This window comes from Pseudomonas sp. HMSC067G02 (assembly GCF_001813485.1).
Lineage (GTDB): Bacteria > Pseudomonadota > Gammaproteobacteria > Pseudomonadales > Pseudomonadaceae > Pseudomonas > Pseudomonas aeruginosa.
On record NZ_KV812717.1, the window covers coordinates 130,074 to 184,224 of the forward strand.

General features: G+C 65.1%; 57 protein-coding genes and 1 pseudogene (1 of these 58 running past the window's edge). 46 read left to right on the top strand and 12 right to left on the bottom strand.

All coding sequences use genetic code 11. From position 1 onward, the window contains the following. The 10 genes and pseudogenes from HMPREF2914_RS25085 to sthA form a co-directional block, all read left to right on the top strand. Positions 1-283, top strand: a pseudogene (locus tag HMPREF2914_RS25085) (aromatic amino acid transporter AroP); the annotation flags it as partial. Positions 284-541: 258 nt separating this feature from the next. Further along, entirely contained in the window at positions 542-1,879 is a 1,338-nt protein-coding gene (locus HMPREF2914_RS25090; protein ID WP_003109479.1) for a Na(+)-translocating NADH-quinone reductase subunit A, read from the top strand. A 3-nt stretch (positions 1,880-1,882) separates the two neighbouring features. After that, positions 1,883-3,094 (top strand): NADH:ubiquinone reductase (Na(+)-transporting) subunit B, encoded by a 1,212-nt coding sequence (locus HMPREF2914_RS25095; RefSeq protein ID WP_003109478.1) that lies wholly within the window; start codon positions 1,883-1,885, stop codon positions 3,092-3,094. Next, entirely contained in the window at positions 3,087-3,872 is a 786-nt protein-coding gene (locus HMPREF2914_RS25100) for a Na(+)-translocating NADH-quinone reductase subunit C (protein ID WP_003105182.1), read from the top strand. The genes HMPREF2914_RS25095 and HMPREF2914_RS25100 overlap by 8 nt, the downstream gene beginning before the upstream one ends. Beyond that, positions 3,869-4,543, top strand: coding sequence for an NADH:ubiquinone reductase (Na(+)-transporting) subunit D (gene nqrD / locus HMPREF2914_RS25105; RefSeq protein WP_003119802.1), 675 nt, complete (start codon positions 3,869-3,871; stop codon positions 4,541-4,543). The genes HMPREF2914_RS25100 and nqrD overlap by 4 nt, the downstream gene beginning before the upstream one ends. Continuing rightward, complete coding sequence (gene nqrE, locus HMPREF2914_RS25110; RefSeq protein ID WP_003091182.1) at positions 4,543-5,151, top strand: NADH:ubiquinone reductase (Na(+)-transporting) subunit E; 609 nt, start codon at positions 4,543-4,545, stop codon at positions 5,149-5,151. The genes nqrD and nqrE overlap by 1 nt, the downstream gene beginning before the upstream one ends. A gap of 10 nt (positions 5,152-5,161) precedes the next feature. Beyond that, a complete protein-coding gene (gene nqrF / locus HMPREF2914_RS25115) occupies positions 5,162-6,385 on the top strand; it encodes an NADH:ubiquinone reductase (Na(+)-transporting) subunit F (protein ID WP_003091181.1) in 1,224 nt (407 codons plus the stop codon). Further along, positions 6,378-7,406, top strand: a complete 1,029-nt coding sequence (locus tag HMPREF2914_RS25120; protein ID WP_003105187.1) for an FAD:protein FMN transferase — start codon at positions 6,378-6,380, stop codon at positions 7,404-7,406. Before nqrF ends, HMPREF2914_RS25120 begins: the two co-directional genes overlap by 8 nt. Beyond that, complete coding sequence (nqrM, locus tag HMPREF2914_RS25125; protein ID WP_003091178.1) at positions 7,403-7,630, top strand: (Na+)-NQR maturation NqrM; 228 nt, start codon at positions 7,403-7,405, stop codon at positions 7,628-7,630. Before HMPREF2914_RS25120 ends, nqrM begins: the two co-directional genes overlap by 4 nt. Positions 7,631-7,808: 178 nt before the next feature. Further along, positions 7,809-9,203 carry a Si-specific NAD(P)(+) transhydrogenase gene (gene sthA, locus HMPREF2914_RS25130; protein WP_003091177.1) on the top strand — a complete coding sequence of 465 codons (1,395 nt, stop codon included), beginning with the start codon at positions 7,809-7,811 and terminating at the stop codon, positions 9,201-9,203. A 42-nt stretch (positions 9,204-9,245) separates the two neighbouring features. Here sthA and HMPREF2914_RS25135 read toward each other — a convergent pair whose 3' ends face one another. The 3 genes from HMPREF2914_RS25135 to HMPREF2914_RS25145 are packed head-to-tail and all read right to left on the bottom strand — an operon-like array spanning position 9,246 to position 10,882. After that, positions 9,246-9,968 (bottom strand): glycerophosphodiester phosphodiesterase, encoded by a 723-nt coding sequence (locus tag HMPREF2914_RS25135; RefSeq protein WP_003091176.1) that lies wholly within the window; start codon positions 9,966-9,968, stop codon positions 9,246-9,248. Continuing rightward, positions 9,965-10,273, bottom strand: a complete 309-nt coding sequence (locus HMPREF2914_RS25140) for a hypothetical protein (RefSeq protein ID WP_003091175.1) — start codon at positions 10,271-10,273, stop codon at positions 9,965-9,967. The genes HMPREF2914_RS25135 and HMPREF2914_RS25140 overlap by 4 nt, the downstream gene beginning before the upstream one ends. A gap of 9 nt (positions 10,274-10,282) precedes the next feature. Then, positions 10,283-10,882, bottom strand: a complete 600-nt coding sequence (locus HMPREF2914_RS25145; protein ID WP_003105196.1) for a PilZ domain-containing protein — start codon at positions 10,880-10,882, stop codon at positions 10,283-10,285. Positions 10,883-10,984: 102 nt separating this feature from the next. Here HMPREF2914_RS25145 and HMPREF2914_RS25150 point away from each other — a divergent pair, with 102 nt between their 5' ends. From HMPREF2914_RS25150 to HMPREF2914_RS25160, 3 genes are all read left to right on the top strand, one after another. Next, positions 10,985-12,235 carry a lipoprotein-releasing ABC transporter permease subunit gene (locus tag HMPREF2914_RS25150; RefSeq protein WP_015502671.1) on the top strand — a complete coding sequence of 417 codons (1,251 nt, stop codon included), beginning with the start codon at positions 10,985-10,987 and terminating at the stop codon, positions 12,233-12,235. Continuing rightward, positions 12,228-12,911, top strand: a complete 684-nt coding sequence (gene lolD, locus HMPREF2914_RS25155) for a lipoprotein-releasing ABC transporter ATP-binding protein LolD (protein WP_003091168.1) — start codon at positions 12,228-12,230, stop codon at positions 12,909-12,911. The genes HMPREF2914_RS25150 and lolD overlap by 8 nt, the downstream gene beginning before the upstream one ends. A 69-nt stretch (positions 12,912-12,980) precedes the next feature. Beyond that, a complete protein-coding gene (locus tag HMPREF2914_RS25160) occupies positions 12,981-14,225 on the top strand; it encodes a lipoprotein-releasing ABC transporter permease subunit (RefSeq protein ID WP_003105198.1) in 1,245 nt (414 codons plus the stop codon). Positions 14,226-14,309: 84 nt separating this feature from the next. Here the strand turns inward: HMPREF2914_RS25160 and HMPREF2914_RS25165 are convergent, their stop codons facing one another. Then, positions 14,310-14,843, bottom strand: a complete 534-nt coding sequence (locus HMPREF2914_RS25165) for a DUF2062 domain-containing protein (RefSeq protein ID WP_003091165.1) — start codon at positions 14,841-14,843, stop codon at positions 14,310-14,312. A gap of 130 nt (positions 14,844-14,973) precedes the next feature. Between HMPREF2914_RS25165 and HMPREF2914_RS25170 the strand changes: the two genes are divergently transcribed. The 8 genes from HMPREF2914_RS25170 to murB all read left to right on the top strand — a co-directional run bounded on the left by HMPREF2914_RS25170 (position 14,974) and on the right by murB (position 21,809). Continuing rightward, entirely contained in the window at positions 14,974-17,199 is a 2,226-nt protein-coding gene (locus HMPREF2914_RS25170) for a DNA internalization-related competence protein ComEC/Rec2 (RefSeq protein WP_023091591.1), read from the top strand. Positions 17,200-17,271: 72 nt separating this feature from the next. After that, positions 17,272-17,907 (top strand): MotA/TolQ/ExbB proton channel family protein, encoded by a 636-nt coding sequence (locus HMPREF2914_RS25175; RefSeq protein WP_003091163.1) that lies wholly within the window; start codon positions 17,272-17,274, stop codon positions 17,905-17,907. After that, positions 17,904-18,344, top strand: coding sequence for an ExbD/TolR family protein (locus tag HMPREF2914_RS25180; RefSeq protein WP_003091161.1), 441 nt, complete (start codon positions 17,904-17,906; stop codon positions 18,342-18,344). The genes HMPREF2914_RS25175 and HMPREF2914_RS25180 overlap by 4 nt, the downstream gene beginning before the upstream one ends. Further along, positions 18,344-19,342, top strand: a complete 999-nt coding sequence (gene lpxK, locus HMPREF2914_RS25185) for a tetraacyldisaccharide 4'-kinase (protein ID WP_003091159.1) — start codon at positions 18,344-18,346, stop codon at positions 19,340-19,342. Before HMPREF2914_RS25180 ends, lpxK begins: the two co-directional genes overlap by 1 nt. A 37-nt stretch (positions 19,343-19,379) precedes the next feature. Then, positions 19,380-19,565, top strand: coding sequence for a Trm112 family protein (locus HMPREF2914_RS25190; protein ID WP_003091157.1), 186 nt, complete (start codon positions 19,380-19,382; stop codon positions 19,563-19,565). Next, complete coding sequence (kdsB, locus tag HMPREF2914_RS25195; RefSeq protein ID WP_003091155.1) at positions 19,565-20,329, top strand: 3-deoxy-manno-octulosonate cytidylyltransferase; 765 nt, start codon at positions 19,565-19,567, stop codon at positions 20,327-20,329. The genes HMPREF2914_RS25190 and kdsB overlap by 1 nt, the downstream gene beginning before the upstream one ends. Next, positions 20,329-20,793 (top strand): low molecular weight protein-tyrosine-phosphatase, encoded by a 465-nt coding sequence (locus HMPREF2914_RS25200; RefSeq protein ID WP_003091154.1) that lies wholly within the window; start codon positions 20,329-20,331, stop codon positions 20,791-20,793. Before kdsB ends, HMPREF2914_RS25200 begins: the two co-directional genes overlap by 1 nt. Then, positions 20,790-21,809, top strand: a complete 1,020-nt coding sequence (gene murB / locus HMPREF2914_RS25205; protein ID WP_003124431.1) for a UDP-N-acetylmuramate dehydrogenase — start codon at positions 20,790-20,792, stop codon at positions 21,807-21,809. The genes HMPREF2914_RS25200 and murB overlap by 4 nt, the downstream gene beginning before the upstream one ends. Positions 21,810-21,967: 158 nt before the next feature. Here the strand turns inward: murB and rne are convergent, their stop codons facing one another. Then, entirely contained in the window at positions 21,968-25,123 is a 3,156-nt protein-coding gene (rne, locus tag HMPREF2914_RS25210) for a ribonuclease E (RefSeq protein ID WP_031687588.1), read from the bottom strand. A 576-nt stretch (positions 25,124-25,699) separates the two neighbouring features. On the opposite strand from rne, the gene rluC reads away from it, so the two are divergent. The 3 genes from rluC to sppA are packed head-to-tail and all read left to right on the top strand — an operon-like array spanning position 25,700 to position 28,314. Next, positions 25,700-26,656: a 23S rRNA pseudouridine(955/2504/2580) synthase RluC gene (rluC, locus tag HMPREF2914_RS25215; RefSeq protein WP_003104143.1), complete on the top strand. Its 957-nt coding sequence runs from the start codon at positions 25,700-25,702 to the stop codon at positions 26,654-26,656. Beyond that, positions 26,649-27,341, top strand: coding sequence for an HAD-IA family hydrolase (locus tag HMPREF2914_RS25220; protein ID WP_003130699.1), 693 nt, complete (start codon positions 26,649-26,651; stop codon positions 27,339-27,341). Before rluC ends, HMPREF2914_RS25220 begins: the two co-directional genes overlap by 8 nt. Next, on the top strand, positions 27,334-28,314 hold the full coding sequence (sppA, locus tag HMPREF2914_RS25225) for a signal peptide peptidase SppA (protein WP_003091146.1): 981 nt from the start codon (positions 27,334-27,336) through the stop codon (positions 28,312-28,314). Before HMPREF2914_RS25220 ends, sppA begins: the two co-directional genes overlap by 8 nt. Before the next feature lie 82 nt (positions 28,315-28,396). On the opposite strand, the gene HMPREF2914_RS25230 is transcribed toward sppA, so the two are convergent. After that, positions 28,397-28,975 (bottom strand): Maf family protein, encoded by a 579-nt coding sequence (locus HMPREF2914_RS25230; RefSeq protein ID WP_003130701.1) that lies wholly within the window; start codon positions 28,973-28,975, stop codon positions 28,397-28,399. Between the two features lie 109 nt (positions 28,976-29,084). Here HMPREF2914_RS25230 and HMPREF2914_RS25235 point away from each other — a divergent pair, with 109 nt between their 5' ends. From HMPREF2914_RS25235 to HMPREF2914_RS25295, 13 genes are all read left to right on the top strand, one after another. Then, a complete protein-coding gene (locus HMPREF2914_RS25235) occupies positions 29,085-29,621 on the top strand; it encodes a YceD family protein (protein WP_003091144.1) in 537 nt (178 codons plus the stop codon). Between the two features lie 13 nt (positions 29,622-29,634). Beyond that, entirely contained in the window at positions 29,635-29,817 is a 183-nt protein-coding gene (rpmF, locus tag HMPREF2914_RS25240; protein WP_003091143.1) for a 50S ribosomal protein L32, read from the top strand. Between the two features lie 3 nt (positions 29,818-29,820). Then, complete coding sequence (plsX, locus tag HMPREF2914_RS25245) at positions 29,821-30,831, top strand: phosphate acyltransferase PlsX (protein ID WP_071537900.1); 1,011 nt, start codon at positions 29,821-29,823, stop codon at positions 30,829-30,831. A gap of 105 nt (positions 30,832-30,936) precedes the next feature. Then, complete coding sequence (fabD, locus tag HMPREF2914_RS25250) at positions 30,937-31,875, top strand: ACP S-malonyltransferase (RefSeq protein WP_003104134.1); 939 nt, start codon at positions 30,937-30,939, stop codon at positions 31,873-31,875. A 22-nt stretch (positions 31,876-31,897) separates the two neighbouring features. Continuing rightward, positions 31,898-32,641, top strand: coding sequence for a 3-oxoacyl-ACP reductase FabG (gene fabG, locus HMPREF2914_RS25255; RefSeq protein WP_003091137.1), 744 nt, complete (start codon positions 31,898-31,900; stop codon positions 32,639-32,641). A gap of 195 nt (positions 32,642-32,836) precedes the next feature. Next, positions 32,837-33,073, top strand: coding sequence for an acyl carrier protein (acpP, locus tag HMPREF2914_RS25260; RefSeq protein WP_003091135.1), 237 nt, complete (start codon positions 32,837-32,839; stop codon positions 33,071-33,073). A gap of 128 nt (positions 33,074-33,201) precedes the next feature. Beyond that, entirely contained in the window at positions 33,202-34,446 is a 1,245-nt protein-coding gene (fabF, locus tag HMPREF2914_RS25265; protein WP_003104132.1) for a beta-ketoacyl-ACP synthase II, read from the top strand. Further along, entirely contained in the window at positions 34,446-35,261 is an 816-nt protein-coding gene (pabC, locus tag HMPREF2914_RS25270; RefSeq protein WP_003110198.1) for an aminodeoxychorismate lyase, read from the top strand. The genes fabF and pabC overlap by 1 nt, the downstream gene beginning before the upstream one ends. Positions 35,262-35,266: 5 nt before the next feature. Then, the gene (gene mltG, locus HMPREF2914_RS25275) at positions 35,267-36,316 is read left to right on the top strand and encodes an endolytic transglycosylase MltG (protein ID WP_003130717.1); all 1,050 of its coding nucleotides are present in this window, start codon (positions 35,267-35,269) and stop codon (positions 36,314-36,316) included. 28 nt (positions 36,317-36,344) lie between these two features. Continuing rightward, positions 36,345-36,977 (top strand): dTMP kinase, encoded by a 633-nt coding sequence (gene tmk, locus HMPREF2914_RS25280; protein ID WP_003122486.1) that lies wholly within the window; start codon positions 36,345-36,347, stop codon positions 36,975-36,977. Continuing rightward, positions 36,970-37,956 (top strand): DNA polymerase III subunit delta', encoded by a 987-nt coding sequence (locus HMPREF2914_RS25285; protein WP_003110200.1) that lies wholly within the window; start codon positions 36,970-36,972, stop codon positions 37,954-37,956. Before tmk ends, HMPREF2914_RS25285 begins: the two co-directional genes overlap by 8 nt. A gap of 33 nt (positions 37,957-37,989) precedes the next feature. Continuing rightward, the gene (locus HMPREF2914_RS25290) at positions 37,990-38,346 is read left to right on the top strand and encodes a PilZ domain-containing protein (RefSeq protein WP_003091119.1); all 357 of its coding nucleotides are present in this window, start codon (positions 37,990-37,992) and stop codon (positions 38,344-38,346) included. A 14-nt stretch (positions 38,347-38,360) separates the two neighbouring features. Next, a complete protein-coding gene (locus HMPREF2914_RS25295) occupies positions 38,361-39,137 on the top strand; it encodes a TatD family hydrolase (protein WP_003091117.1) in 777 nt (258 codons plus the stop codon). Between the two features lie 225 nt (positions 39,138-39,362). Here HMPREF2914_RS25295 and HMPREF2914_RS25300 read toward each other — a convergent pair whose 3' ends face one another. Continuing rightward, the gene (locus HMPREF2914_RS25300) at positions 39,363-40,496 is read right to left on the bottom strand and encodes an aminotransferase class V-fold PLP-dependent enzyme (RefSeq protein ID WP_003110201.1); all 1,134 of its coding nucleotides are present in this window, start codon (positions 40,494-40,496) and stop codon (positions 39,363-39,365) included. Positions 40,497-40,581: 85 nt separating this feature from the next. Here HMPREF2914_RS25300 and HMPREF2914_RS25305 point away from each other — a divergent pair, with 85 nt between their 5' ends. The 4 genes from HMPREF2914_RS25305 to HMPREF2914_RS25320 all read left to right on the top strand — a co-directional run bounded on the left by HMPREF2914_RS25305 (position 40,582) and on the right by HMPREF2914_RS25320 (position 43,542). Beyond that, a complete protein-coding gene (locus HMPREF2914_RS25305; protein WP_023091594.1) occupies positions 40,582-41,220 on the top strand; it encodes a TetR/AcrR family transcriptional regulator in 639 nt (212 codons plus the stop codon). 166 nt (positions 41,221-41,386) lie between these two features. Further along, positions 41,387-42,283 carry a radical SAM protein gene (locus HMPREF2914_RS25310; RefSeq protein ID WP_003091113.1) on the top strand — a complete coding sequence of 299 codons (897 nt, stop codon included), beginning with the start codon at positions 41,387-41,389 and terminating at the stop codon, positions 42,281-42,283. Between the two features lie 64 nt (positions 42,284-42,347). Then, positions 42,348-42,980: a DUF4823 domain-containing protein gene (locus HMPREF2914_RS25315; protein WP_003091112.1), complete on the top strand. Its 633-nt coding sequence runs from the start codon at positions 42,348-42,350 to the stop codon at positions 42,978-42,980. Next, positions 42,973-43,542, top strand: coding sequence for a DUF1285 domain-containing protein (locus HMPREF2914_RS25320; RefSeq protein ID WP_003138614.1), 570 nt, complete (start codon positions 42,973-42,975; stop codon positions 43,540-43,542). The genes HMPREF2914_RS25315 and HMPREF2914_RS25320 overlap by 8 nt, the downstream gene beginning before the upstream one ends. 48 nt (positions 43,543-43,590) lie before the next feature. Here the strand turns inward: HMPREF2914_RS25320 and HMPREF2914_RS25325 are convergent, their stop codons facing one another. After that, on the bottom strand, positions 43,591-45,246 hold the full coding sequence (locus tag HMPREF2914_RS25325; protein ID WP_003091109.1) for an electron transfer flavoprotein-ubiquinone oxidoreductase: 1,656 nt from the start codon (positions 45,244-45,246) through the stop codon (positions 43,591-43,593). 320 nt (positions 45,247-45,566) lie between these two features. On the opposite strand from HMPREF2914_RS25325, the gene HMPREF2914_RS25330 reads away from it, so the two are divergent. The 5 genes from HMPREF2914_RS25330 (at position 45,567) to radC (ending at position 50,583) form a co-directional block, all read left to right on the top strand. Beyond that, positions 45,567-46,316 (top strand): electron transfer flavoprotein subunit beta/FixA family protein, encoded by a 750-nt coding sequence (locus HMPREF2914_RS25330; RefSeq protein WP_003091107.1) that lies wholly within the window; start codon positions 45,567-45,569, stop codon positions 46,314-46,316. Then, positions 46,316-47,245, top strand: coding sequence for an electron transfer flavoprotein subunit alpha/FixB family protein (locus HMPREF2914_RS25335; RefSeq protein ID WP_003091099.1), 930 nt, complete (start codon positions 46,316-46,318; stop codon positions 47,243-47,245). The genes HMPREF2914_RS25330 and HMPREF2914_RS25335 overlap by 1 nt, the downstream gene beginning before the upstream one ends. A gap of 224 nt (positions 47,246-47,469) precedes the next feature. Then, positions 47,470-48,672, top strand: coding sequence for a tyrosine-type recombinase/integrase (locus HMPREF2914_RS25340; RefSeq protein ID WP_008643195.1), 1,203 nt, complete (start codon positions 47,470-47,472; stop codon positions 48,670-48,672). Beyond that, positions 48,669-49,733, top strand: coding sequence for a PDDEXK nuclease domain-containing protein (locus HMPREF2914_RS25345; RefSeq protein WP_041506148.1), 1,065 nt, complete (start codon positions 48,669-48,671; stop codon positions 49,731-49,733). Before HMPREF2914_RS25340 ends, HMPREF2914_RS25345 begins: the two co-directional genes overlap by 4 nt. 340 nt (positions 49,734-50,073) lie before the next feature. Beyond that, the gene (gene radC, locus HMPREF2914_RS25350) at positions 50,074-50,583 is read left to right on the top strand and encodes a RadC family protein (protein WP_008643200.1); all 510 of its coding nucleotides are present in this window, start codon (positions 50,074-50,076) and stop codon (positions 50,581-50,583) included. A gap of 41 nt (positions 50,584-50,624) precedes the next feature. Here radC and arsH read toward each other — a convergent pair whose 3' ends face one another. The 4 genes in view from arsH to arsA are tightly spaced (at most 29 nt apart) and all read right to left on the bottom strand, a layout consistent with a single transcriptional unit that may run on beyond the window. Continuing rightward, positions 50,625-51,347: an arsenical resistance protein ArsH gene (gene arsH, locus HMPREF2914_RS25355; protein WP_008643201.1), complete on the bottom strand. Its 723-nt coding sequence runs from the start codon at positions 51,345-51,347 to the stop codon at positions 50,625-50,627. Next, a complete protein-coding gene (gene arsC, locus HMPREF2914_RS25360; protein WP_020203139.1) occupies positions 51,340-51,762 on the bottom strand; it encodes an arsenate reductase (glutaredoxin) in 423 nt (140 codons plus the stop codon). Before arsC ends, arsH begins: the two co-directional genes overlap by 8 nt. Before the next feature lie 14 nt (positions 51,763-51,776). Beyond that, positions 51,777-52,856: an ACR3 family arsenite efflux transporter gene (gene arsB, locus HMPREF2914_RS25365; RefSeq protein ID WP_021204056.1), complete on the bottom strand. Its 1,080-nt coding sequence runs from the start codon at positions 52,854-52,856 to the stop codon at positions 51,777-51,779. 29 nt (positions 52,857-52,885) lie between these two features. Continuing rightward, a protein-coding gene (gene arsA / locus HMPREF2914_RS25370; RefSeq protein ID WP_008643205.1) for an arsenical pump-driving ATPase crosses the window boundary here: on the bottom strand, positions 52,886-54,151 show its 3' portion. 501 nt of this gene lie beyond the right edge of the window; 1,266 of the gene's 1,767 nt are visible here — the last part of the coding sequence; its start codon lies beyond the right edge, outside the window — the gene reads right to left on this strand; its stop codon occupies positions 52,886-52,888.

Here is a 54,151-nt window from a genome sequence, read left to right on the forward strand (position 1 = left end):
GGCGGCGCTGGTGATCAACTGGGCGATGATCAGCCTGTCGCACTTGAAGTTCCGCGCGGCGATGAAGCGGCAGGGCGTGGACACCTTCTTCAAGGCACTCTGGTCGCCGTTCAGCAACTACCTGTGCCTGGCCTTCGTGGTGTTCATTCTTGGCATCATGCTGATGATCCCCGGGATCAACATCTCGGTGTACGCCATCCCATTCTGGCTGCTGCTGATGTGGTTGTGCTACCGGGTCAAGCTGTCGCTGGCGGAAAGGCGCGGGCTCGGCCAGCAGGCCTGAGCCTGCGGGTGGCGCGGGACGGGAGCTTCGGCTCCCGTTTTTCATTTCGCACGGGCAAGTTTTTCTGTCGTTTTCTGTTACGCGTTTCAAGGCCCGGTGTGCGGCTTGGGTGGCTCCCGGGGAGGTGGCTCTTTATAATCCCGGAGTTACCTTGCGGGGCCATTCATCAATCGTGCCAATTCAGTACGTTGTGCGCGATGATGGTCATTTTCTGACTTGGGCCTCGTCTTTTCTGTCCACGACCACTAGGCACTAGACATGATCAAGATAAAACGTGGCCTGGACCTGCCCATCAGCGGCGCCCCCGAACAGCGCATCGAGGCAGCACGCCCGGTACGCAGCGTGGCGTTGATCGGTTTCGACTACCACGGCATGAAGCCGACCATGGCGGTGCAGGTAGGCGACCGGGTGAAGCTGGGGCAGGCGCTGTTCACCGACAAGAAGAATCCCTCCGTCAGCTATACCGCACCCGGCGCCGGTGTGGTCAGTGCCATCCATCGTGGCGAGAAGCGCGTCCTGCAATCGGTGGTCATCGATCTCGACGGCGACGAGCAACTGGAGTTCGCCCGTTATCCCGCGGACCAACTCGCCACGCTGAGCGCCGAGCAGGTCCGCGACAACCTGTTGCAGTCGGGCCTGTGGACCGCGCTGCGGACCCGGCCGTTCAGCAAGGTGCCCGATCCCGAGTCCAGCCCCAGTTCGATTTTCGTCACTGCCATCGATACCCAGCCGCTGGCCGCCGATCCGCAGGTGGTTATCGCGGAGCAGGGCGAGGCCTTCCAGGCCGGGCTGACGGTGCTCGGGCGCCTGGCCCGGGTGTTCCTGTGCAAGGCGGAAGGCGTTTCGCTACCCGGCGAGGCGCTCTCCGGCGTGACCGCGCAAGCCTTCGCCGGTCCGCATCCGGCGGGCCTGCCCGGCACCCATATCCACTTCCTCGACCCGGTGGGTGCCGGCAAGAGCGTCTGGAACCTGAACTACCAGGACGTGATCGCCATCGGCAAGCTGTTCACGACCGGGCAATTGTGGACCGAGCGGGTGATCGCCCTGGCCGGTCCGGTGGTGGAAAAGCCGCGTCTGGTGCGCACCCGCTTGGGCGCCAACCTCGACGAACTGGCCGCCGGCCAGCTGCAGCCGGGCAACAACCGGCTGATCTCCGGCTCCGTGCTGGGCGGTCGCACCGCCCATGGCGCCTACGCCTACCTGGGGCGCTACCACCTGCAGTTGTCCTGTCTCAAGGAGGGCGACCAGCGCGAGTTCCTCCACTACCTGCGCGCCGGGGTGGAAAAGCATTCGCTGCTCAACGTGTTCGTCTCCAGGCTGCTCGGCGGCAAGCGTTTCGCCTTCACCACTAGCACCAACGGCAGCCCGCGGGCGATGGTGCCGGTAGGCAATTACGAGGCGGTGATGCCGCTGGATATCCTGCCGACCCAACTGCTGCGCTACCTGATCGTCGGCGACACGGAAATGGCCCAGAAGCTCGGCGCCCTGGAACTCGACGAAGAGGACCTGGCGCTGTGCAGCTACGTCTGCGCCGGCAAGTACGAATACGGCCCGATTCTGCGGGACAACCTGGCACGCATCGAGCAGGAGGGCTGAGCCATGGGTTTGCGTAACCTGCTCGACAAGGTCGAGCATCATTTCGAGAAGGGCGGGCGCTACGAGAAGTGGTACCCGCTGTACGAAGCCGTGGACACCTTCCTCTATCGTCCCGGCAGCGTCACCCGCACCACTGCACACGTGCGCGACGGCATCGACCTGAAGCGCATGATGATCATCGTCTGGCTGTGCACCTTCCCGGCGATGTTCTTCGGCATGTACAACGTCGGCCACCAGGCCAACCTGATCTTCGCCCAGAGCCCCGACCTGTTGAGCGCCCAGGATGGCTGGCGCTTCGCCCTGATCGGCGCGCTGGCCGGGTTCGACCCGAACAGCCTGTGGGATTGCCTGGTCCAGGGCGCCGCGTACTTCCTGCCGGTGTACCTGACCACCTTCATCGTCGGCGGTTTCTGGGAGGTGCTGTTCGCCAGCATCCGCCGCCACGAGGTCAACGAAGGCTTCTTCGTCACCTCGGTGCTGTTCGCCCTGACCCTGCCGCCGTCCGTCCCGCTGTGGCAGGTAGCCCTGGGGATCAGCTTCGGCGTGGTGCTGGGCAAGGAAGTGTTCGGCGGCACCGGGAAGAACTTCCTCAATCCGGCACTGGTCGGCCGGGCCTTCCTGTTCTTCGCCTACCCGGCGCAGATGTCCGGCGACGCGGTATGGACCTCGGTGGACGGCTTCGCCGGCGCCACCTCGCTGAGCCTGGCCGCCGCCGGCGGGGTGGACAACATCCTCGGCCACGGCCTGACCTGGATGGATGCCTTCCTCGGCCACATGCAGGGTTCGATGGGCGAGACCAGCACCCTGGCGATCTTCATCGGCGGCGCCGTGCTGCTGCTGACCCGCATCGCCTCCTGGCGCATCGTCGCCGGGGTGATGCTGGGGATGGTCGCCATGAGCTACCTGTTCAACGCCATCGGCTCGGCCAGCAACCCGATGTTCGCCATGCCCTGGTATTGGCACCTGGTCACCGGCGGCTTCGCCTTCGGCATGATCTTCATGGCCACCGACCCGGTCTCGGCGTCCATGACCGATACCGGCAAGTGGCTGTTCGGCGCCCTGATCGGAGTGATGGTCATGCTGATCCGGGTGGTCAACCCGGCGTTCCCGGAAGGCATGATGCTGGCGATCCTGTTCGCCAACCTGTTCGCACCGCTGATCGACCATTTCGTCGTTCAGGCCAACATCAAGCGGAGGCTGGCGCGCAATGGCTAATCAAGAATCCACCACCCGCACACTGCTGGTAGCCCTGGTGGTGTGCCTGGTCAGCTCGGTGTTCGTCGCCGGCGCGGCGGTGGCGCTGAAGCCGACCCAGGCGGAAAACCGCCTGCTTGACAAGCAGCGCAGCATCCTCGCCATCGCCGGTCTCGGCGAGCCGGGCATGTCCGGCAAAGAGGTCAAGGCGCTGTTCGACAGTCGCATCACCGCCAAGGTGGTCGACCTGCAGAGCGGCACCTTCAGCGATGCCCAGGACCCGCTCGGCTACGACCCGCTGAAAGCGGCCAAGGACCCGGCGCTGTCGGATGCGCTGCCCGCCGCCGAGGACATCGCCTCGATCAAGCGCCGCGAGCGCTACACCACGGTCTACCTGGTGGAGACCGACGGCAAGCTCGACACCCTGATCCTGCCGGTGCGCGGCTACGGTCTGTGGTCGACCCTGTACGGCTTCCTGGCGCTCAAGGGCGACCTCAATACGGTCGCCGGCTTCGGCTTCTACCAGCATGGCGAGACCCCCGGTCTCGGCGGTGAGGTCGACAATCCGAAATGGAAGGCGCTGTGGGTCGGCAAGACCCTCTACGACGCCCAGGGCGATCTTGCCGTACAGATCATCAAGGGCTCGGTGGACCCGCAGTCGGCGAAGGCGACCCACCAGGTCGACGGCCTGGCCGGCGCCACCCTGACCAGCAAGGGTGTCGACAACCTGCTGCATTTCTGGCTCGGCAAGGACGGTTTCGACGCCTTCCTCGCCAATCTGCGCAAAGGGGAGGCGTGATGGCTGCTCAACCCACGATCCGCGAAGTCCTGTTCAACCCGGTCTTCCAGAACAATCCGATCGGCCTGCAGATCCTCGGGATCTGCTCGGCGCTGGCGGTAACCTCGAACCTGAAGACCGCTACCGTCATGGCCATCGCCCTGACCCTGGTGACCGGCTTCTCCAACCTGTTCATCTCGATGATCCGCCGGCAGATTCCCAGCTCGATCCGGATGATCGTGCAGATGGTGATCATCGCCTCGCTGGTGATCGTCGTCGACCAGGTGCTCAAGGCCTATGCCTATAGCCTGAGCAAGCAGCTCTCGGTGTTCGTCGGGCTGATCATCACCAACTGCATCGTGATGGGCCGCGCCGAAGCCTTCGCCATGGCCAACCCGCCGCTCGTGTCGTTCTTCGACGGCATCGGCAACGGTCTCGGCTACAGCGCCATGCTGCTGGTGCTTGGCTTCGTCCGCGAGCTGTTCGGCGCCGGCAAGCTCTACGGCATCAGCGTGTTGCCGACGGTCAACGATGGCGGCTGGTACCAGCCGAACGGCCTGCTCCTGCTGCCGCCTTCGGCGTTCTTCCTGATCGGCCTGATCATCTGGGCCCTGCGGACCTGGAAGAAAGACCAGGTCGAGGCCCCGACCTACAAGATGGCCCCGCAGGTATCCAGCAAGGAGGCTTACTGATGGAGCACTACATCAGCCTGTTCGTGAAGGCCGTGTTCGTCGAGAACATGGCGCTGGCGTTCTTCCTCGGCATGTGTACCTTCATCGCCATCTCGAAGAAGGTGGAGACCGCCATCGGCCTGGGTATCGCGGTGATCGTGGTGCAGACCATCACCGTGCCGGCCAACAACCTGATCTACACCTATCTGCTCAAGGACGGCGCGCTGGCCTGGGCCGGGCTGCCCGAGGTGGACCTGAGCTTCCTCGGCCTGCTCAGCTACATCGGGGTGATCGCCGCCATCGTGCAGATCCTCGAGATGCTCCTCGACAAGTACGTACCCAGTCTCTACAACGCGCTGGGCGTGTTCCTGCCCCTGATCACGGTGAACTGCGCGATCATGGCCGGCTCGCTGTTCATGGTCGAGCGCGACTACAACCTTGCCGAGAGCACGGTGTACGGCGTCGGCTCGGGCTTTTCCTGGGCGCTGGCGATCGCCGCGCTGGCGGGTATCCGCGAGAAGCTCAAGTACAGCGACGTCCCCGAGGGCCTGCAGGGCCTGGGGATCACCTTCATCACCATCGGCCTGATGTCGTTGGGCTTCATGTCGTTCTCCGGCGTGCAGTTGTAAGGAGAGGCCCGTGATCGGATTCGAGATTTTCCTGGCCATCGGCATGTTCACCGCCATCGTCCTGGGCCTGGTGGCGATCATCCTGGTCGCCCGCGCCAAGCTGGTGTCGAGTGGCGACGTGACCATCCAGATCAACGGCGAGCACAGCCTGACCGTGCCGGCCGGCGGCAAGCTGCTGCAAACCCTGGCGACGAACAACGTGTTCCTGTCTTCCGCCTGCGGCGGCGGCGGCACCTGCGCGCAGTGCAAGTGCGTGGTGGTCGAGGGCGGCGGCGAGATGCTGCCCACCGAGGAGTCGCACTTCACGCGGCGCCAGGCGAAGGAGGGCTGGCGCCTGTCGTGCCAGACCCCGGTCAAGCAGGACATGCAGATCCGCGTGCCTGAAGAGGTCTTCGGGGTGAAGAAGTGGGAATGCACGGTGGAGTCCAACCCCAACGTCGCCACCTTCATCAAGGAGCTCACCCTGCGCCTGCCGGACGGCGAGAGCGTGGATTTCCGCGCCGGCGGCTACGTGCAGCTGGAATGCCCGCCGCACGTGGTCGAGTACAAGGACTTCGATATCCAGCCGGAATATCGCGGCGACTGGGACAAGTTCAACATGTGGCGCTACGTGTCGAAGGTCGACGAGACGGTGATCCGCGCCTACTCGATGGCCAACTACCCGGAAGAGCAGGGCGTGGTCAAGTTCAACATCCGCATCGCCTCGCCGCCGCCGGGCAGCGACCTGCCGCCGGGGCAGATGTCGTCCTGGGTGTTCAACCTCAAGCCGGGCGACAAGGTCACCGTGTACGGGCCGTTCGGCGAGTTCTTCGCCAAGGACACCGAAGCCGAGATGGTCTTCATCGGCGGCGGCGCCGGCATGGCGCCGATGCGTTCGCACATCTTCGACCAGTTGCGCCGGCTCAAGTCGAACCGCAAGATCAGCTTCTGGTACGGCGCGCGCTCGCTGCGCGAGGCCTTCTATACCGAGGAGTACGACCAGCTGCAGGCGGAGAACCCCAATTTCCAGTGGCACCTGGCGCTGTCCGACCCGCAGCCGGAGGACAACTGGACCGGCCTGACCGGCTTCATCCACAACGTGCTGTTCGAGAACTACCTGAAGGACCACCCGGCGCCCGAAGACTGCGAGTTCTACATGTGCGGCCCGCCGATGATGAATGCCGCGGTGATCAAGATGCTCACCGACCTGGGCGTGGAGCGCGAGAATATCCTGCTGGACGATTTCGGTGGCTGAGCGTTTCCGTCCGCTTGCCATGGCCGGACTGGCAGCGCTGGCGCTGGTCCTGGCCGGTTGCGGCGACACCCTGGAAAGCTTCGGCGGCCCGACCATGGGCAGCACCTATTCGATCAAGTACGTGCGCGGCGCCTCGGCGCCCGACGTCCAGACGGCGAAAGCCGCGGTGGAGGCGATCCTCGCCGAGGTCGACCGGCAGATGTCCACCTACCGCGACGATTCCCTGGTCTCGCGTTTCAATGCGCTGCCGGCGCAGTCCTGCATGGAGCTGCCGCCACCGATGCTGGAGTTGCTGCGCTACGGCGGCGAGTTGTCGGAACAGAGCCAGGGCGCCTTCGACATGACCGTCGAGCCGCTGATGAACCTCTGGGGCTTCGGTCCGCAGGCGCGGGTGGAGAAGGTTCCCAGCGCCGAGCAGATCGCCGCGGTGCGCCGTGACGTCGGCCATCGACACCTGCGCATCGACGGCCAGCGCCTGTGCAAGGACGCCGCCGTACAGCTGGACTTCGACAGCATCGCCGCTGGCTATACGGTGGACGCGGTAGGCGAACGCCTGAAGGAGCTTGGCGTGCGCAGCTACCTGGCGGAAATCACCGGCGAGTTGAAAGCCGAAGGGCGCAAGCCGGACGGCACGCCCTGGCGCATCGCTATCGAAGCGCCGCGCGAGGGCCAGCGGGTCGCCCAGCAGGTACTGGCGCTGGACGGCTACGGCGTCTCGACCTCGGGCGATTACCGCAACTATTTCGAAGAGAACGGCCAGCGCTATTCGCACACCTTCGACCCGCGCACCGGCGCGCCGATCGACCATCACCTGGCTTCGGTCACGGTGATCGATCCGTCGACGCGCAACGCCGACGGCCTGTCGACCCTGCTGATGGTGCTCGGTCCGGAAGAGGGCTACCGTTTCGCCGAGAAGCACCGACTGGCGGCGCTGTTCGTCAGTCGCCAGGGCAACGGTTTCGACAGCCGCACCACGCCACGCTACGAGCAACTGTTCGGCAACCAAGGAGAACGTCCATGACCTGGCTACTGGTCTTCGTCATCATGCTGCTGGTGGTCTTCGGCATGTCCATCGGGGTCATCATGGGCCGCAAGCCGATCGCCGGTTCCTGCGGCGGCATCGCCAACCTGGGGATCGAGAAGGAATGCTCGATCTGCGGCGGCGACCGGCAGAAATGCGAGGAAGCCAACCGCGACGAATCTGTAGTGCCCGGAAAACTCGCCTACGACGCGACCAAACGCTAATGTGCGACATTTCGCACGGGGCGTAACATATGCCCGCCTCGAGGTCGGACCGAGCCTTGCCCGGCGAATGCCGTCGTTCGCACCGACCCGATGATCGAATCGATCCGCCGCGCACATGTTGTGCAGCGGCTTTGCCGGAGGCGCCAGTGGGCGCCTCGGCCTGTTCTGAGGAGTACGCATGGCTGTCTACAACTACGACGTGGTGATTTTGGGCACGGGTCCGGCGGGCGAAGGGGCGGCGATGAACGCCTCCAAGTACGGACGCAAGCTGGCGGTAGTCGACAGCCGTCGCGTGGTCGGAGGCAACTGCACGCACCTCGGCACCATTCCTTCCAAGGCCCTGCGCCACTCGGTGAAGCAGATCATCGAGTTCAACACCAACCCGATGTTCCGCCAGATCGGCGAGCCGCGCTGGTTCTCCTTCCCCGACGTGCTGAAGAGCGCCGACCGGGTGATCTCCAAGCAGGTCGCCTCGCGTACCGGCTACTACGCGCGCAATCGCATCGACATGTTCACCGGCACCGCCAGCTTCGTCGACGAACGCACCGTCGAAGTGGTGACGCCGAGCGGCGCGGTGGAGCGCCTGGTCGCCGACCAGTTCGTGATCGCCACCGGCTCGCGCCCGTATCGTCCTTCGGACATCAATTTCAACCACCCGCGGGTCTACGACAGCGACACCATCCTGTCCCTGAGCCACACCCCGCGCCGGCTGATCATCTACGGAGCCGGGGTGATCGGCTGCGAATACGCGTCGATCTTCAGCGGCCTGGGCGTGCTGGTGGACCTGATCGATACGCGCGACCAGTTGCTCAGCTTCCTCGATGACGAGATTTCCGATGCGCTGAGCTACCACCTGCGCAACAACAACGTGCTGATCCGCCACAACGAGGAGTACGAGCGCGTCGAGGGGCTGGACAACGGTGTCATCCTGCACCTGAAGTCGGGCAAGAAGATCAAGGCGGACGCGCTGCTCTGGTGCAACGGCCGGACCGGCAACACCGACAAGCTCGGCCTGGAGAACGTCGGCATCAAGGTCAACAGCCGTGGCCAGATCGAGGTGGACGAGAACTACCGCACTTCGGTGAGCAACATCTTCGCCGCCGGCGACGTGATCGGCTGGCCGAGCCTGGCCAGCGCTGCCTACGACCAGGGCCGCTCGGCCGCCGGCAACATCGTCGAGAGCGACAGCTGGCGCTTCGTCAACGATGTGCCGACCGGCATCTACACCATTCCGGAGATCAGCTCGATCGGCAAGAACGAAAGCGAACTGACCGCGGCGAAGATTCCCTACGAAGTGGGCAAGGCGTTCTTCAAGGGCATGGCCCGGGCGCAGATTTCCAACGAGCCGGTGGGCATGCTGAAGATCCTGTTCCATCGCGAGACCCTGGAGATCCTCGGCGTGCACTGCTTCGGCGACCAGGCTTCGGAAATCGTCCACATCGGCCAGGCGATCATGAACCAGCCGGGCGAGCTGAATACCCTGAAGTACTTCGTCAACACCACCTTCAACTACCCGACCATGGCGGAAGCCTATCGGGTAGCGGCGTTCGACGGCCTCAACCGGCTTTTTTGAAGGACTCCGGCCGGCGGCCTGAGCCGGCCGGAGGGGATGTGCTCAGCGATTCCCGAGGGTGGCGCTGGCCAAACCGGGAAAGTCTGTGATCAGGCTGTCCACGCCGAAGTCGGCGAGCCGGCGCATCAGCGCCGGTTCGTTGACCGTCCACACCGAGACGTGAAGCCCCTGGCGCTGGGCCTTGAGCAGGCGCTCCGGGGTGCATAGGGTCCAGTTCAGGGCGAGCAGGGCACAGCCATAGTGCTGGGCGACCTTCAGCGGGTCGAGCCAGGCGTATTCGGCGACCAGCCCGCGCGACAGCTCCGGGGTCAGTTCGTTGAGGGCCTTGAGCACGGTCCGCGAACCGCTGGTGACGGTGACCTTGTCGCGGTTGCCGAAGCGCTCGGTCAGCTCCCTGATCCGCGTTACCGTCCGCGCCGCGCGTTCGCGCGAGGCGCTCTTCACTTCCAGTTGCCAGTGCTCGAACGGGCACTTCTCGAACAACTCCTCCAGCCGCGGGATCGGCGTCGGCCGTACCCAGCCGGGGCCGCCTTCGCGCGCGTCGTAGGTGACCAGGGTGGCCGCGTCGTGTTCGGCGACCTTGCCGCGGCGGCCGGTGGTGCGCTTCAGGGTCGGGTCGTGGATCACCATCAGTTCGCCGTCGCGGGACAGGTGCAGGTCCAGTTCGCAACGGTTGACGCCATGCTCCAGGCAGCGCTGGAAGCTGGCCAGGGTGTTTTCCGGCGCTTCGCCCTTGGCGCCGCGATGTCCATAGATGAGAGTCACTGTGGCTCCTTGTTCGAGGGTTGCGCGGGATTCCGCGGCCGATGATGGCGAACGCTGTCGATCACCCGGCCGCTTTCGAAATATACCGAGAAGTCGCGGTAATCCCAGCGCACGATGGGCGGCTGGCCGACCGCGGGATGTTCCTCGTCGGCCAGGCCGAAGCGTTGCAGCACGGCTTCGCGGCTTTCGCCGCGCGCGGGCAGGGCGACCCGGGTATCGCCCTGGGCGCCCAGCGGAATGCTCAGGGTGTCGGCGAACAGCGGCGGGGCGAGGAGGAGGGAGCACAGCAGTAGCGAACGGAGCATCGGTACATCTCAGGTCGAAGAAGGTTGGCCCGGCTCGCCGAGCGGGCCTTGTCCGGCCCGTGCCAGGCGGCGCTGCTGGGCCTGCTTCTGGAGGATATGCCGGGCCAGCAACTGGCGCTGTGCGTCGCTCAACGCTTCGAACTCGGTGCCGATCTCGAATTCGTCGTCGTGTGGCTGGGCGTGGATTACCCGGGCCCGCAGTTCGAGGCCGAACCCCTGCGGCAACAGGACCATGCGCAGGACGAGCAATTGGCCGACCGGCAATGCGCGGTCGTGGCGGAAGCTGACGCCCCCCTCGGACAGGCTGACCTTGCGCGGTTCGCCGATCTCCTTGAGCAGGCTCTGCACCATGACCTGGCCAAGCAGGTCGATGCGCTTGTTCATCACCTTCAGGTAGTTGGCCAGCGTGCGGTCGCGTTCGCTGATGTGGCGCAGCAGGTGCTGCGACTCGTAATCCATCAGGTGGAGGTCGCTGAGCAGGCTGAACAGGGTGGCCCCCGGCTCGCTCTCCAGGCCGTCTTCGACGGCCCCGGCAGGGCGAAATTCCAGTGCGAGGGTATCTTCGATACGGTAGTATTCGCGGCGGTCATCCGCGTCACGAGTGGACATGGCGAACCCACGGCGGCAGTGATGGTCAGAGTGTAAGGCCGCCGGCGATGCCTCGCCACTTCGCCATCCCGACGCATCCATTTTCTGCCAGCTAAGGGCGACATGTTCAGACCCCTGTCCGTTTTCATCGGCACGCGCTATACGCGGGCCAAACGTCGCAGCCATTTCGTCTCCTTCATTTCGCTGACCTCGATGATCGGCCTGGCACTGGGCGTGCTGGTGATGATCGTGGTGCTCTCGGTGATGAACGGCTTCGATCGCGAAATGCGTACCCGCATCCTCGGCATGGTGCCGCAGGCCACCGTCGAGTCGTACCAGCCCATCGATGACTGGCGCGCCCTGGCCGAGAAGGTCAAGGCCCACGAGCATGTCAGCGCGGTAGCGCCGTTCACCCAGATGCAGGGCATGCTCAGCGCCAATGGCGCGGTGCAGACGGTGATGGTCGATGCGGTCGATCCGCTGGAAGAGGCCAAGGTCTCGATCATTCCCGATTTCTTCAAGCAGGGCTCGCTGGCGGAACTCAAGGCCGGCGGCTTCGGCATCGTCATCGGCCAACTGGCGGCGCAGAAGCTTGGCGTCGGCATCGGCGACAAGGTCACCCTGATCCTCCCCGAGGTGGCGGTCACCCCGGCCGGGGTGTTCCCGCGGATGAAGCGTTTCACCGTGGTCGGCACCTTCCGCGTCGGCGCCGGCGAACTGGATGGCGGCCTGTCGCTGATCCACCTGGAAGACGCCGCGCGCCTGCAGCGCTGGAAGACCAACCAGGTACAGGGGCTGCGCCTGAAGCTCGACGACCTGTTCCAGGCGCCGCGGGTGGCCTGGGAGATCGCCCGGACCCTGACCGACAATGACTTCTACGCCCGCGACTGGACGCGCAGCCACGGCAACCTGTACCAGGCCATCCGCATGGAAAAGACCATGATCGGCCTGTTGCTGCTGCTGATCGTCGCGGTCGCCGCGTTCAACATCATTTCCACCCTGGTGATGGTGGTCACCGACAAGAAGTCGGACATCGCCATCCTTCGTACCCTCGGCGCCACGCCGGGGCAGATCATGGCTACCTTCATGGTCCAGGGTACGGTGATCGGGGTGATCGGCACGCTGGTCGGCGGGGTCCTCGGGGTGGTCGCGGCACTCAACGTCAGCGCCTGGATTTCCGCCCTGGAAAAGCTGCTGGGCCACCAGTTCCTCGCGTCCGACGTGTACTTCATCGATTACCTGCCGTCGCAACTGATGCTCGACGATGTCGTGCTGGTCTGCGGCGCGGCCCTGGTCCTCAGCTTCTTCGCCACTTTGTATCCAGCCTGGCGTGCGGCTCGCACCCAGCCTGCGGAGGCTTTGCGTTATGAATGACAAGTCGGTGCTGAGTTGCCGCAACCTGAGCAAGAGCTACGACGAGGGGCCGCAATCGGTGCAGGTGCTGTCCGGTGTCGAGTTGAACCTGCTGCCTGGGGAGCGGGTGGCTATCGTCGGCAGCTCCGGTTCGGGCAAGAGCACCTTGCTGAACATGCTCGGCGGCCTGGACACGCCCTCCGCCGGCAGCGTCTGGCTCGCCGGCGAGGAACTCTCGGCGCTGAACGAGACGGCCCGCGGGCTGCTGCGCAACCGCGCGTTGGGCTTCGTCTACCAGTTCCACCACCTGTTGCCGGAGTTCACCGCTCTGGAGAACGTCTGCATGCCGCTGTTGATCGGCCGCACGCCGATCGCCGAAGCCCGCCAGCGGGCGGCCGAGCTGCTGGAGCGGGTCGGGCTGGGGCATCGCCTGTCGCACAAGCCGGCCGAGCTGTCCGGCGGCGAGCGCCAGCGGGTGGCGATCGCCCGCGCGCTGGTCAACCGTCCGCAGCTGGTACTGCTCGACGAGCCCACCGGCAACCTCGACCAGCATACCGCCCAGGGTATCCAGGAGCTGATGCTGGAACTGAGCCGTTCGTTGCAGACCTCGTTCCTGGTGGTAACCCACGATCTCCAGCTGGCCGGGCACATGGATCGCATCCTGCGCCTGGAAGAAGGCCGACTGATCGCCGCGTAGCGGGGCGACGGCGTGCCCGCCGTCCGCTCCCGTCCGGCGAATCCCCCATCGACTCGGTGCATCCGCGACATGTTCAGACCGTTACCGTTCTTCATAGGCCTGCGCTACACCCGCGCCAAACGCCGCAACCACTACATCTCGTTCATCTCGCTGACCTCGATGATCGGCCTGGCGCTGGGCGTGCTGGCGATGATCATCGTGCTCTCGGTGATGAACGGCTTCCAGAAGGAAATGCGCACGCGGATCCTCGGCATGGTGCCGCATGCCACTATCAGCGCGACGCAGCCGCTGGACGACTGGCAGACCGTCGCCAACGCGGCGCTGCGGCACCGCGAGGTGGTCGGCGCGGCGCCGTTCGCCGAACTGCAGGGCATGCTGTCGTACAAGGGCAACATGCTGCCGGTGCTGGTCAACGGCATCGACCCGCAGGAGGAGCGCAAGGTTTCCATCATCGGCGAGCACATCGTCCAGGGCAGCCTGGACGATCTCAAGCCTGGCGAGTTCGGCATCGTCCTCGGCGAGATCACCGCGCGGCGCTTCCATGTCAATGTCGGCGACAAGCTGACCCTGATCGTCCCGGAAGCCACCAGTGCGCCGGGCGGCATCACTCCGCGCATGCAGCGCTTCACCATCGTCGCCCTGTTCAAGGTCGGCGCCGAACTGGACAACTCGCTGGCGCTGATCGACATCGCCGATGCTGGCCAGTTGCTGCGCCTGCAACCGGGCCAGGTGCCGAGCGTGCGCCTGGAACTGAAGGATCTCTACCAGTCGCCGCAGGTCGCCGCCAAGGTGGTCAAGGAGTTGGGGCAGGGCTTCAGGTCCAGCGACTGGACCAGGACCCAGGGCAGCCTGTTCAACGCGATGAAGATGGAAAAGACCATGATCGGCCTGCTCCTGCTGCTGATCATCGCGGTCGCCGCCTTCAACATCATCGCCACCCTGATCATGGTGGTCGCCGACAAGCGCACCGACATCGCGATTCTTCGTACCCTCGGCGCCACGCCGAGGCAGATCATGGCGATCTTCATGGTCCAGGGCACCGTCATCGGCGTGATCGGGACGGTCATCGGCGGGGTGCTCGGGGTGTTCGCGGCGTTGAACATCACCGGGATGATCGACCGCATCGAGCGGCTGGTCGGGCACAAGGTCTTCAGCTCGGACGTGTACTTCATCAACTACCTGCCTTCCGACCTGCAGGTGCTGGACGTGGTGCTGATCTGCAGCGCTGCATTGCTGATGAGCTTCCTCGCCACCCTGTACCCATCCTGGCGCGCGGCGCGGACACAACCGGCCGAGTCGCTGCGCTACGAGTGAGCAAGGCCTGCGCCTGTCCCCGCATGGGGCGGACAAGGCCCACGAAAAAGCCGCCTCGAAGGCGGCTTTTTCATGTCCTGCGGATTACTTCGCGGCGACCCGTTCGCGACGTTGCCGGCAGCGTCGGCTCCAACTGCGCTGCACCCACCAGCGCCAGTAGAGCATCGTCAGCGCGTAGCCGAGGATGGCGGCGATGATGCCGCACACCACCGAACCGAGCAGGAAGGGCTGCCAGAGGCTGGACAGCTCCTGGCTGATCCATTCCCAGGTCAGATGGTCCGGCAGGGTGCGCGGCGGCACCTGCATCAACCAGGCGCCCAGCTTGTAGGTGCAATAGAAGACCGGGGGCATCGTGATCGGATTGGTCAGCCAGACCAATCCGACGGAGATTGGCAGATTGCTCCGAATCCACACCGCCAGACCGGCCGCCAGCAGCATCTGCATCGGCATCGGGATGAAGGCGGCGAACAGCCCGGCGGCCATGGCGCGCGATACCGAGTGGCGATTGAGATGCCAAAGGTTGGGATCGTGCGTCAACTTGCCGAGAAAGCGCAGCGACTTCTGCGAGCGGATGCTTTCCGGATCGGGCATGTAGCGCTTGAACAGGCGACGCGGCATGTGGGCTCTCGGTGGATATAGGCTTGCGTATTATGCCAAGCAAGATGACAGGATTTCGTTGCCCATTGTATGACCCCATGTGACATGTCGGGGAGCGGAGGGCACGCCACGGGGATGGGAGGAACCGTTCATGCGCCTGGGATTGTCAGCCCTCGCCGCGGGGCTGCTGGCCCTGCGCTTCCTGGCGGAATTGCCGTCGGTCGGCTGGCTGCTGGGCATGGCCGCCGCCGGACTGTTGCTGCTGTTCGGCCGGCTGTACTGGCTGGGGTTGTTCCTGCTCGGGTTCGCCTGGGCCTGCGGCTCGGCGCAAGTCGCCCTGGACGGACGCCTCGTCGCCGAGCTGGATGGTCGCACCCTTTGGCTGGAGGGGCGTGTGGTCGATCTGCCGGCGAGCGGCGAGGGCGTCACGCGCTTCCGGCTGGAGGAGGTCAGCGCTGCGCGGGGCGTGCTTCTTCCCGAGCGTCTGCGCCTGAGCTGGCGCGGCGCGCCGCCGCTGATGGGCGGCGAACGCTGGCGCCTGGCGGTGACCCTGAAACGCCCCCGCGGCCTGGTGAACGCGGCGGGTTTCGACTACGAGGCCTGGTTGTTGGCGCAGCGGGTCGGTGCCGTGGGCACGGTGAAGGCGGGCCAACGCCTGCAGCCGGCCAGCGGCCTGGATGCCTGGCGCGATGCCTGGCGCCAACGCCTGCTGGCGGTCGACGCACAGGGGCGCGGCGCCGCCCTGGCGGCGCTGGTGCTGGGGGATGGCTCGGGATTGAGTGCGGCCGAGTGGCGCATGTTCCAGGACACCGGCACCGTGCATCTGATGGTCATCTCCGGTTCGCATATCTCGTTGCTGGCGGGGATGCTCTATGGCCTGGTGGCGGCCTTGCATCGCCTGGGCTGCTGGCCGCGGCGCCTGCCCTGGCTGCCCTGTGCCTGCGCCCTGGGTTTGCTTGGTGCCTGGAGCTACGGGTTGATGGCGGGTTTCGAGGTCCCGGTGCGGCGTGCTTGCCTGATGGTCAGCCTGGCGCTGGTCTGGCGCCTGCGTTTCCGCCACCTGGGCTTGCTGACCCCGCTGCTGGCAACGCTGGTGCTGGTCTTGCTGGTCGAGCCGCTGGCCAGCCTGCAGGCGGGGTTCTGGCTGTCGTTCCTGGCGGTTGCCCTGCTGCTCTGGCTGTTCGCCGGGCGCCTTGGGCGCTGGCGCTGGTGGGCGGCCTGGGGGCGGGCGCAGTGGGGGATGGCGCTGGGGCTGGCGATGCCGCTGCTGGCGCTGGGCCTGCCGTTGAGCCTGAGCGGAGCGCCGGCCAACCTGCTGGCGGTGCCTTGGATCGAACTGCTGGTAGTGCCTCCGGCCCTGGCGGGGAGCCTGCTGCTATGGGTGCCCGGGCTGGGCGAGGGGCTGCTTCGCGCCGCTGGCGTTTCGCTGGACCTGCTGTTTCGTGCGCTTGGCCTGCTGGCGGGCCTGGCCGAGGCCTGGCAGCCACCCGCCGCAGCGGCCTGGAGCGTAGCGCTGGGCATGCTCGGCGCGCTCTGCTGGCTGGCGCCGGCTGGCTTGCCGTTGCGTGCCCTCGGTGCCGCGTTGCTACTGCCGGCATTGTTGCCGTCATCGCCGCCTGTCGAATGGGGGCGGGCGGAAGTGCGGGTGCTGGACGTCGGCCAGGGGCTGGCCGTGCTGGTGCGTACCCGGGAGCATGCCTTGCTCTATGACAGCGGTGCGCGGCAGGGGGCGTTCGACATGGGCGAGCGGGTGGTGGTGCCGGTGCTGCGCAGCCTGGACCTGCGGCGCCTGGACGGCCTGTTGCTGAGCCATGCCGACAACGACCATGCAGGCGGTGCTCCTACGGTCGCTTCCCGATTCCCGCCGGGTTGGCTGGTCAGCGGCGAACCCGCGCGCCTGCCTTCGCCGTTGTTCGCGGACAGCTGCGACGAGCGGAGCTGGTCCTGGGATGGCGTGGTTTTCGAACAGTGGGCATGGGCGCAGGCCGGCGACAGCAACGACCGCTCCTGTGTGCTGAGGGTCGAGGCCGATGGCGAAGTCCTGCTGCTGACCGGGGACATCTCGCGTGCGGCCGAGCATGCCTGGCTGGCGCGACAGGCCGATCCCCGGGTCGACTGGTTGCTGGCGCCGCATCATGGCAGCCGCAGTTCCTCCGGAGTCGCCTTCGTGTTGCGTACGCGACCTCGCCATGTGCTGGTCTCGCGAGGTTGGCGCAACGCCTTCGGCCATCCCCATGGCGAAGTGATGGAGCGTTACGCGAGGGTCGCCGCGCAGGTCCACGACACGGCACGCGACGGTGCCCTGACGTTTCTCCTCGGAAGCCGTGGCGGCGCACGCCGGGAGCGTGATTCGGCGCACTTCTGGCGGGAAAAATGAGAACCGTGGCGGTCGGCGGAAAAGGGTCGCTGTGCTAGAGTGGCGCCACTTTTTTTTCGGGGATATGCCACTGTGTGGGAACTGGTTCAAGCCGGCGGCTGGATGATGCTGCCGATCATTCTGAGTTCGATCGCCGCCACCGCCATCGTCGCGGAGCGCCTGTGGACGCTGCGCAAGAGCCGCGTCGCGCCGCCCGAGCTGCTCGGCCAGGTGTGGAAGCAGATCAAGGGCAAGCAACTGAGCGCCCAGAAGCTCAAGGACCTGCGCGCCAACTCGCCGCTGGGAGAGATCCTCGCCGCCGGTCTGGCCAACTCCAAGCACGGTCGCGAGATCATGAAGGAGTGCATCGAGGAGGCTGCTTCCGGTGTCATCCACGAGCTGGAGCGCTACCTCAACGCCCTCGGCACCATCGCCGCGATGGCGCCGCTGCTGGGCCTGCTGGGTACGGTGTTCGGCATGATCCAGATCTTCGGCGCCTTCATGGACAACGGCATGGCCAACTCGCCGATGCTCGCCGCGGGCATCTCCAAGGCATTGATCACCACCGCCGCCGGCCTGCTGGTGGCGATTCCGGCGGTGTTCTTCCATCGCTACCTGCTGCGGCGGGTCGACGAACTGGTGATCGCCATGGAGCAGGAGGCCATCAAGCTGGTGGAAGTGGTGCAGGGCGATCGTGAAGTCGACTACGTCGAGGAAGGCAAAGCGTGAAATTCCGCCGCAGACGGGCGGGTGCCGCCCGTGAAGACGTCTTCATCAACCTGGCGTCGCTGATCGACGTGATCTTCGTCCTGCTGCTGTTCTTCGTGGTCAGTACCACCTTCACCCGCCCCGAGCAGCTCAACATCGAGCTGCCATCGGCGGAGAGCGGCGAAACCGCCGGCACCGAGCAGAAGCAACTGGAACTCTCGGTGGATGCCGAGGGGCACTACGCCTTGAACGGGCAGGCGCTGGCCAAGAGCGACCTGGCCACCCTGATGGCGGCGATGCAGCGTGAATCGGCGGGCGACAACAACCTGCCGGTGGTGATCAGCGCCGATGCCAAGTCCACCCACCAGTCGGTGGTCACGGCGATGGACGCAGCGGGCAAGCTGGGCTTCGTCCACCTGCGCATCACCACGGTCGAGAACACGGCGGCCAAGCCCTGATGTCGTTCTCCGAGCGACTGCTCGCCGCCTGGTACCAGGGGCATCCGGCGCTGGCGCTGCTGCGTCCGCTGGAGGCTCTCTATCGTCGGGTGGCGAACGGCCGCCGGGCGGACTTCCTGTCCGGGCGCAAGCCCGCTTACCGGGCACCGCTGCCGGTGCTGGTGGTAGGCAATATCACCGTCGGCGGAACCGGCAAGACGCCGATGATCCTCTGGATGATCGAGCACTGCAGGGCTCGCGGCTTGCGGGTTGGCGTGATCAGCCGCGGCTATGGTGCCCGGCCGCCCACCACGCCGTGGCGGGTGCGGGCCGAGCAGGACGCCGCGGAGGCTGGCGACGAACCGCTGATGATTGTCCGGCGCAGCGGCGTGCCGCTGATGATCGACCCGGATCGTCCGCGCGCCCTGCAGGCGCTGCTCGCCGAAGAGCAGTTGGACCTGGTCCTCTGCGACGATGGCTTGCAGCACTATCGCCTGGCGCGCGATCTGGAACTGGTGCTGATCGATGCCGCGCGCGGTCTCGGCAATGGTCGTTGCCTGCCGGCCGGTCCGTTGCGCGAACCGGCGGAGCGTCTGGAAAGCGTCGACGCGCTGCTTTACAACGGCGCCGACGAGGATCCTGACGGCGGTTACGCATTCCGCTTGCAGCCTACTGCGCTGATCAACCTGCAGAGCGGCGAGCGCCGACCGCTGGAGCATTTTCCCGCGGGCCAGGAGGTCCATGCCCTGGCCGGGATCGGCAATCCGCAGCGTTTCTTCAGGACGCTCGAGGCGCTACACTGGCGGGCGATTCCGCATGCCTTCCCGGATCACGCGACCTACACGGCGGCCGAACTGGCGTTCAGCCCGCCGCTGCCGCTGCTGATGACCGAGAAGGATGCCGTTAAATGCCGGGCTTTCGCAGCGGCCGACTGGTGGTACCTGGCGGTCGATGCGGTGCCTTCCCCAGCATTCGTCGCCTGGTTCGACGCCCGACTCGAGCATCTCCTGGCGCGCTGACCGGCGGCCGTGCCGCCATTGTATGAAGGACTCCGCCATGGACCCGAAACTCCTCGATATCCTTGCCTGCCCGTTGACCAAGGGCCCGCTGGTGCTCAGCGAAGACAAGACCGAACTGATCAGCAAGCAGGCCGGCCTGGCCTATCCGATCCGCGACGGCATCCCGGTGATGCTGGAGAGCGAGGCTCGCTCCCTGAACGTGGACGAGCGGCTGGACAAGTAATGACCCAGGCGTTCACTGTCGTCATTCCCGCCCGCTACGCCTCCACTCGCCTGCCCGGCAAGCCATTGCAGGATATCGCCGGCCAGCCAATGATCCAGCGCGTCTGGAACCAGGCCCGCAAGAGCGCCGCCAGCCGCGTGGTCGTCGCCACCGACGACGAACGCATCCTGGCGGCGTGCCAGGGGTTCGGCGCCGAGGCGCTGCTGACGCGTGCCGAGCACAACTCCGGCACCGATCGCCTGGAGGAAGTCGCTTCCCGGCTCGGCCTGGCCAGCGATGCCATCGTGGTCAACGTCCAGGGCGACGAACCGCTGATCCCCCCGGCGCTCATCGACCAGGTGGCGGCCAACCTGGCGGCGCACCCGGAAGCTGCCATCGCTACCCTGGCCGAGCCGATTCATGAGGTCTCCGCGCTGTTCAATCCGAACGTGGTCAAGGTCGCCACCGACATCGACGGCCTGGCCCTGACTTTCAGTCGTGCGCCCTTGCCCTGGGCTCGTGACGCCTTCGCCCGCGATCGCGACAGCCTGCCGGAGGGCGTGCCCTATCGTCGCCACATCGGCATCTACGCCTATCGCGTGGGTTTCCTTGCCGATTTCGTCGCCTGGGGACCGTGCTGGCTGGAGAACGCCGAAAGCCTCGAGCAATTGCGCGCGCTCTGGCACGGGGTGCGAATCCATGTGGCCGATGCCCGCGAAACCATGCTTCCGGGCGTGGATACGCCGGAAGACCTCGAACGCGTTCGCCGCGTGCTGGGGGGCTGATGCGCGTCCTGTTCGTCTGCCTGGGCAACATCTGCCGGTCGCCCACCGCCGAAGGCGTGTTCCGGCGCAAGGTCGAGGAGGCCGGGCTGGCCTCCCGTATCCATGTCGATTCCGCCGGCACCGCCGGCTGGCATGTCGGCAAGGCACCTGACCAGCGCACCCGCCTGGCCGCGCAAAGGCGCGGCTACGATCTGTCGGCACTGCGTGGACGCCAGGTCGGCATCGAGGATTTCTCCTGCCATGACCTGATCCTGGCCATGGACCTGTCCAACCTGGCCGACCTCGAGACCCTGCGTGCCGGGCGCGGTGCCGCCGAACTGGATCTGTTCCTGCGTCGCTACGGGTCCGAGCGGGACGAAGTACCCGATCCCTACTATGGCGGCGAAGAAGGCTTCGAGCAGGTCCTCGACCTGATCGAACATGCCTGCGACCGTCTGTTGATCGAAGCCAAGGGGCGACTGTGAGCCTGGAACTGCAAGAGCATTGCTCGCTGAAGCCCTATAACACCTTCGGCATCGACGTGCGCGCCCGCCTGCTGGCCCACGCCCGGGACGAGGCTGATGTGCGCGAGGCCCTGGCCCTGGCTCGGGAGCGTGGATTGCCGCTGCTGGTGATCGGTGGTGGCAGCAACCTGCTGCTGACCCGTGACGTCGAGGCGCTGGTTTTGCGCATGGCCAGCCAGGGGCGGCGAATTGTTTCCGATGCCGCGGATTCGGTGTTGGTCGAGGCGGAGGCGGGCGAGGCCTGGGACCCATTCGTACAATGGAGCCTGGAGCGGGGCCTGGCCGGTCTGGAAAATCTCAGCCTGATTCCCGGCACCGTGGGTGCGGCGCCGATGCAGAACATCGGCGCCTATGGCGTGGAGCTGAAGGATGTCTTCGACAGCCTGACGGCGCTGGATCGCCAGGATGGAACCCTGCGTGAGTTCGATCGCCAGGCCTGCCGTTTCGGCTACCGCGACAGCCTGTTCAAGCAGGAGCCTGATCGCTGGCTGATCCTCCGCGTGCGCCTGCGCCTGACACGGCGGGAGAGGCTGCACCTGGACTACGGGCCGGTACGCCAGCGCCTGGAGGAGGAGGGCATCGCCAGTCCGACGGCCAGGGACGTAAGCCGGGTAATCTGCGCCATTCGCCGGGAAAAGCTGCCCGACCCCGCCGTATTGGGCAATGCCGGCAGCTTCTTCAAGAACCCGCTGGTGGATGCGGCGCAGGCCGAACGCTTGCGTCAGGCCTTCCCGGATCTGGTTGGCTATCCGCAGGCGGACGGTCGGCTGAAGCTGGCTGCAGGCTGGCTCATCGACAAGGGCGGCTGGAAGGGCTTTCGCGATGGCCCGGTGGGGGTACACGCGCAGCAGGCGCTGGTTCTGGTCAACCATGGCGGTGCCACCGGTGCCCAAGTCCAGGCATTGGCGGAGCGTATCCAGGAGGACGTCCGTCGGCGTTTCGGCGTCGAATTGGAGCCTGAACCCAATCTCTACTGAGGGTGCGGCTGGAGAATGAAAAAGGGATGCCGGCGACATCCCTTTTTCATTGTGCGTGTTCGGCGGCTCTGGTCATGACGGGCGGTATGCCGGAGTGCCGCGGAATGACACGCAAAAAAAAGGGGATGCCATGGCATCCCCTTTTTTCAGTCTGTCACTCAGGCATGCGGGCGCGAGGTTTCGCTTTCCTCGGTCTTTTTCGCGTGCTCCGTGTCGGTGGCGTCTTCGCCGGAAGCTTCAGGCTCGGCCTGTACCGCTTCCTGGGCTTCGTCCGCCTGGGACGGAACGTCGGCCTGGGCGATTTCTTCAGCCTGGGGTGCAGCAGGTTCCTCCTGGGCCGACGCTTCCTCGCTCGCTACAGCCGGGACCTCCTCGACGGCGGGAGCGGCCTGAGCTGCCGCTTCGGCTGCTGCTGCGGCTTCGCGTGCCAGACGCTCGGCTTCGCGTTGCAGGCGACGTTTTTCCCGTGGGTCGTTGAGGGCACGGCCGGTCGCGTTGGCCGGCACCGCCGCGATGGCCGGGGTCGGCTCCTCGGTGGTTGCGGGCTCGCTAGGGGCTGCTGCTTCGACGGGCACCGGGGCGGCAACTTCTTCGGCCGCTTCCGTTGCCGGTTGCACGGCGCTCTCGGCGTCTTCGCGGCTTTCCACGCTTTCGCTGGCGAAGGGAGCTTCTTCAGTGGCTTGCGCGACCAGCAGGGTGCTCTGGCCGGCTTCGTCCCGGACCACGCTGACGGTCACCGGCGCTTCGATGTCGGCGGTTTCGCCGGTATTGGCCTCGCTGTCCGCGTCCTGGGTTTCGACGGCTTCGCTGGTCGACGCGTCGGTCTCATCGCTTGCCGTGGTTTCGCTGGCAGCCTCGCTGGTAGTGGCCGGGGCTTGCTCCACGTTTGCTTCTACGGCTTCGCTGGCGACAGCGATACCGGCAGCGGCGGCGGCTGCGACGGTGTTCAGCGGCGCGGCGGCGTTATCGGTCGCCTCGCTGCCTTCCAGCTCACCGCTGACCTCGCGCTGGCGTTCGCGGCGGTTGCTGCGACGACGCTGGCCGCGGGAGCGGCGGCGCGGGCGCTCGCCATCGGTATCGTCCTGCTCGTCCTGCTCCAGGCTCTCGTCGTTCGGCAGCGCCTCGGCTTCCAGGGCCGCGGCGTCGCGAGCCTGGCGATCCTCGCGCGGCTGGCGCTCGGCGCGTTCTTCACGGCCTTCGCGGGGTTGGCGCTCTTCGCGGGCCGGGCGTTCGGCGCGCTCTTCGCGGCGGCGTTCGCTGCGTTCCTCGCGACCTTCGCGGCCTTCGCGCGGCTGGCGCTCTTCGCGGGGTGTCCGCTCGGCGCGCTCTTCACGGCCTTCGCGCGGCTGGCGCTCCTCGCGAGCCGGGCGCTCGGCGCGCTCTTCGCGGCGACGTTCGCTGCGCTCTTCGCGGTTCGGGCGTTCGGCGCGCTCTTCGCGCGGTTGGCGCTCTGCGCGTTCCTCGCGGGGCTTGCGCTCTTCGTCGCGGCGATTGCCATCGCGGCCATCGCGGCGGCGGTTCTGCTGGCGGCCGTTGCGACGCTCGTCCTGGCGGGTTTGGCGCTCGGCAGCCGGCTTGCTGGTTTCAGCAGGCTTGGCGGCAGGTTGATCCTTGCCTGCGAACAGGCCGACCAGGGACTTCACCAGGCCCTGGAACAGGCTCGGCTCGGGCATCGGCTTGGCCGGCTCGACCGGTGCTTCGGTGTGTTGCGGTGCGGGCTGCTGGGGAGCGACGGTCTTGACTGCTGCTTCCTGGCGGACCAGGGTGCGGGTCGAGCTGACCGGCTGGGCTTCTTCGTGCTCGACGGTGGCCATTTCGTAGCTGGTCTGGCCGGCAACCAGTTCGGGGCTGTCATCGCGCAGACGCTGGACTTCGAAATGCGGGGTTTCCAGATGATCGTCCGGCAGGATGAAGATGCGCGCGCGGGTACGCAGTTCGATCTTGGTGATGGCGTTGCGCTTCTCGTTGAGCAGGAAGGCGGCGACCTGGAAGGGCACGCGGGCGCGGACTTCCGCGGTGCGGTCCTTCAGGGCTTCTTCCTCGATCAGGCGCAGGATGGCCAGCGACAGCGACTCGACGTCGCGGATGATGCCCTGGCCGTTGCAGCGCGGGCAGACGATGCCGCTGGTCTCGCCGAGGGACGGACGCAGGCGCTGGCGGGACATTTCCAGCAGGCCGAAGCGCGAGATGCGACCGACCTGGACGCGCGCGCGGTCGGCCTCGAGGGCTTCGCGGACACGCTCTTCCACGGCGCGCTGGTTCTTCGCCGGGGTCATGTCGATGAAGTCGATGACGATCAGGCCGCCGATGTCACGCAGGCGCAGCTGGCGGGCGATTTCCTCGGCCGCTTCCAGGTTGGTCTGCAGGGCGGTTTCCTCGATGTCGCCGCCCTTGGTGGCGCGCGCCGAGTTGATGTCGATGGAAACCAGGGCCTCGGTCGGGTCGATGACGATGGAGCCGCCGGACGGCAGCTTCACTTCGCGCTGGAAAGCGGTCTCGATCTGGCTCTCGATCTGGAAGCGATTGAACAGCGGAACGCTGTCCTGGTACAGCTTCACCTTGCTGGCGTACTGCGGCATCACCTGGCGGATGAAGTTCAGGGCTTCTTCCTGGGCGTCGATGCTGTCGATCAGCACTTCGCCGATGTCCTGGCGCAGGTAGTCGCGGATGGCGCGGATGATGACGTTGCTTTCCTGGTAGATCAGGAAGGGCGCGCCACGTTCGCCGGACGCTTCCTTGATCGCGCTCCACAGTTGCAGCAGGTAGTCGAGGTCCCACTGCAGTTCCTCGGTGCTGCGGCCGAGGCCGGCGGTGCGCACGATCAGGCCCATGTCGGCCGGTGCGTTGAGGCCGTTCAGGGCCTCGCGCAGCTCGTTGCGTTCTTCGCCTTCGATACGGCGGGAGATGCCGCCGGCGCGCGGGTTGTTCGGCATCAGCACCAGGTAACGGCCGGCCAGGCTGATGAAGGTGGTCAGGGCGGCGCCCTTGTTGCCGCGCTCTTCCTTCTCGACCTGGACGATGACTTCCTGGCCTTCGCTCAGGACTTCCTTGATGTTGATCCGGCCTTCGGGGGATTTCTTGAAGTATTCGCGGGAGATTTCTTTGAGGGGGAGGAAGCCGTGGCGTTCGGCGCCGAAGTCGACGAAGGCGGCTTCGAGGCTGGGTTCGACGCGAGTGATGCGGCCTTTGTAGATGTTGGCCTTCTTCTGCTCGCGGGCGCCCGACTCGATGTCGAGGTCGAACAGGCGTTGGCCGTCGACCAGTGCAACACGCAACTCCTCGGGTTGAGTCGCGTTGATCAGCATTCTTTTCATGTAGTACCAATGGTTTCCGGGGCTACCGGAAACGGCGATCGGCACACACGACTCTCACGGTCGGTGCTCGGGCGCGTATTCAGGAATGGCGGGCCATTCCCGTGTCCAGCGGCGCTCGGCACTGGGTGCCGGTCCGCGACTACGTCTCCTGCTTCCTGTGTTTCAGAAGCACTTGAGTCAGGAGGAGGAATCGGCTGTCGGAGGCGGACGAAAAATGCGTCTGGATCAAGCTAGAAGCTACGCAGTCCAACAGCCGTACATCTCCACCCTACACATGTTCCTTAAGAATCGGGCGCCGCTCGCAGTATCCGGAGCGGGTTGGCATCTCGCGCTCACCGAAGTGGTCGCGGCTCATGTTTCAAGGCTTTGGTTTCGAGTCGTTAGCGGGTTGGAAATTTTCGTATTTCCGCTGAAACGCCTCTGTAGGACGGCCTGACGTCCGTTCAAAGTGTTTGCAGGCGAGGGGGAAATGCAGGTTGGCAATCATCCGCAGGCCAGGCCGCTTATGGCGGCTTCCCGACTATAGCAGCAATGATTAAGTGCTTCAATTGAATGAAAAATTGTTATGATGTACGGATGACTACTCCCGCCTCTCCGACCACCGGTGTCCAGCTGCTCGATGTGCCGCCGGAACTGGCTGGTCAACGTATCGACAATTTCCTTATCGCCCGTCTCAAGGGTGCGCCCAAGACCCTGATCTATCGCATCCTGCGTAAGGGCGAAGTGCGCGTGAACAAGGGGCGGATCAAGCCCGACTATCGGCTCCAGGCCGGAGACCAGGTGCGCGTGCCGCCGCTGCGCCTGGCCGAGCGTGATGAGCCGGCGCCGCTGGCGCAGGGGCTGCTGGAGCGGATGGAGGCGGCGATCGTCTACGAGGACAAGGCGCTGATCGTGGTCAACAAGCCCGCCGGGATCGCCGTGCATGGCGGCAGCGGCGTGAGCGCCGGGGTCATCGAGGTGTTTCGCCAGTTGCGCCCCGATGCCAAGGATATCGAATTGGTGCATCGTCTCGATCGCGATACCTCCGGTCTGCTGATGATCGCCAAGAAGCGCAGCATGTTGCGTCACCTGCATGAGGCCCTGCGGGGCGAGAAGATCGTCGACAAGCGCTATCACGCCCTGGTCCGTGGCCACTGGCCGGCTGGCAAGAAGAACGTGCGCGCGCCGCTGCTGAAGAACAACCTGCGCTCGGGCGAGCGGATGGTCGAGGTGAACGTCGAGGGCAAGGACGCGCTGACCGAGTTCCGGGTGCTGCGTCGCTTCGGCGATTTCGCCACCCTGGTGGAAGCGCGCCCGATCACCGGGCGGACCCACCAGATCCGCGTGCATGCCAAGCACGCCGGGCATGCCATCGCCGGCGACCCGAAGTATGGCGACGAGGATTTCTCCCGCGAGATCCGCGAGCTGGGCGGCAAGCGCCTGTTCCTGCATGCCGCGCAGTTGCGCGTGCCGCTGCCCGACGGGCAGGTGCTGGAGCTGGAGGCGCCGGTGGACGAGATGTGGCAGCGTTCGCTGGAGCGTTTGAATGACTGATTACGCGTTGCTGGTATTCGATTGGGACGGCACCCTGGTCGACTCGATCGCGCGCATCGTCGATTCGATGAAGGCAGCGGCGCGGGAAACCGCTCTGCCGGAGCGGGACGATACCCGGATCAAGGGCATCATCGGCCTCGGCTTGCCCGAGGCGATCGCTTCGCTCTATCCGGAGGTTGGCGATCCTGCTCTGGTCGAGCGTTTCCGGCGTGCCTACAGCGAGCATTACCTGGCGCAGGAGGTGCAGCCGTCGCGGTTGTTCCCCGGCGTGGCCGAAGCCATGGTGCATTTTCGCGAGGCAGGGTTCCGCCTGGCGGTCGCCACCGGCAAGAGTCGGCGCGGCCTGGACCGGGTGCTGGCGGGGCATGGCTGGAGCGATTTCTTCGATATCACCCGCTGCGCCGACGAAACGGCCAGCAAGCCGGACCCGTTGATGCTCCACGAGATCCTGGCGCACTGCCGGGTCGAGCCGGGGCGGGCGCTGATGATCGGTGATTCGCCGTTCGACCTGGAAATGGCGCGACGGGCGGGGATGGATTCGGTTGCGGTGGCCTATGGCGCCCAATCGCTGGAGCAGTTGCGGCCTTATGCGCCGCGGCTGGAAGTTGAGCATTTCACCGAGTTGCGCGCCTGGTTGGGCGGTGCTCGACGTGAGGCGGTTTCAGGAGTGGTTGAGCATGTCTGACGAGTGGAAGTCGGAAACGCCGAAGGCGAATGACGACAAGAGCTGGAAGCTGCTGGAGAAGGCGGTTCTCGCCGGGGTCCAGGAGCAGCGGCGGGCGCGGCGCTGGGGGATATTCTTCAAGTCGCTGACCTTCATCTATCTCTTTGTCGTGCTGCTGGCCTTCAGTCCGTTCGGCAGCCTGGAGAAATCGGCCTCGCGCAGCGGTAGCCACACGGCACTGATCGAGGTGAAGGGCATGATCGCCGACGATGAGCCGGCCAGCGCCGACAATATCGTCACGGCCCTGCGCGCGGCGTTCAAGGATGAGGGGACCAAGGGGATCGTCCTGCGGATCAACAGTCCGGGCGGCAGTCCGGTGCAGTCGGGCTATATCTATGACGAGATTCGTCGCCTGCGCGGCGAGCACCCGAACGTCAAGGTCTATGCGGTGATCAGCGACCTGGGTGCCTCCGGCGCCTACTACATCGCCAGCGCCGCCGACCAGATCTACGCTGACAAGGCCAGTCTGGTCGGTTCCATCGGCGTGACGGCGGCCAGCTTCGGTTTCGTCGGCACCATGGAGAAGCTCGGTGTCGAGCGACGCGTCTATACCTCCGGCGAGCACAAGTCGTTCCTCGATCCTTTCCAGCCGCAAAAGCCCGAGGAGACTCAGTTCTGGCAGCAGGTGCTGGATACTACCCACAAGCAGTTCATCGACAGCGTGAAAAAAGGGCGCGGCGACCGGCTCAAGGTCGAGGGGCATCCGGAGCTGTTCTCGGGTCTGGTCTGGTCCGGCGAACAGGCATTGCAGCTCGGTTTGATCGACGGTCTGGGCAATGCCAGCTATGTGGCGCGCGAAGTGGTGAAGGAGAAGAAGATCGAGGATTACACCGTGCAGGAGTCGCCTTTCGATCGCTTCGCCAAGAAGTTCGGTGCCAGTGTGGCGGAGCGCCTCGCGCTGTGGATGGGCTGGCAGGGCCCGGTATTGCGCTGAGAGCGTTTCCCTTCCTTATATAAAGAAGCCCGGCCGAAGCCGGGCTTCTTTATATGGGAATGCCGGATATGGGAATGCCGGCTCAGGGGATTTCGACGCCTTCCTCGAGGAGCATGTCGACCAGGCGGATCAGGGGCAGCCCTACCAGGCTGGTGGCGTCCTCTCCTTCGGTGGCGCGGAACAGGCTGACGCCTAGGCCTTCCGCCTTGAAGCTGCCGGCGCAGTCCAATGGGCGTTCCGCTTCGATGTAGCGGCGGATGCGGCTCTCGTCGAGGTGGCGGAAGTGCACGGTGAACGGCACGCATGCCACCTGGATGCGCCGGCTGGCGCTGTTGAGGAGGGCCAGTCCGGTGAGGAAGGTCACGCTCTTGCCGCTGGCGTCCCGTAGCTGCTGGATGGCGCGTTCGGGGGTGTGCGGCTTGCCGAGGATGTCGCCGTCGAGTACGGCGACCTGGTCGGAGCCGATCACCAGGTGTTGCGGATAGCGTCCGGCCAGCGCTTCGGCCTTGCTGGCGGAAAGGCGGCGCACCAGTTCCTCGGCACTTTCCCCGGGGCGATGGCTTTCGTCGATATCGGGGCTGGCGCTTTCGAAGGGAAGGCGCAGGCGGGTCAGGAGTTCGCGTCGGTAGGGGGAGCTGGAGGCGAGGATCAGGTCGGGCATGAGGTTCTCCATGGCGAGCGGCCGATTTTAACGAAAAGACTCGTCCTTACAGCGGTTTATGGCTAATTTCCTTTGACAGGCGCGGGGGCGTCCCTATAATGGCGCGCTTATGTTGAATGGGCCGATTCCACCTCATATCGATCCGCGCAAGTTGGTCGACCGCGGCGCCACCCTCGAGGGTGTGTACGCGCTCGCCGATATGCCGCGTGTATGCGAGCAACTGACCAGCGATGCCGGTGAGGTGCGCGTGAAGGTTTCCTTCGAGCGCGACCACCAGAAGCTGGCGGTCATGCATATGCAGCTCGATACCGAGGTGAGCATGGTATGCCAACGCTGCCTGGATGCGGCGGCCATTCCCGTGCATGGCGAATATACCTACGCCATTCTTCGGGAAGGTCAGTCCGCCGACGGTCTGCCGAAGGGGTACGATGCGCTGGAAGTGGGGGAGGAACCCCTGGACCTGCTGGCGCTGGTCGAGGACGAGCTGTTGCTCGCCTTACCCATCGTTCCGGCCCATGACCCCGAAGTATGTCAGCACCCGGCTGGATTCGTCGTCGAAGACGAGCCGGAGTCGAGCGAAGTCGAGGACAAGCGTCCTAATCCGTTCAGCGTACTGGCACAGTTGAAGCGTGACCCAAACGTTTAGGAGTTAATCAATCATGGCTGTTCAGCAGAACAAAAAGTCTCGTTCCGCTCGTGACATGCGTCGTTCCCACGATGCGCTCGAGTCCAATGCTCTGTCCGTGGAAAAGAGCACAGGTGAAGTCCACCTGCGCCACCACGTATCCCCGGACGGCTTCTATCGCGGCCGTAAGGTAGTAGACAAGGGCTCCGACGAGTAATCCTTGTCCGCACCAATCATCGCGATTGATGCAATGGGTGGGGACTTCGGTCCCCACTGCGTTGTTCCGGCCTCTATTGCCTTCCTGGCCGAGAATTCCTCTTCGCAACTGATCCTCGTCGGTCAGCCTGCACTCCTCGAAGAACTCCTTTCCCGCTATCCGTCGCTCGACCGGCAGCGCCTGCGCGTGCATGCGGCCAGCGAAGTGATAGGTTCAGACGAACGTCCCTCCCAGGCCTTGCGTGGCAAGCCGGACGCTTCCATGCGCGTGGCGCTGGAGCTGGTCCGCGACGGCCGGGCGCACGCGTGTGTCAGCGCCGGCAATACCGGGGCGTTGATGGCGCTGTCGCGGCACCTGCTGAAGACCCTGCCCGGTATCGACCGCCCTGCGATGGTGACGGCGGTTCCGACCGAGAAGGGGCATTGTCATCTGCTCGACCTCGGCGCCAACGTGGATTGCAGTGCCGAGCATCTCTATCAGTTCGCGGTGATGGGCGCGGTGGCGGCAGAGGCCTTGGGCTGCGTCTCGCCCCGGGTCGCCCTGCTCAACGTGGGGACCGAGGAGATCAAGGGCAACCAGCAGGTCAAGCTGGCGGCGAGTCTGTTGCAGAAGGCGCAGGGGTTGAATTTCAGCGGATATATAGAGGGCGATGGCCTGTATCGCGGCGAGGCCGACGTGGTGGTCTGCGACGGTTTCGTCGGCAACATCCTGCTGAAAGCCAGCGAAGGCCTGGCTGCCATGGTGTCGGCGCGGATCGAACAGCGCTTCCGCGATGGACTGGCGGCGAAGCTGGTCGGTGCGCTGGCGTTGCCGCTGCTGCGCCAGCTGCGCGGCGATATCGCTCCGGCACGCTATAACGGCGCCAGTTTCCTCGGATTGCAGGGGATAGTGGTGAAAAGCCATGGGTCTGCCGCCGAGGAGGGTTTCCAGAGCGCCTTGCGTCGCGCGGCACTGGAAGTCCGGGAAAACCTGCCGCAACGATTGCATGGCCGTCTCGAGCATCTGCTGCTCTAATGTGTGACCGGGCGGTCCAGGCAGCCATCCAACACTCAGTTTCCTGCGCCAGTCGCGGCTGGCGCGTTATCTCCGACGAGCAAAAGACCACAAGGGACCTATTCAATGTCTGCATCCCTCGCATTCGTCTTCCCCGGCCAGGGTTCGCAATCCCTCGGCATGCTGGCCGAGCTGGGCGCCCAGCAGGCGCTGGTGCGCGATACCTTCGCCGAGGCCTCCGAGGCGCTCGGTTACGACCTTTGGGCGCTGGTCCAGAATGGTCCTGAAGAGCACCTGAACCAGACCGACAAGACCCAGCCGGCCATCCTCACGGTTTCGATCGCGCTCTGGCGCCTCTGGCTGGCCGAGGGCGGTGCGCGCCCGGCGTTCGTCGCCGGGCACAGCCTGGGCGAATATTCCGCGCTGGTCGCGGCCGAAAGCCTGGCGTTCGCCGATGCGGTCAAGCTGGTCGAGCGTAGGGGCCAACTGATGCAGCAGGCGGTTCCGGCGGGGCAGGGCGGCATGGCCGCGATCCTTGGCCTGGAAGACGCCGATGTATTGGCGGCCTGTGCCGAGGCGGCCCAGGGCGAGGTGGTCAGCGCGGTCAACTTCAACGCGCCGGGGCAGGTAGTGATCGCCGGTGCCGCGGCTGCCGTTGAACGTGCCATCGAGGCATGCAAGGCACGCGGCGCCAAGCGCGCGGTGGCGCTGCCAGTCAGCGTGCCGTCGCATTGCGAACTGATGCGTCCGGCCGCCGAGCAGTTCGCCGCCTCGGTCGAAAGCCTGCAGTGGCAGGCGCCGAAGATTGCGCTGGTGCAGAACGTCAGCGCCGCCGTGCCGGCTGATCTCGATACGCTGCGCCGCGACCTGCTGGCACAGCTGTACAGCCCGGTTCGCTGGGTGGAGAGCATCCAGCTGCTGGCGGAAAAGGGCGTCACCGAGCTGGTCGAGTGCGGGCCGGGCAAGGTCCTGGCAGGCCTCAACAGGCGCTGCGCGAAGGGCATCAATACCCATGGCCTGGATGGCGTCGAGGCGTTCGCCGCCACGCGCGCCGCCCTGGCCTGAGAGAGAGAAAGGAGAGAATCCCATGAGTCTGCAAGGTAAGGTCGCATTGGTAACCGGCGCCAGCCGTGGCATCGGCCAGGCGATTGCGCTGGAACTGGGGCGCCTGGGTGCCGTGGTCATCGGCACCGCGACCAGCGCGTCCGGCGCCGAGAAGATCGCCGAAACCCTCAAGGCCAATGGCGTCGAGGGTGCGGGCCTGGTCCTGGACGTTTCCAGCGACGAATCCGTAGCCGCGACCCTGGAGCACATCCAGCAGCATCTCGGCCAACCGCTGATCGTGGTCAATAACGCCGGCATCACCCGCGATAATCTGCTGGTGCGCATGAAAGACGACGAGTGGTTCGATGTGGTCAACACCAACCTGAACAGTCTCTACCGTCTGTCGAAAGCCGTTCTGCGCGGTATGACCAAGGCCCGCTGGGGGCGCATCATCAACATCGGTTCCGTGGTCGGCGCCATGGGCAATGCCGGGCAAACCAACTATGCCGCGGCGAAGGCCGGCCTGGAGGGCTTCACCCGTGCGCTGGCCCGGGAAGTCGGTTCGCGTGCCATTACCGTGAATGCGGTGGCGCCGGGCTTCATCGACACCGACATGACCCGCGAGCTGCCGGAAGCCCAGCGCGAAGCGCTGCTGGGCCAGATTCCGCTGGGTCGCCTGGGGCAGGCGGAAGAGATCGCCAAGGTGGTCGGCTTCCTCGCTTCGGACGGCGCAGCCTATGTGACCGGGGCCACCGTGCCGGTCAATGGTGGGATGTACATGAGCTGAATGTGACGTTACCTTTCTCGGGTCTGTCATAAGCGCTGTCTAGAATTCGTTGCGGAATTGCAGCCGGGTTATTAGATAGAATTATCGAAGTGGCCGTGGGAAGGTGAGGCGTTCAGCTTGAAAAGCAGAAAACCCTTTCTATACACTTACCCGCAGCCCAGCTGCTCGGATTTTCCATAGGAGTGAAAACAAGGTATGAGCACCATCGAAGAACGCGTTAAGAAGATCGTCGCTGAACAACTCGGCGTGAAGGAAGAAGAAGTCACCAACAGCGCTTCCTTCGTCGAAGACCTGGGCGCCGACTCCCTTGACACCGTCGAGCTGGTGATGGCTCTGGAAGAGGAATTCGAGACCGAAATCCCTGACGAGAAAGCTGAAAAGATCACCACCGTTCAGGAAGCCATCGACTACATCGTTGCTCACCAGCAATAAGTAGTCGTCGGATTTTCCGACGTGGAAAAGCCGCACAGCCTGTAAGGGCGTGCGGCTTTTCTTTAGCGCCTTACCTACTCTGGTAGTCTGTCGGCGCAACCCCGTGAAATGAGAAAGAGGAAGTCGTAGTGTCGCGTAGACGCGTCGTCATTACTGGCATGGGCATGCTGTCGCCGCTGGGCCTGGATGTCCCGAGCAGTTGGGAAGGTATTCTCGCCGGTCGCAGCGGGATCGCCCCGATCGAGCATATGGACCTGTCCGCCTATTCCACCCGCTTCGGTGGTTCGGTCAAGGGTTTCAATGTCGAGGAATACCTGTCCGCCAAGGAAGCCCGCAAGCTCGACCTGTTCATCCAGTACGGTCTCGCCGCCAGCTTCCAGGCCGTTCGCGATTCCGGCCTGGAGGTCACCGACGCCAATCGTGAGCGTATCGGCGTATCCATGGGTTCCGGTATCGGCGGCCTGACCAATATCGAGAACAACTGCCGATCCCTGTTCGAGCAGGGGCCGCGGCGCATCTCGCCGTTCTTCGTGCCCGGTTCGATCATCAACATGGTTTCCGGCTTCCTGTCGATCCACCTGGGTCTGCAGGGGCCCAACTACGCCCTCACCACCGCCTGCACCACCGGTACCCACAGCATCGGCATGGCTGCTCGCAACATCGCCTATGGCGAGGCCGACGTGATGGTCGCCGGCGGTTCCGAAATGGCTGCCTGCGGTCTCGGCCTGGGCGGTTTCGGCGCGGCTCGCGCGCTCTCCACTCGCAACGACGAGCCGACCCGTGCCAGCCGTCCGTGGGACCGGGATCGCGACGGCTTCGTCCTGTCCGACGGTTCCGGCGCCCTGGTGCTCGAAGAACTGGAGCACGCCCGTGCCCGCGGCGCGCGGATCTATGCCGAGCTGGTTGGCTTCGGCATGAGCGGCGACGCTTTCCACATGACCGCGCCGCCGGAAGACGGCGCCGGTGCCGCCCGCTGCATGAAGAACGCGCTGCGCGATGCCGGCCTGGATCCTCGGCAGGTCGATTACATCAACGCCCATGGCACCTCCACCCCGGCCGGCGACATCGCCGAGATCGCCGCGGTGAAGAGCGTGTTCGGCGAGCATGCCCATGCGCTGTCGATGAGTTCGACCAAGTCGATGACCGGCCACCTGTTGGGTGCCGCCGGTGCGGTGGAGGCGATCTTCAGCGTGCTGGCCCTGCGCGACCAGGTCGCCCCGCCGACCATCAACCTGGACAACCCGGACGAAGGTTGCGACCTCGACCTGGTGGCCCACGAAGCCAAGCCGCGCAAGATCGACGTGGCCCTGTCGAACTCGTTCGGTTTCGGCGGGACCAACGGCACCCTGGTGTTCCGCAGGTTCGCCGACTGATGCTGGACTGGGTCGACGGCCGGCCCGCCGCCGAGCTGTCCGTGCGCGATCGCGGACTGGCCTATGGCGACGGGCTGTTCGAGACCCTGGCGGTGCGCGCCGGCACGCCGCGTCTCCTGGAACGCCACCTGGCGCGCCTGGAAGAGGGGTGTCGACGCCTGGCGATCCCTCTCGACGCCGCAGCGTTGCGCCAGGAGTTGCTGGCGTTCTGCGCGGCGCTGGGCGACGGTGTCGCCAAGCTGATCGTCACCCGCGGCGAGGGTTTGCGTGGCTACGCGCCGCCTGCCGAGGCCTCGCCGCGGCGAATCCTCTCCGGATCGCCGCGTCCGGCCTATCCCGAGCGCCACTGGCAGCAAGGCGTGCGCCTGTTCGCCTGCCGTACGCGCCTGGCCGAGCAGCCCCTGCTGGCCGGCCTCAAGCACCTCAATCGCCTGGAGCAGGTCCTCGCCCGTGCCGAGTGGAGCGACGCCGGGCATGCCGAAGGGCTCATGCTGGACGTGCACGAGCGGGTGGTGGAGGGGGTGTTCAGCAACCTGCTGCTGGTTCTCGACGGCACCCTCGTGGCGCCTGACCTGCGGCGCTGCGGCGTCGCGGGAGTGATGCGCGCGGAATTGCTCGAGCGCGCCGAAGGAATCGGCGTCCCGCTGGCGATACGGGATGTTTCCATGGCTGAACTGGCGACGGCCGACGAGGTCTTTCTGTGCAACAGCCAGTTCGGCATCTGGCCGGTCCGGGCATTGGACGAGCACGTCTGGCCGGTCGGCGAGCTGACCCGTAAACTGCAAGACCAACTTCGCGACGACCTGGATTTCTGACTTTGATGCGCAAACTGCTGGTGCTGCTGGAGAGTGGCCTGTTGTTCGTTGGCCTCTGCGTCGGCCTGGCTGCATGGCAGCAGCAGCGGGCGCTGGAGCAGCCCCTGCAATTGACCGAGGAGCGCCTGCTGGACGTTTCCTCGGGCTCCACGCCGGGCGGCATGCTCGCGCGTCTGGAGCAGGAAGAGGTGCTCCATGGCGCGTTCTGGCTGCGCCTCTACTGGCGTTTCAACCTGCCGGGCCAGGCCCTGCACAGCGGTGAATACCGCCTCTTGCCGGGGATGACGGGCGCCGACCTGCTGGAACTCTGGCGTGAAGGCGAGGTGGTGCAGTACAGCCTGACCCTGGTCGAGGGCTGGAGTTTCCGCCAGGTGCGCGAAGCGCTCGCCAGGCAGGGCAAGCTGGAGCAGACCCTGGCCGGCCTGAGCGACGGCGAGATCATGCAACGCCTCGGCAAGCCCGACGAAGTGGCCGAAGGGCGCTTCTTCCCCGATACCTACCGCTACACCCGTGGCATGCGCGACATCGACATACTGCGCAAGGCCTACCAGCGCATGCAGACCATCCTCGCCAAGGAATGGGATGGCCGCAGCCAGGATCTGCCTTATCGCGACGCCTACCAGGCGCTGATCATGGCCTCGCTGGTGGAAAAGGAAACCGGCGTGCCGGAAGAGCGTTCGCAGATCGCCGGCGTCTTCGTCCGCCGCCTGCAGCGCGGCATGCTGTTGCAGACCGATCCGACGGTGATCTATGGCATGGGCGAGCGCTACAACGGCAAGATCACCCGCGCCGACCTGCGCGAACCGACCCCTTACAATACCTATGTGGTGCCGGGCATGCCGCCGACCCCGATCGCCCTGGCCGGGCGCGAGGCGATTCGCGCCGCGCTGCATCCGGCCGAGGGCGAGACCCTGTATTTCGTGGCGCGCGGCGATGGCAGCCATGTGTTCTCCAGCAGCCTGGACGAACACAACAAGGCGGTCCGCGAGTATCAGTTGAAGCGTCGCTCGGACTATCGCTCCAGCCCCGCGCCCATCACCCCGCCGCCACAATGAGCGGCGCAGTCAAGATAAGGAGTGCCGTGTGACCGGCCTGTTCGTCACCCTGGAGGGCCCGGAAGGGGCCGGCAAGAGCACCAACCGCGACTACCTGGCCGAGCGCCTGCGCGAGCGCGGCATCGAGGTGCAGTTGACCCGCGAGCCTGGCGGCACGCCTCTCGCCGAGCGCATCCGTGAGCTGCTGCTGGCGCCCAGCGACGAGCCGATGGCCGCCGATACCGAGCTGTTGCTGATGTTCGCCGCGCGGGCCCAGCATATCGCCGGGGTCATCCGTCCGGCACTGGCGCGCGGGGCCGTGGTGCTCTGCGATCGCTTCACCGATGCCACCTATGCCTACCAGGGCGGCGGGCGCGGCTTGCCGGAGGCGCGCATCGCCGCGCTGGAAAGCTTCGTCCAGGGCGACCTGCGGCCCGACCTCACGCTGGTCTTCGACCTGCCGGTGGAAATCGGCCTGGCGCGGGCGGCGGCGCGTGGCCGGCTCGACCGTTTCGAGCAGGAGGACCGACGCTTCTTCGAGGCCGTGCGTCAGACCTACCTGCAGCGCGCCGCGCAGGCCCCGGAGCGTTACCAGGTGCTCGACGCCGGGTTGCCGCTGGCCGAGGTGCAGGCTGGCCTGGATCGGCTGCTGCCGAATCTGCTGGAGCGTCTGAATGGCTGATATCTATCCCTGGCAGCAGGCGCTCTGGAGCCAACTGGGCGGCCGCGCCCAGCACGCCCACGCCTATCTGCTTTACGGTCCCGCAGGGATCGGCAAGCGCGCCCTAGCCGAGCATTGGGCCGCCCAGCTGCTCTGCCAGCGGCCCGCCGCCGCTGGCGCATGCGGCGAGTGCAAGGCCTGCCAGTTGCTGGCCGCCGGTACCCATCCGGACTACTTCGTGCTGGAGCCGGAGGAAGCGGAGAAACCGATCCGGGTCGACCAGGTCCGCGACCTGGTTGGCTTCGTGGTGCAGACCGCGCAACTGGGCGGGCGCAAGGTCGTGTTGCTCGAGCCCGCCGAGGCGATGAACGTGAACGCCGCCAACGCCCTGTTGAAAAGCCTCGAAGAGCCCTCGGGCGATACCGTGCTGCTGCTGATCAGCCACCAGCCCAGCCGCCTGTTGCCGACCATCAAGAGCCGCTGCGTGCAGCAGGCCTGCCCTTTGCCGGGCGCGGCGGCGAGTCTGGAATGGCTGGCGCGGGCCCTGCCCGACGAGCCGGCCGAGGCCCTGGAGGAACTGTTGGCGCTTTCCGGCGGCTCGCCGCTCACCGCCCAGCGCCTGCACGGCCAGGGTGTGCGCGAGCAGCGCGCGCAGGTGGTCGAGGGGGTGAAGAAGCTGCTCAAGCAGCAGATCGCCGCCAGCCCACTGGCCGAAAGCTGGAACAGCGTGCCGCTGCCATTGCTGTTCGACTGGTTCTGCGACTGGACGCTGGGCATCCTGCGCTACCAGTTGACCCGCGACGAGGAGGGGCTGGGGCTGGCCGACATGCGCAAGGTGATCCAGTACCTGGGCGACAAGTCCGGGCAGGCCAAGGTGCTGGCCATGCAGGACTGGCTGCTGCAACAGCGGCAGAAAGTGTTGAACAAGGCCAACCTCAACCGTGTCCTGCTTCTCGAAGCCCTGCTGGTGCAGTGGGCAAGCCTGCCCGGGCCGGGCTAGAATCCCGCTGATATTCGACTGGCAGGAACCTGCATGAGTTTGCCACCCAATCTGGGGCCGCGTAACGGCATCCTGTCCTTGACCATCAAGGACAAGTCCGTGCTTTACGCCGCCTACATGCCGTTCATCAGGAACGGCGGGCTGTTCATTCCCACCAACAAGAACTACAAGCTTGGCGACGAGGTCTTCATGCTGCTCAACCTGATGGAAGAGCCGGAGAAGATCCCGGTGGCCGGCAAGGTCGTCTGGATCACCCCGAAGGGCGCTCAGGGCAACCGTGCGGCGGGCATCGGCGTGCAGTTCAACGACGGTGACAACACCGCCCGCAACAAGATCGAAACCTACCTGGCCGGGGCGCTGAAGTCGGACCGGCCGACCCACACGATGTAACGCTAGACAGGATCATGCTGGTCGATTCCCACTGCCACCTCGATCGCCTCGACCTGGCCGCCCATGGCGGCTCGCTCGATGCGGCGCTGGATGCCGCGCGAGCGCGTGGCGTCGGTCAATTCCTCTGCATCGGCGTCAGCGCCGACAATGCCCAGGCGGTGAAGGCCCTGGCCGAGCGCTATGCCGACGTGCACTGTTCGGTCGGCGTGCACCCGCTGGACCTGGAGCCCGGAAGCGCGCCAGCGCTGGACTGGCTGCTAGGCGAACTGGCGCATCCGCGGGTGGTGGCGATCGGCGAGACCGGCCTCGACTACCACTACGAACCGGAAGCCGCCGAGTTGCAGCAGGAGGCGTTTCGCCTGCACCTGGAAGCCGCGCGGATCACCGCCAAGCCAGTGATCGTGCACACCCGCGAGGCGCGCGCCGATACGCTGGCGCTGCTGCGCGAGGCGGCGTTGCCGCAGGCCGGCGTGCTGCATTGCTTCACCGAGGACTGGGAGATGGCGCGATCGGCGCTGGACCTGGGCTTCTACATTTCCCTGTCCGGCATCGTCACCTTCCGCAATGCCGATGCCCTGCGCGAGGTGGCTCGCCAGGTACCGGCCGACCGGCTGCTGGTGGAGACCGACTCGCCCTACCTGGCGCCGATTCCCCATCGCGGCAAGCCGAACCTGCCGGAATACGTGCGCGATGTCGCCGAATTCCTCGCGACGTTGCGTGGCGTCAGCCTGGAAACCCTGGCGGAGCAGACTACCGCCAATTTCCATCGGCTGTTTCCGTTGGCCCGCTAGGCCGGCGCATGGATAAAAAAAACCCGGGTTCTGGGGGATGAATCCGGGTCAAGACCATTAGGAGTGGAACAAAGGTACGCATTCCTCGGTACCTTCACTGGCTGGGTACTTGGGGGGAGATACCGCGCGCCAGTACCTTTCAGTATTGGTCATGTTCGTGGGGCGTCCAGACAGGGCTGGCGGTTTTTTAAACAGATTTGGAATACCCTCGCCGTCCTTGAGCACCTAGGTGCCTGCGACCTGGCGCAAGATCGCCAGAGTGTCGTCGATCACCGTCGAACTCGTGTAGAAGTGCGGGGAAAAACGGATACCTCCGCCACGCTGGGCGCAAATGACCCGCTCCTGGCGAAGCGTTTCGAAGAGTGTCCGGCTGTCCTGGCCGTCCAGGCTGAAGGTGAGGATGCCCGCGCGTCGGCTCGGGTTCCGCGGACTGTGCAGGCGTACCCCGGGAATTCCCGACAGACCGTCCTGTAGCCACTGGACACGCTCGGCGATGTCTCTGCCGACCCGCTCCATGCCGACCTCCTCCAACAGCCCCAGGCTGGCCTCCAGGGCCATCGCGCCGAGCATGTTCGGGCTGCCGCATTCGAAGCGCCGGGCGCTGCGCGCCGGCCGCCAGTCGCGACGCTCGTAATCGAGGGCATGTTCCAGCATGTGCCAGCCATATTCGTGCAGCGCCAGGCGCTCGCGCTGCTCGGGATGGCAATAGAAGACGCCCAGCCCTTCGGGGCCGAGCATCCACTTGTGCCCATCGGCCATGGCGAAGGCACAATCGTAGGCCTGTACGTCGAAGGGCAGGGCGCCGAGCTGCTGGATCGCGTCGATGCAGAACAGCACGCCGCGGCGGCGACATCCCGTGCCGATGCGCTCCAGGTCAAGGCGCAGGCCGCTGGCGTACTGCACCGCGCTGATCGACAGCAGGCGGGTGCGTGGGCCGCAGGCGGCGAGCAGGGCGCCCTCGGGGTCGTCGCCGGCGAGACTGACCTCGACCACTTCGACGCCGCGCGGGCGCAAGGCTTCCCAGACCACTCTATTGGAGGGGAACTCCTCGTTGCCGATGACGACCTGGTCGCCCTCTCGCCAATCCAGGCCGAAGGCTACGAAGGAAAGCGCCTCGGAGGTGTTCTTGACCAGTGCGAGGTCGCTGCCGGCGCGCGCATTGAGCAGTCGGGCAAGGCGCTCGCGCAGGCGATGTTCTATCTTCAGCCATTCCGGATAGTCGCTGGCGCCGTGGGCGACGTTCTCCCGGGCGAAGGCGCTCACCGCGTCGGCGGCGCGTCTAGGCCAGGGTGCGACCGCTGCGTGGTTGAGGTAGCGCAGACCGTTGGTCTGGTCGAATTCGTCCTGGTAACAATTCATCGTCGGATGTTCCGTGCATTTTCGTGCTGAATAGGCATAATACGCGGCTTCGATTTTTGACTCATTTTGACCTGACAGTCTTTTTATGCAGAAAGAGCCTCGCAAAGTTCGTGAATTTCGTCGCCGTGAACAGGAGATTCTCGATACCGCCCTCAAGCTGTTCCTCGAACAGGGGGAAGACAGCGTAACGGTCGAGATGATCGCGGATGCCGTCGGCATCGGCAAAGGCACGATCTACAAGCACTTCAAGTCCAAGGCGGAGATCTACCTGCGCCTGATGCTGGACTACGAGCGCGATCTCGCCGCCCTGTTCCATTCCGAAGACGTAGCCCGCGACAAGGAAGCCCTGTCGCGCGCCTACTTCGAGTTCCGCATGCGCGATCCGCAGCGCTACCGCCTGTTCGACCGCCTGGAAGAGAAGGTGGTGAAGACCAGCCAGGTGCCGGAGATGGTCGAGGAGCTGCACAAGATCCGCGCCTCCAACTTCGAACGCCTGACCCAACTGATCAAGGAGCGTATCGCCGACGGCAAGCTGGAGAACGTTCCGCCGTACTTCCATTATTGCGCTGCCTGGGCGTTGGTGCATGGCGCCGTGGCGCTGTACCACTCGCCGTTCTGGCGCGAGGTGCTGGAAGACCAGGAAGGTTTCTTCCACTTCCTGATGGATATCGGCGTGCGCATGGGCAACAAGCGCAAGCGCGAAGGCGACGCTCCCAGCGTCTGATGCCTGTGGTGCCGGGACGCAGTCACTGCGCCCCGCGCACTCTTTGCCGGCAGGGATATACTCGTCGCCCATCGATCCGCCGGCGGGACGTCGGCTGCCCATTTCCGGCGAATCCGCCGGCGGCACCGGCCCGCTGGCGGCTCCACGTTCGTTCAGGAGTTCTCCGATGAGTGTCCGTGAATTCCCCATCCACTACATCGAACCGGTGTTCCGGCCCCCGAGCGAGGCGCATTCGCTGATCCTCCCGGTGACCAATGGCTGTTCCTGGAACAAATGCGGCTTTTGCGAGATGTATACCCAGCCGCAAAAGAAATTTCGCGCCCGCGACGAGAACGAGGTACTGGAGGAGATCCGCCGCTGCGGCGAGCGCCTGATCGTCAAGCGGGTGTTTCTCGCCGATGGCGACGCCCTGGTATTGCCGACCCGCCGGCTGCTCGCGGTGCTGCAGGCGATTCGCGAGCACTTGCCGGAGGTGGAGCGGGTATCCAGTTACTGCCTGCCGCGCAACCTGCGCAGGAAGTCGGTCGACGAGTTGCGCGAACTGGCCGACGCCGGGCTGCGAATGGCCTATGTCGGCGCCGAGTCCGGCGACGACGAAGTGCTGGCGCGGGTCAACAAGGGCGAGACCTATTCCTCTACCCTGGATGCGCTGGAAAAGCTTGGCGAGGCGGGGATCAGTCGTTCGGTGATGATCCTCAACGGTCTGGGCGGAATGACCCTGAGCGCGCAGCACGCGGACAACTCCGCGCGCCTGATGAACGCCGCCCAGCCGGAGTACCTGTCGACCCTGGTGGTGAGTTTCCCTACCGGCGAGCAGCGTTTCCGTGCTGGCTTCGCCGATTTCGAGGCGCTGGATCGGCGTGCCCTGTTCGTCGAGGTCGAACGCCTGTTGCAGGGATTGGAGCTCGAAGACACGGTATTTCGCAGCGACCACGCTTCCAACTATCTGGTGCTCAAGGGCGAGCTGGGTGCCGACAAGGCGCGCCTGCTGGCCGAGGTCCGCCAGGCCATCGAGCAGCCGCAGCACGCTGCCCTGCGCCAGGAGTGGCAGCGTGGCCTGTGATGGCGCGGAAGCTGCATCGGCTCGTCATTCGCCGGTTTTCCGACGCCGGCAGGGGAGATGACCGATGTTGCACCTGTTCCGTATCGCCCTGGCGATGCTCCTCCTGGGCAGCCTGTCCGCCTGCATGAAGCCCAGCGACCTGGCCGACGGCGCCGACTACTACCTGCGCGACGCCGGGGTGCTCGATCACAGCGCCAGCCAGCGCAGCAACAACCGGCGGATCCAGGCCGACTCCTTCATCTACATCGGCCAGGGCCCGTTCGTGCCGCCGGGCTACCGGTACGCGCGGCCGAACGTGGTGGCCGAGCAGGCCTTCGAAGGTTTCGTCGAGTATTTCCCGCTGGTGCGCCGCGCCAAGGCGCCGCTCGGCCTGGACGACGCGATGCGCGAGGCGCGTGCCGCCGGCGCCCACTACCTGCTGTACTGCCGTTTCGCCCGGGGCGACAACAGGATCGGCAACTGGGAGGAGTGGGAAGACGAAGAGGAACTCGGCCGGGTCGGGCGCGATCGCAGTGTCATCCAGGTCATGCTGATCGAGACCAGCACCCGTTTCCTGGTGGACAGCGCGACCATCCGCAGCCGCGGCGGTTTCCTGACGTTCTACGACGCCACCCCGGAAGACCTGCTGCGTCCCCCGCTGGAGCAATACGCCCAGGAATTGCTGGGCCTGAACAGTCGAGGAACAGGCTATGAGTGATACCGGCAAGGCCAACGACCTGCTGGCGCAGATCCCCAGGGGCGAAAAGAAGGGCCTGCCGCCCGTGCACCTGTGGAATCCGCCGTTCTGCGGCGACATCGACATGCGCATCGCCCGCGACGGCACCTGGTTCTACCTGGGCACGCCGATCGGACGCAAGCCGATGGTGAAGCTGTTCTCCAGCATCATTCGCCGCGACGGCGACGACTATTTCCTGGTGACTCCGGTGGAAAAGGTCGGTATCCGCGTCGACGATGCGCCCTTCGTCGCGGTGACCCTGCAGGTGCAGGGCGAGGGCGGGGCGCAGGTACTGCGCTTCGCCACCAACGTCGAGGACGAGGTCGAGGCGGACGCCGGGCATCCGCTGCGCGTCGAGATCGACCCCCGCACCCAGGAACCCACGCCCTACCTGCGGGTGCGCGACAACCTCGAGGCGCTGGTGCATCGCAACGTGTTCTACCAGCTGGTCGAGCTGGCGGTGCCGCGCCGGATCGACGGCATCGAATGGCTCGGCGTCTGGAGCCACGGCGAGTTCTTTCCCATCGGCCCGCAGCCGGACTGACAGGCGCAGCATGAAAAAAGGCTCCCGAGGGAGCCTTTTTCGTTTGCCTTACATGTTGGGGTAGTTCGGCCCGCCGGTACCTTCCGGCGCCACCCAGGTGATGTTCTGCGCCGGGTCCTTGATGTCGCAGGTCTTGCAGTGCACGCAGTTCTGCGCGTTGATCTGGAAGCGCTTGCTGCCGTCGTCGTTGGCCACCACTTCGTACACGCCTGCCGGGCAGTAGCGCTGGGCCGGCTCGTCGTAGAGCGGCAGGTTCTTCTCGATCGGAATGCTCGCATCGGCCAGCTTGAGGTGGATCGGCTGGTCTTCCTCGTGGTTGGTATTGGAGAGGAACACCGAGGACAGCTTGTCGAAGCTGAGCTTGCCGTCCGGCTTCGGGTAGTCGATCTTCGGCGCTTCGCTGGCCTTCTTCAGGCAGGCGTAGTCCGGCTTGTCGTCATGCAGGGTGACGGGGATCTTGCCGCCGAAGATGTTCTGGTCGATGAAGTTGAACGCGCCGCCGCCGATAGCGCCGAACTTGTGGATGGCCGCGCCGAAGTTGCGGCTGCGGAACAGTTCGTCGTACAACCAGCTGGCCTTGAACGCATCGACGTAGTTGGACAGCTCGTCGCCGCCTTCGCGGCCAGCGGCCAGGGCCTCGGCGATCGCGTCGGCGGCGAGCATGCCGGACTTCATCGCGGTGTGGCTGCCCTTGATCTTGGCGAAGTTCAGGGTGCCGAGGTCGCAACCGATCAGCGCGCCGCCGGGGAAGACCATCTTCGGCAGCGAATTCAGGCCGCCCTTGCAGATGGCCCGGGCGCCGTAGGCCACGCGCTTGCCGCCTTCCAGGTACTGCTTGACCACCGGGTGGTGCTTGTAGCGCTGGAACTCGTCGAACGGCGACAGGTGCGGGTTGCTGTAGGACAGGTCGATGATCAGGCCGACGAACACCTGGTTGTTCTCCAGGTGGTAGAGGAACGAGCCGCCGGTATTTTCGTCGTTCAGCGGCCAGCCGGCGGTATGGACCACCAGGCCGGGCTTGTGCTTGGACGGGTCGATGTCCCAGATTTCCTTGATGCCGATACCGTAGTGCTGGGCATCGGCCTCGCTGTCCAGGTTGTATTTCTTGATCAGTTGCTTGCCGATGTGCCCGCGGCAGCCTTCGGCGAACAGGGTGTACTTGGCCCGCAGCTCCATGCCGGGGGTGTAGTAGCCTTCTTTCGGGTTGCCTTCGCGGTCGACGCCGAGGTCGCCGGTGACGATGCCGCGGACCACGCCGTTCTCGTCGATCAGCGCTTCCTGGGCGGCGAAGCCCGGGTAGATCTCCACGCCCAGCCCTTCGGCCTGCTGGGCCAGCCAGCGGCAGAGGTTGCCCAGGGAGATGATATAGTTGCCCTCGTTGTGCATGGTCTTGGGCACGAAGAAGTTGGGCACCTTGGTAGCGCTCTCGGCGCTCTTCAGGACGTAGATGTCGTCGCCGGTCACCGGAGTATTGAGCGGCGCGCCGAGTTCCTTCCAGTCGGGGAACAGCTCGTTCAGCGCGCGCGGCTCGAACACCGCGCCGGAGAGGATGTGGGCGCCCACTTCGGAACCCTTCTCGACCACGCAGACGCTGATCTCTTGACCGGCTTCGGCGGCCTTCTGCTTCAGTCGGCATGCGGCGGACAGACCGGCGGGGCCGGCGCCGACGATGACGACGTCGAATTCCATGTATTCGCGTTCCACTATCGATCTCCTACTCAAGGCTCACGGTATCTGTTTATTGGTGGCTGAGATCTTTCCCTGATCAGAGCGGGCGCATTATATATAGCTGCATGGGCAGGTCCAATACAAACGTTTGTTTGAATTCTTTGGAAGCCTGATAGAATCGGCATTCGAGGGGGGGAAACCACCCTTTTGCCGTATTGACCGAAAAGGGTGATCCGGTCAAGATACGGGCGGTTTTGCGGTCGCTGTCTAGCAGAGTGTCGGTTTCCGGCCGGCGAGCATCACCGGCCAGGCCTGTCTGGCGACATCCTTATTCACCGGAGAATAACGAGGAATCCATGAAGGTTCTTGTAGCAGTCAAACGAGTGGTCGACTACAACGTCAAGGTCCGCGTCAAGGCGGACAACTCCGGCGTCGACCTCGCCAACGTCAAGATGTCCATGAACCCCTTCTGCGAAATCGCCGTGGAAGAAGCCGTACGCCTGAAAGAGAAAGGCGTGGCTACCGAGATCGTCGCTGTCTCCGTCGGCCCGACCGCCGCCCAGGAGCAACTGCGCACCGCGCTGGCGCTGGGTGCTGACCGTGCGATCCTGGTGGAGAGCAACGACGAGCTGAACTCCCTGGCCGTGGCCAAGCTGCTCAAGGCCGTGGTCGACAAGGAGCAGCCGCAACTGGTGATCCTCGGCAAGCAGGCCATCGACAGCGACAACAACCAGACCGGCCAGATGCTCGCCGCGCTGACCGGCTACGCCCAGGGCACCTTCGCCTCCAAGGTCGAGGTCGCTGGCGACAAGGTCAACGTGACCCGCGAGATCGATGGCGGTCTGCAGACCGTCGCGCTGAACCTGCCGGCCATCGTCACCACCGACCTGCGTCTGAACGAGCCGCGCTACGCGTCGCTGCCGAACATCATGAAAGCCAAGAAGAAGCCGCTGGACGTGGTGACCCCGGACGCCCTGGGCGTTTCCACCGCTTCCACCGTGAAGACCCTGAAGGTCGAGGCGCCGGCTGCGCGCTCCGCTGGCATCAAGGTCAAGTCCGTGGCTGAACTGGTAGAGAAACTGAAGAACGAGGCGAAGGTAATCTAATGGCTATCCTGGTTATCGCTGAGCATAACAACGCGGCCCTGGCGGCTGCCACCCTGAACACCGTTGCCGCTGCCAAGGCCATTGGCGGCGACATCCACGTGCTGGTCGCCGGACAGAACGTTGCCGCCGTGGCCGAAGCCGCCGCCAAGGTCGAGGGCGTCTCCAAGGTGCTGGTCGCCGACAACGCCGCCTACGCCCACCAACTGCCGGAAAACGTCGCGCCGCTGATCGCCGAGCTGGGCAAGAACTACAGCCACGTGCTGGCCCCGGCTACCACCAACGGCAAGAACTTCCTGCCGCGCGTCGCCGCGCTGCTGGACGTCGACCAGATCTCCGAGATCGTCGAAGTGGTCAGCCCCGACACCTTCAAGCGTCCGATCTACGCCGGTAACGCCATCGCTACCGTGCAGTCCTCGGCTGCGGTCAAGGTGATCACCGTGCGTACCACCGGCTTCGACGCCGTCGCCGCCGAAGGCGGTTCGGCTGCCGTCGAGCAGGTTTCCGGCCCGGCCGATGCCGGCAAGTCCGCCTTCGTCGGCGAAGAGCTGGCCAAGTCCGACCGTCCGGAACTGACCGCTGCCAAGATCGTGGTCTCCGGCGGCCGCGGCATGCAGAACGGCGACAACTTCAAGATCCTCTACGCCCTGGCCGACAAGCTGGGTGCCGCAGTCGGCGCTTCCCGCGCCGCGGTCGACGCCGGTTTCGTGCCGAACGACATGCAGGTCGGCCAGACCGGCAAGATCGTCGCCCCGCAGCTGTACATCGCGGTAGGTATCTCCGGTGCCATCCAGCACCTGGCGGGCATGAAGGACTCGAAGGTGATCGTCGCGATCAACAAGGACGAAGAGGCGCCGATCTTCCAGGTCGCCGACTACGGCCTGGTCGCCGACCTGTTCGACGCCGTACCGGAGCTGGAAAAGGCCGTCTGAGCCCGATTCCAAGCCGACAAGACCCGCTCCCCGGAGCGGGTTTTTTTATTTCAGGATGACTCCAGTACCGCACTTTGCTGGACTACGCCACAGCCATATACAGCAAGTTTATCAATGACTTAGGCGAGTTCAACATATGCCGGTGCTTTCTGAAACTTGACCCGGCTTCCCTTCTACTGGCTCCTACGAGGCTCCTGGGAATCGGGTCTTTCCGAGGAGTCATCATGGCTAAGATCAAGCTCACCAAGTCCGCAGTAGATGCGGCACAACCCCAAGCGCAAGCCATCGAGCTGCGCGATACCCTTGTTCCCGGCTTCCTGTGCAAGATTACGCCGGCCGGTCGCAAGGTGTTCATGCTCCAGTACCGAACCAACGCCGGCGAGCGACGCAAGCCGGCCCTGGGCCTGTTCGGCGAGCTGACCGTTGAACAGGCCCGCTCGCTGGCGCAGGAATGGCTGGCCCAGGTGCGCCGGGGCGGCGATCCGGCAGCGGACAAGGCCGAGGCACGCCAGGCACCCACCGTTGAGGAATTGTGCAAGAAGTTCATGGAGGACTACTCCAAGAAGCGCAACAAGCCCAGCACCCGAGTCGGCTATCAAGGCGTCATCGACCGCTGCATCATCCCGCTGCTGGGCCGCAAGAAGGTTCACGACGTGAAGCGGCCGGACGTTGCCGGGCTGATGGAGAAACTTTCATACAAGCAGACCGAGGCGAACAAGGCGTTCAGCATCCTGCGCAAGATGTTCAACATGGCGGAGGTGTGGGGCTATCGGCCAGACGGCACCAATCCTTGCCGCCATGTCCCGATGTTCCCTGCCGGCAAGTCCACCCATCTCATCAGCGACGACGACATGGGCAAGCTGTTCCGGCAGCTCGACAAGATCGAGGTCGAAGGGCTTGAGAACTACGTCATCCCTCTGGCGATTCGCCTGCAATTCGAGTTCGCCGCCCGCCGCTCCGAAATCGTCACGCTCGAATGGGAATGGGTCGATCTGGAGAATCGGCGCGTCGTCTGGCCCGACAGCAAGACCGGCGGCATGTCCAAGCCCATGAGCGAGGAAGCCTACCGGCTGCTTTCGACGGCACCGAGACAGGAAGGCAATCCCTATGTGCTGCCGTCGCCACGCCATCCGGCGCAGCACCTGACCACAGGCGAATATTACGGCGGCTGGTGCCGCGTGCTCAAGGCGGCGGGTGCGACGCACGTGGGGACGCATGGCATCCGCCATCGCTCTGCGACCGACATTGCCAATTCAGGTATCCCGGTCAAGGTCGGCATGGCGCTGACGGCGCACAAGACCGTCGTGATGTTCATGCGCTATGTCCACACCGAGGACGATCCAGTGCGCGAGGCGGCCGAACTGGTGGCGAACCGGCGCAAGGCGATTACCGGCGCCAAGCAGCCTCCTGCGGAGGCGACAGCATGACCAGGCGCCGGTCATCCGTGGCATCGCCCGCAGCGCCGTCGGCGCTGCTGGGCGACATTCGGGTACTGATTGAGGCGGCGCGGCAACGCGCCGCCTCGACGGTGAATAGCGAGCTGACGATGCTCTACTGGCGCATCGGCCAGCGCATCCACACGCAGGTCTTGGACGGGCGCCGGGGCGCTTATGGCAAGGAAGTCTTGCCTACCCTGGCGGCGCAGTTGGTGAAGGAGTACGGCAGCAGCTTTGCGGAGCAAAACCTGCGCCGCATGGTGCAGTTCGCCACCACCTTCCCCGACGAGCAGATTCTCGTATCACTGATACGAGAATTGAGCTGGACGCACTTCATTGCCCTGATCCCGCTGAAAGACCCGCTCCAGCGGGACTACTACGCGCAGATGGCGAGCGCCGAGCGCTGGAGCGTGCGCACGCTGCGCGAGCGCATCGACTCGATGCTGTACGAGCGCACGGTACTGTCCCAAAAGCCGGGCGAGACGATCGCGCAGGAGCTGGCGACGATGCGCGATGCGCAGCGCATGTCGCCCGCCCTGGTCATGCGTGACCCGTACATCCTCGACTTCCTGGGACTGCGGGACACATGGCAGGAAGGCGACTTGGAGGCGGCGATCATCCGCGAAATGGAATCCTTCCTGTTGGAGCTGGGCGCAGGTTTCAGCTTCGTGGCTCGGCAGAAGCGCATCCAAATTGACGGCGAAGATTTCCACCTTGACTTGCTGTTCTACAACCGCAAACTGCGGCGGCTGGTGGCAGTGGAGTTGAAGGTCGGCGAGTTCAAGGCGGCTTTCAAGGGACAGATGGAGCTTTACCTTCGCTGGCTGGACAAGCACGAACGGGAGCCGGAGGAAGCCTCGCCGCTGGGAATCATCCTTTGCACCGGCAAAAAGCGCGAGCAGATCGAATTGCTGGAGCTGGACAAGTCGGGCATCCACGTCGCCGAGTACCTGACCGCCTTGCCGCCGAGGGGCGTGCTGGTGGAGCGGCTACAACAGGCAACGCAGCGGGCGCAGTTGCAGATCGAGCAGCGCAAGACCGACAACGAGTAGCCCTGCCCCAAGCAGTCGGGCGTCCCGGCGTGCCGCCGTCGGGTTCGCGGGCTGCGCCCCGCGCTTCGTGCCGAATCGCGGCCATCCGGCTTTGGCCCCTGCCGCCTCCGGCCCTGCCGGGCCTGCGTGCTTCGCTTGCCCAAAAGACGACAGTGTGCAGTGGGCGGGGTGTGGGCGGTCTTGCTGTTCCCTTCACCGTATCACGGCGTTCTCGCCGTCAAGGGCGGCGCGTGCCATGCACGCTTGCGTCCTGGCGGCCGTCTGCGACCCCTGACTGCTTGCGCTGCGCCGTGCTGGCCACGGTTCCGGGCAATTCCGCCCGAGCAACCGGAGCACGATCATGTCGCAACTGTCCTTTTCCTCGTTCGATGCCTCGCTGATGGTGCGCGATGCACAGGGCCGCTACCTGCTGGCGACGGCCGACCAAATTCTGGAGGCCGCGCGCCAGGCCATCGAGTACAAGATGCAGCGCGGTGCGTCGTTCAGTTCGCCGGTGGCGGTCAAGGAGTACCTGAGCGCCAAGTTGGCTGGTTTCGAGCATGAAGTCTTCGCTGTGCTGTTCTTGGATACGCAGCATCGCCTGATCGAATACAGCGAGCTTTTCCGAGGCACCATCGACAGTGCATCGGTGTATCCACGCGAGCTGGTCAAGGAGGCGCTGCGGCTCAATGCGGCAGCGGTCATCGTTTCGCACAACCATCCGAGCGGCAACCCCGAACCGAGCGGCGCCGACAAGGTACTGACCCAGCGGCTCAGGGAGGCGCTGGCGCTGGTGGATGTCCGCACGCTGGATCACATCATCGTGGCGGGTGGCAGCACCATATCCTTCGCCGAACGCGGTCTGATTTGACCGAGGGGGCTTCGGCCCCCATTTTGCTGCGATGGCGGCTCTCAGATCGCTGCTTGATTGACGCGCCGGCTCAGGGCTTCGGCGCTTTCCTTGCGTTCGCTGTAGCGATCTACCAGATATGGCGCCACGTCGCGCGTGAGCAGCGTGAACTTCATCAGCTCTTCCATCACATCCACGATGCGGTCGTAATAGGCCGAGGGCTTCATGCGTCCCGCTTCATCGAACTCCTGGTATGCCTTGGCGACCGAAGACTGGTTTGGGACGGTCAGCATCCGCATCCAGCGGCCCAACACGCGCATTTGGTTAACGGCGTTGAAGGACTGCGATCCACCCGACACCTGCATCACCGCCAACGTCTTGCCCTGTGTCGGGCGCACCGCGCCGACCGACAGAGGAATCCAGTCTATTTGGGTCTTCATCAAGCCGGTCATGGCACCGTGGCGCTCGGGCGAACTCCACACCATGCTTTCGGCCCATTGCACCAGTTCGTGCAGTTCCCTGACCTTTGGGTGATCGTGAGGCGCGTCATCCACCAACGGCAGGCCCGAGGGGTTGAACATCCGTGTCTCGCCGCCGAGCGCGCTCAGGATGTGTGCCGCTTCTTCAGCAGCCAGGCGGCTGAACGAGCGTTCGCGCAGCGAGCCATAGAGCAGCAGGAAGCGCGGCGCGTGGGTGGCACGCTCGGGTGCCATTAACCGCTGGGCATCGGGTTGCTGGAACAGCGCGGTGTCGATATTGGGTAGGTCGATTCTGGATTCAGACACGGCGGCCTTCCGCATTCACGACGGCTTCGCCGTCTTCCTTGCTGAATGCACCGCGCTGCGGCTGGGGCAGGATGTCCAGCACCGCTTCCGAAGGTCTGCACAGCAGTGCGCCCAGCGGCGAGACCACGATGGGGCGGTTGATGAGGATGGGGTGCTGGAGCATGAAGTCGATTAAATGTTCGTCGCTCCATTTGGAATCATCCAGGCCCAATTCCGCATAAGGTGTGCCTTTCTCGCGCAGCACCGCACGCACTGGCACACCCATCGCAGCGATCAGCGTTTTCAGCGTCTCGCGGTCGGGCGGTGTTTTCAAGTATTCGATGATGGTCGGCTCTTCGCCGCTGTTGCGAATCAAGCCCAGCACGTTGCGCGACGTACCGCAGTCGGGGTTGTGATAGATGGTGATCTGGCTCATGCCATTGCCTCGGTTCAGGGATTCGTGGGGTTGGCGGAATACATGCTGGCGCCCTTGAGCCGCCACCGGCGGCCCAACCGCAAGGCGACATGCACCAGCAGGATGAGCACCGGCACTTCCACCAGCGGCCCGATCACCGTGGTGAAGGCGACAGGCGAAGCCAGGCCGAACGACGCAATAGCCACGGCGATGGCCAGCTCGAAGTTGTTGCCTGCGGCAGTGAAGGCGATGGCGGTGGTGCGTGGGTAGTCGGCCTGGATCAGCCGGCCCATAAAGAAACTGATGAGGAACTGGATCACGAAGTAGAGTGTCAGCGGCACGGCAATCTTTAGCGCGTCCATCGGCAGGCGCACCACGTCGGCACCTTTGAGGCTAAACATGGCCACGATGGTGAACAGTAGCGCCGCCAGCGTGATGGGACTGATCCGCGGCAGGAATGCACGCTCGTACCAGTCCTGGCCCTTGCGTCGAATCAGCGAGCGCCGGGTCAGGTAGCCGGCCAGGAACGGGATGCCCAGGTAAATCAGTACCGCCTCGGTGATCGTCCAAAAGCCCACGTCAATGACGCTGCCTTGCAGGCCGAACACAGGCGGCAGCACCGACAGGAAGAACCAGGCATAGGTCGAGAAGAACAGGATCTGGAAGATCGAATTGAAGGCGACCAGGCCCGCGACATACTGGTTATCACCACGCGCCAACTGGTTCCACACAAGCACCATAGCGATGCAGCGTGCCAGTCCAATCAGGATCAGGCCGGTCATGTATTCCGGCTGGTCGCGTAGGAAAATCACCGCCAGCACGAACATCAGCACCGGCCCGATGATCCAGTTTTGCACCAGTGACAGCAACAGCACGCGCCGGTCGGCGAAGACCTCGTGTAGCGTCTCGTAGCGCACCTTGGCCAGCGGCGGGTACATCATCAGGATCAGGCCGATGGCGATCGGGACGTTGGTCGTGCCGATCGAGAGCGCATTGAGCGCATCGGGCAAACCGTCGAAGAACGTACCCAATGCAACACCCAGCGCCATCGCGGCGAAAATCCAGACGGTGAGATAGCGATCTAGGAAGGACAGGCGCGATGGCGTGTTCAGCATCGAATGCCCGCTTTGGGGGCTGTCGTGATTCATGAGGTTTTCCTGTTTGCCAAAGCCCGCAGACGCTCCACTCCCACCGGCTCTTCGGTCAGAAGCGGCACGACAGCATGGCGTCGGGCATGTTGTGTGGCCACGGCGTCGATTTCCCGCAACTCGTTGCGTGCACGCTGGCGCAGCAGCGGGGAATGCGGATGTGCGGCCGCCACGCTGTTGTTAACGATCCAGGCCCACGGCTCGATGCCCGCGCGGCGCAGGTCGTCTTGCAGGTTGGCCGCTTCCAGCACGGGCGTGGTTTCGGCCAGGGTGACAATGAGCACCTTGGTCTGCTTCGGATCTTGCAACTGCATCATCGGCGTCGTGAAATGAACGCCCGTCTCACCCATCTGCCGGGCGATGTCGCGGTGGTATGCGCCGGTGGCGTCGAGCAGCAGCAAGGTGTGGCCTGTGGGCGCGGTGTCCATCACCACGAACTTTCTGCCCCCTTCGCGGATGGCACGGGAGAATGCCTGGAACACCGCGATTTCCTCGGTGCAGGGCGAGCGCAGGTCTTCTTCCAGCAAGGCGCGGCCTTCGGCATCGAGCTGCGCGCCCTTGGTGTCCATCACATGCTGGCGATAGCGTGCCGTGGCTTCCTGGGGGTCGATGCGGCTGAGAGCCAGATTGGGAAGCGAACCTTCCAGCGTGTCGGCCAGATGCGCAGCCGGGTCGGAGGTGGTCAGATGCACGGGCAGGCCCCGGCCCGCCAGCTCCACGGCAATGGCAGCGGCCAGCGTGGTCTTGCCCACGCCGCCTTTGCCCATCACCATGACCAGACCGTGCCCATCGGCAGCGACTTCATCGACCAGGGCGGATAAGTCCGGCGCATTGATCTGGTCGGGCAGCTCGATGGCATCGGCGCCATATGTGGCGTCGGTATCGACCAGCAGATGGCGCAGAGCGTCGAGGCCCACGAGGTTGAACGGCTTGAGCGCGATCTGATCCCGAGGCAACGCCTGGAGGACAGACGGAATGGCGGCCAGCGTAGCCTGCTCTTTTTCGTAGATGGCAGCGGCAAGCGTATCGGTTTCGGCCTCGCTGGCAGGAAATACGCCGTTGATGACCAGGTGTTGCTGTGACAGGCCGATAGCGGCCAGTTCTTCATGGGTGCGGGCCGCCTCGCGCAGCGTGGGGCGCTGCGCACGGGCAACCAGCACTAGACGAGTGCGCAAGGGATCGGCCAACGCCTCTACCGCAGCCTTGTACTGACTGCGCTGTTTTTCCAGGCCCGCCAGCGGCCCCAGGCACGACGCATCGCC

What these genes read in the sequence shown, in the direction of transcription:
- HMPREF2914_RS25285 (WP_003110200.1), top strand. Translation starts at nt 36,970, where the DNA reads ATGGCTGATATCTATCCCTGGCAGCAGGCGCTCTGGAGCCAACTGGGC.
- HMPREF2914_RS25140 (WP_003091175.1), bottom strand. Translation starts at nt 10,273, where the DNA reads ATGCTCCGTTCGCTACTGCTGTGCTCCCTCCTCCTCGCCCCGCCGCTG.
- HMPREF2914_RS25315 (WP_003091112.1), top strand. Translation starts at nt 42,348, where the DNA reads ATGTTGCACCTGTTCCGTATCGCCCTGGCGATGCTCCTCCTGGGCAGC.
- mltG (WP_003130717.1), top strand. Translation starts at nt 35,267, where the DNA reads ATGCGCAAACTGCTGGTGCTGCTGGAGAGTGGCCTGTTGTTCGTTGGC.
- HMPREF2914_RS25095 (WP_003109478.1), top strand. Translation starts at nt 1,883, where the DNA reads ATGGGTTTGCGTAACCTGCTCGACAAGGTCGAGCATCATTTCGAGAAG.
- HMPREF2914_RS25145 (WP_003105196.1), bottom strand. Translation starts at nt 10,882, where the DNA reads ATGTCCACTCGTGACGCGGATGACCGCCGCGAATACTACCGTATCGAA.
- arsB (WP_021204056.1), bottom strand. Translation starts at nt 52,856, where the DNA reads ATGCTGAACACGCCATCGCGCCTGTCCTTCCTAGATCGCTATCTCACC.
- radC (WP_008643200.1), top strand. Translation starts at nt 50,074, where the DNA reads ATGTCGCAACTGTCCTTTTCCTCGTTCGATGCCTCGCTGATGGTGCGC.
- rpmF (WP_003091143.1), top strand. Translation starts at nt 29,635, where the DNA reads ATGGCTGTTCAGCAGAACAAAAAGTCTCGTTCCGCTCGTGACATGCGT.
- HMPREF2914_RS25335 (WP_003091099.1), top strand. Translation starts at nt 46,316, where the DNA reads ATGGCTATCCTGGTTATCGCTGAGCATAACAACGCGGCCCTGGCGGCT.
- pabC (WP_003110198.1), top strand. Translation starts at nt 34,446, where the DNA reads ATGCTGGACTGGGTCGACGGCCGGCCCGCCGCCGAGCTGTCCGTGCGC.
- HMPREF2914_RS25220 (WP_003130699.1), top strand. Translation starts at nt 26,649, where the DNA reads ATGACTGATTACGCGTTGCTGGTATTCGATTGGGACGGCACCCTGGTC.
- arsC (WP_020203139.1), bottom strand. Translation starts at nt 51,762, where the DNA reads ATGAGCCAGATCACCATCTATCACAACCCCGACTGCGGTACGTCGCGC.
- sppA (WP_003091146.1), top strand. Translation starts at nt 27,334, where the DNA reads ATGTCTGACGAGTGGAAGTCGGAAACGCCGAAGGCGAATGACGACAAG.
- rne (WP_031687588.1), bottom strand. Translation starts at nt 25,123, where the DNA reads ATGAAAAGAATGCTGATCAACGCGACTCAACCCGAGGAGTTGCGTGTT.
- HMPREF2914_RS25200 (WP_003091154.1), top strand. Translation starts at nt 20,329, where the DNA reads ATGCGCGTCCTGTTCGTCTGCCTGGGCAACATCTGCCGGTCGCCCACC.
- HMPREF2914_RS25320 (WP_003138614.1), top strand. Translation starts at nt 42,973, where the DNA reads ATGAGTGATACCGGCAAGGCCAACGACCTGCTGGCGCAGATCCCCAGG.
- HMPREF2914_RS25100 (WP_003105182.1), top strand. Translation starts at nt 3,087, where the DNA reads ATGGCTAATCAAGAATCCACCACCCGCACACTGCTGGTAGCCCTGGTG.
- nqrM (WP_003091178.1), top strand. Translation starts at nt 7,403, where the DNA reads ATGACCTGGCTACTGGTCTTCGTCATCATGCTGCTGGTGGTCTTCGGC.
- nqrE (WP_003091182.1), top strand. Translation starts at nt 4,543, where the DNA reads ATGGAGCACTACATCAGCCTGTTCGTGAAGGCCGTGTTCGTCGAGAAC.
- lolD (WP_003091168.1), top strand. Translation starts at nt 12,228, where the DNA reads ATGAATGACAAGTCGGTGCTGAGTTGCCGCAACCTGAGCAAGAGCTAC.
- HMPREF2914_RS25310 (WP_003091113.1), top strand. Translation starts at nt 41,387, where the DNA reads ATGAGTGTCCGTGAATTCCCCATCCACTACATCGAACCGGTGTTCCGG.
- HMPREF2914_RS25235 (WP_003091144.1), top strand. Translation starts at nt 29,085, where the DNA reads ATGTTGAATGGGCCGATTCCACCTCATATCGATCCGCGCAAGTTGGTC.
- HMPREF2914_RS25330 (WP_003091107.1), top strand. Translation starts at nt 45,567, where the DNA reads ATGAAGGTTCTTGTAGCAGTCAAACGAGTGGTCGACTACAACGTCAAG.
- HMPREF2914_RS25300 (WP_003110201.1), bottom strand. Translation starts at nt 40,496, where the DNA reads ATGAATTGTTACCAGGACGAATTCGACCAGACCAACGGTCTGCGCTAC.
- HMPREF2914_RS25190 (WP_003091157.1), top strand. Translation starts at nt 19,380, where the DNA reads ATGGACCCGAAACTCCTCGATATCCTTGCCTGCCCGTTGACCAAGGGC.
- HMPREF2914_RS25230 (WP_003130701.1), bottom strand. Translation starts at nt 28,975, where the DNA reads ATGCCCGACCTGATCCTCGCCTCCAGCTCCCCCTACCGACGCGAACTC.
- HMPREF2914_RS25150 (WP_015502671.1), top strand. Translation starts at nt 10,985, where the DNA reads ATGTTCAGACCCCTGTCCGTTTTCATCGGCACGCGCTATACGCGGGCC.
- HMPREF2914_RS25305 (WP_023091594.1), top strand. Translation starts at nt 40,582, where the DNA reads ATGCAGAAAGAGCCTCGCAAAGTTCGTGAATTTCGTCGCCGTGAACAG.
- fabD (WP_003104134.1), top strand. Translation starts at nt 30,937, where the DNA reads ATGTCTGCATCCCTCGCATTCGTCTTCCCCGGCCAGGGTTCGCAATCC.
- rluC (WP_003104143.1), top strand. Translation starts at nt 25,700, where the DNA reads ATGACTACTCCCGCCTCTCCGACCACCGGTGTCCAGCTGCTCGATGTG.
- HMPREF2914_RS25290 (WP_003091119.1), top strand. Translation starts at nt 37,990, where the DNA reads ATGAGTTTGCCACCCAATCTGGGGCCGCGTAACGGCATCCTGTCCTTG.
- HMPREF2914_RS25345 (WP_041506148.1), top strand. Translation starts at nt 48,669, where the DNA reads ATGACCAGGCGCCGGTCATCCGTGGCATCGCCCGCAGCGCCGTCGGCG.
- HMPREF2914_RS25160 (WP_003105198.1), top strand. Translation starts at nt 12,981, where the DNA reads ATGTTCAGACCGTTACCGTTCTTCATAGGCCTGCGCTACACCCGCGCC.
- HMPREF2914_RS25340 (WP_008643195.1), top strand. Translation starts at nt 47,470, where the DNA reads ATGGCTAAGATCAAGCTCACCAAGTCCGCAGTAGATGCGGCACAACCC.
- HMPREF2914_RS25165 (WP_003091165.1), bottom strand. Translation starts at nt 14,843, where the DNA reads ATGCCGCGTCGCCTGTTCAAGCGCTACATGCCCGATCCGGAAAGCATC.
- lpxK (WP_003091159.1), top strand. Translation starts at nt 18,344, where the DNA reads ATGTCGTTCTCCGAGCGACTGCTCGCCGCCTGGTACCAGGGGCATCCG.
- HMPREF2914_RS25170 (WP_023091591.1), top strand. Translation starts at nt 14,974, where the DNA reads ATGCGCCTGGGATTGTCAGCCCTCGCCGCGGGGCTGCTGGCCCTGCGC.
- acpP (WP_003091135.1), top strand. Translation starts at nt 32,837, where the DNA reads ATGAGCACCATCGAAGAACGCGTTAAGAAGATCGTCGCTGAACAACTC.
- kdsB (WP_003091155.1), top strand. Translation starts at nt 19,565, where the DNA reads ATGACCCAGGCGTTCACTGTCGTCATTCCCGCCCGCTACGCCTCCACT.
- sthA (WP_003091177.1), top strand. Translation starts at nt 7,809, where the DNA reads ATGGCTGTCTACAACTACGACGTGGTGATTTTGGGCACGGGTCCGGCG.
- fabG (WP_003091137.1), top strand. Translation starts at nt 31,898, where the DNA reads ATGAGTCTGCAAGGTAAGGTCGCATTGGTAACCGGCGCCAGCCGTGGC.
- HMPREF2914_RS25295 (WP_003091117.1), top strand. Translation starts at nt 38,361, where the DNA reads ATGCTGGTCGATTCCCACTGCCACCTCGATCGCCTCGACCTGGCCGCC.
- HMPREF2914_RS25090 (WP_003109479.1), top strand. Translation starts at nt 542, where the DNA reads ATGATCAAGATAAAACGTGGCCTGGACCTGCCCATCAGCGGCGCCCCC.